We start from the raw sequence: 57062 nt of genomic DNA, 5'->3' as shown, positions 1-57062 counted from the left end.
TGGAACTGCAAATAAAATGGGGAAAACTGCAAATAAATTTGGCAAAACTGCAATTAAAAATAGAGAATCTGCAATTAAATTTAACAAAACTGCAATTAAATTTAACAAAACTGCAAATAAATTAACTAAAATAGCTAATAAGATAGTAAATACCCACACGGATAAGGTAAAAAGGCATGATTATTGTTCAAAACTAGCCGTTTCTAATGAAAAAATATCAAATTTGCTTTAATAATTACTAAAAAAAGAAGAAATCTTTTAATATTCTTTATAAATAAGCAGATGAGAACAATCTTAAATAAAAAGCACAATCATTTATCCCTACATCTACACTATTTATTAACATAGCCATAATAAAATCCCCCAATAGTAGACTGCCTATCCATTTTATCAGATAGGCTTTTTCGTGTGTCTCCTACAAGCGGATAATATCAAATTAAACATTATTTTTTCTAATTTTTAATTATAACTGAATTTTAATTTAAAATAAGGTGGCAGTCAGTCAGTTACCCTACAGTATAGGATGGAATATGTTTCGAGTTCTATGATAAAATTAAATAATCATACTAATCTGAAATTAATAAAAATAGGGGTGGATTTTATGCTAGTCGAGAAAGAGGGCTATTTTATATCAACTAATAAAGAATTATTAAACAGAGAGGTTATTTATGATTTTTTAGACAAGGATTCATATTGGGCAAACGAAATTCCATTTGAATATATAGAGCGGTTTATTAAAGGTTCATTCTGCTTTGGTGTCTATAAGGGGAATCCAGAAGAAAATGAACCAAACCAAGTAGGCTTTGCAAGAGTCGTAACTGATGGGGTAACATTCGCCTACCTCGCGGATGTATTTATTCTACCTGATCATCGTAAAAAAGGTTTATCTAAGTGGCTAATGGAACAAATCATGAATGATGAAAATGTATCAACAGTTCGAACATTTATGTTAGGAACGAGAGATGCACATGACTTATATCGTAAATATGGTTTTGAAGTCATTGATAATAGTAAAAATAGATTTATGGCAATTTTAAAAGACAATTTATATAAGAAAATGAAAAGTAAATAATAAGAACGAGGTTGTAGGTTAGAAAATCATATTTTTTAGTTTACTAAAATGTTATTTTCTAACCTTAATCCTTTCCTTTTATCTTGCCGGCCTCTCACAGTTCCTAATTACTTTAAGTTTCTCTGACCTAGCCTCTAGACTTCTCTTATTCGATCTATCTCTGCATCTCTTTGGAATAGTCCTTCACTAAAATTTAGTAATCCTTTGGTTAAATGCTTCTCTTTATTCCCTAAACTTCCCTTTCGTTGTCTACGGACTAATCGCTTTACAAAGTGTAATATTTGTAAGATAATTTACAAATATGTGACATCTTAGAGAAATAGGGGGGGATAAGATGTTTAAAAATTTATCTGCCGTACATCCTGTTGCTTGGAATATCGTTATCGGAACTTTGTTCGTTAGATTTGCTAGCACAGTAAGTATGCCGTTTTTAGCTATTTATTTAACTTCAGTTAAACATATCTCACCTGCAATGGTTGGGCTTATGTTAACAGTTTCATCGTTTTTAGGGGTGTTTTTCAGCTTCATAGGAGGAACTCTTTCTGATCGTATTGGGAGGAAAACTATTTTACTATCGAGTATTTTCTTATGGTCTATTACGTTAGTTGGTTTTGGGCTAGGCGATTCGTTTATATGGTTTTTTGTACTGAATTCGATCTTAAATATTTGCTCATCATTTTTCGAACCTTCTTCAAGGGCGTTGCTTTCTGACATAACCGATGAGAAATCAAAACTGTTAGTCTTTAATTTGCGCTATGCTGCAATAAATGTTGGGGTAGCAGTAGGTCCTTTAGTTGGTTTATATCTTGGAAGTTCTAAGAGTACATTACCATTTGTATTATCTGGAATTGTGTACTTTTTTTATGGGCTAACATTATTATACATGTTGTCAAAACATAAAATCGGAGAAGTTAATTCAGCGCCAACTAATAAAGTTTCGATGAAGGCGTCGTTTTCAATTTTACGCAAGGATATTATCTTTGCTTTAACGATTGTTACAATTTGTTTTTATGGCCTTGGTTATTCACAAAGCTTTTCTACAATGTCACAATATTTTGCGAATGCACCACAGTTTCATAATGGGATTAAATTATACGCGTATTTAACAACAATCAATGCAGTTACTGTAGTAATACTTCAGTTTCCAATTGTAAGTAGAATGAAGAATTTTTCACCTACTGTATCAATGATGATCGGAAATATCATCGTTAGTCTAGCGGTTGCTGGGTTCGGTTTATTTACTAATTTTTTCTTATTAGCAATCGTTATGATTATTTTAACAGTAGGAGAAATCTTTGCTTTTACATTTACAGATGTATTTGTAGACCAACTTGCTCCAGAAGATTTAAAGGGAACTTATTTTGGCGCAATGGGATTCTCAAAACTAGGATTTGTTTTCGGTCCTGCGCTAGGGGGAAGTTTATTAGCTTACTTCGGATATGAAAAGGGCGGACATGGTTTTGTTATAATTAGTGCAATTGCTTTTCTAAGTTTTCCAATGATGTTTTTTGTAAATCGTCTTTTTCAAAAAAGGAAAGAAGTCGAGATTCAATCGGAAACGAAGTTAACAGTTAATTCTTAAAGAACGCTAAAAGCGTTCTTTTTTATATCTTATAAAATATCCATTTATTTCCAATTGTTAATGTGATACATTTTTATAAGAAGGGGGAGTTTTATGAATAAATATGGTTGGCTTTCGATTATGATGGTTGGAATCAGCATAATTCTATCTTTTTTTATGAGAGAACACACTAAATACCCTGGCATATTCCTTATCTTTTTTTGTATCCTGTCACTGATTGGAGTGATTTTTGCATTCCTCTCGAAAAAACTAACAAATATCATTCTTGGTACGTTTTTAAATATCGTAGCATTTATTTCCTTTTTCTTATTAGTATTGGCATTTGGTATTAGTGAAAAGTAGATAAGGTTTGATAAATCCGAATTTAATCGATCTATAGTGATTTCTTTCTAGTTAGAGTTTTTTCATACTAAAAAAGTATGTGTTAGATCACTTCCTCATATATTTGTATAAACAAATGATATGGAGGGAGAGAGATGGACGAACTTCTTTTTGATCAGCTGAAATTAGTAAGTTGGGACTGTATAATTTTAGAAGGTGCTAGTGAACAAGAAGAAGAGCTTATGAAAAATGTATTATCCTCATTACATTCAATTGGATTAAAAAATAAAATTGATGCAAAAATATTATTTATTGCAGGTGATGTGGAGAAGATTAATCAATTTGAAAATAATAATCCATATGTAACAGTTATTCGTGTCGTTGAAGAAGTTAATGATAGTTATCAATATGCAATATCTACTTTAGCTCATTTGCCAATTATTATTGATGAGTTAGTAAATGAATGAAAATATAATAGTAGCAGGTTTAAAAGCTTGAATTAATAGTCTCTAAATTGGTAAGATGAAAAAAAGCACGTAAGGAGTAGATGAAATGAATATGAATTTTAACTTTTTTATGAATGATGTTGTCCATACTGCACGTCAAGAAATCGTAGCGGCTGGTTATGCAGAATTAAAAACACCTGAGGAAGTCGAGCAAGCATTAGGAAAGAAAGGCACAACACTAGTAATGGTGAATTCTGTATGTGGTTGTGCAGGTGGTATTGCTCGTCCTGCAGCAGCACATTCAGTACATTATGATGCAAGACCTGATCAATTAGTTACCGTGTTTGCAGGGCAAGATAAAGAAGCCACTTCAAAAGCACGTGAATATTTTACTGGAAAAGCTCCTTCTTCTCCGTCATTTGCATTATTAAAAGATGGTGAGCTTGTTGCAATGGTTGAACGTCATGAAATTGAAGGACATGATCCAATGCAAGTTGTTCAAAAACTTCAAACTTATTTTGAACAATACTGCGAGGAAATTTAATTAAGTTTAAAAAAGTACAAAAATTTATNNATAAATTTTTGTACTTTTTTTGTACATAATATTATTATGTAAACTAAAGTATAACTGGTAATTTCAGTTAATTATTTTATAAATAAAATAAAAGATAAAAAAGAAGGAAATTACGGCTAGTGAGCATGTGAAAATTAAAAGCTTTAAAGCATCTTTATATGCTGACTCGTCATACTTTACTCGAAATGCGAAGGACTCCAATCTATGCTTTTTTGATTTTCTATATTGATTTAAATCGATAATATTTGATTGATCCACAACACACCTCTCCTTTATTGTATATATATTATTTAAATTTTAAAATATTCTAAAAAATTAGTAAAGTTGTTTAATGCCCAAATTAATAGCAAATTATGCCATAATTAATGGAATAAAGTAGACTAATGGATTGAAAGGAACGTGTACATTTTGAAATATACTTTATGCTTTATTAAACGAGAAAATGAACTTTTAATGTTAAATAGAGTAAACGCTCCAACAATGGGAATTTGGAATGGTGTTGGTGGAAAAATAGAAAAAGGTGAAACAATTGAAAGGTCTGTACAAAGAGAAATTGCTGAGGAAACCGGGATCCAGATTGAAATGAATCAATTAACTTATAAAGGTAAAGTAACCTGGCATGAAGAAGATGTGGATTTTGGTGGTATGTATGTATTTCTTGCTGAAGTTCCGAGCGATTTACAATATGATACACCTATTAAAACGAATGAAGGAATTTTAGATTGGAAAAAAATTGAGTGGGTAGTAAATGATAAAAATCAAGGTGTTGGGGAGTGTATCCCATATTTTCTTCCTATACTATTGGATGACGAGAGAGTTCATCACTATTCCTTTTATTATAAGGGGAATAAAGTTGTTGATGTAGTGATTGAAGAAGGGATTTTAATATAATAAAATAATTTATAAATGAATAATGTAATCATTTTAGCGGAAATACCATTCAAAATATGGTATTTTTTTTATGAATAAGTGAGAAAACGCTTAAATTTGGGGGAATTTAAACATTTTGTAGATGAAAATGTAGAGATTCGCGAGATTTGTCGAAAACTTTTTTGAAAAATCAGAAAAGTGTACAAGTAACTGACTTATTCATTGAGTTGAATAAATATATAATTATAATGAATTTTAATAAAAAATATTTTTATATAATATCCTTGTAAAATTAAGGTTTATAGAGATTTTTTGTCGAAATACCGAAAAATATGGTTGCATATTTATTAGTATGTGTTAAAATTCATTTTATGAAATAATTATTCATTCGAAAAAAATAGTTGTTTAATAGAATTTTAATAAAGATAATAGAAATAAGATATTTGAATTTTTCAAAAATTAGGGGGAAAACATCATGAAAAAAATAGTCGGAGTTTTAGCTGCATCAGCATTATCAATTGGAATGTTATCTGCTTGTAACAAGTCAGATGATAAAACCTTAATCTTAGGAACGAGCGCGGATTATAAGCCTTATGAATTTATTGACACACAAAATGATAAAATTGTCGGTTTTGATGTTGATTTAGCGAAAGCGATCGGTAAGAAAACTGGTTACACAGTTAAAGTAAAAGATATTGATTTTACCTCATTAATTACTGCTATGAATGCAGATAAAGTAGATTTCATTATGGCAGGTATGAAAAAGACGCCCGAGCGTGCTAAAAATGCAGATTTCACTGCACCATACTTTACGGACCAAAATGAAGTAGTTATAAATAAAGATTCAAATATTAAAAGTGTTAGTGATTTAAAAGGGAAAACAGTTGGTGTACAAGCTGGTTCGATTCAAGAAACAAAAGCAATTGAAGTTGCTAAAAAAGTTGGATTTAAAGTTGAAAACCGTAATCGTATTCCTGAAATGGTAGAAGAATTAAAAGCTGGAAGATTTGATGCAGTAATTATCGAACAATCTGTTGCAAGCGGCTATCTTAATAAATTAACTGAAATGCAAGGTCTTATGATGCAAGATTTCTTTGAACAGTCTGGTTCAGCAGTAGCTCTTCCAAAAGGTAGTAAATTAACACCTAAATTTGATAAAGCTCTTACTGAATTAAAGAAAGATGGAACTGTCGATAAATTAATAAAAAAATGGTTCGGAGAAATGAAGTAAGACTAGGGTAAGCTACTAGAAACAATAAGTGCTTAGCAAGAGATTTAAGAGATTAAAAGATTAAAATCTAAATTTTAGGGTATTTGAAAATATAGAAAATGTTTAGTTTTTGTTGTAATAAGGGGAGGAATTATTGATGGAGAAAGATTGGAGTCACTTATTGGAAAAAATGCCTTTACGTCTTGCACCGAGCATGGCAAAGGATCATCCTAACTTACCGGTAGTCAAAGAAGAGGGTTGTTACTATTATGGTGTTGATGGTAAACAGTACTTAGATTTTACTTCTGGTATTGCTACTACAAATGTTGGACATCGTCATCCTAAAGTGGTGCAAGCAATTAAAGATGGAGCGGATTCTTTAGCTCATGGCCCTTCTGGGGTAATTATATACGAATCGATTTTAAAACTTGCAGATGAGTTGGCTGAAATTCTTCCTGGTAACTTAGATACTTTCTTTTTTGGAAATAGTGGAACAGAAGCAATTGAAGGAGCTATTAAACTAGCAAAACATGCTACTAAACGTCCATATATTGTTTCATTTATTGGTTGTTTCCATGGCCGTTCTATGGGGGCATTAAGTGTAACTACTTCAAAAAGTAAGTATCGAAAATTTTTACAACCATCAGGTTCCTATCAAATACCTTATGCAAATGTTTCAGAATGTCCTGAAGGTTATGATGAAGAACAATATGTAGTTGAACAATTAGAAAAAGATTTTAAACGTTTATTTAATCACCAAGTAACTCCAGAAGAAGTTGCTGCAGTAATTGTAGAGCCTGTTCTTGGAGAAGGTGGATATATTGTACCTCCTAAAGCTTGGTTAAAGAAAATTCGTGAGATCTGTGATCAAAATAATATTTTATTAATATTTGATGAGGTTCAAACTGGATTTGGACGTACAGGTGATTGGTTTGCTGCACATACTTTTGATGTGACACCAGATATTATGGCGATTGCAAAAGGTATTGCTAATGGTATTCCATTAAGTGCAACTGTAGCATCAAATGAACTAATGAAACTTTGGCCACTTGGTAGTCATGGTACAACATTTGGAGGAAATCCAATAGCTTGTACAGCTGCACTTGCTGTTTTAGAAATTATTAAAGAAGAAAAGTTATTAGATAATACGAAAGAAGTTGGAGCATACGCAGTTGAAAAACTGAATGAATTAAAAGAAAAACACCCTGTAATTGGAAGTATTCGTTCAATCGGTTTAATGATCGGTATTGAAATCATTAATCCTGCTACAAACGAACCAGATGGTGATGGATTATTTAAAATTCTTGATCTTGCTTTGGAAAAAGGTGTTTTATTCTATTTCTGTGGTAACAACAGTGAAGTTATTCGTATGATCCCACCTTTAACAGTTACGAAGAATCAAATCGATGATGGGTTAGCAATCTTAGATGAAGCATTAACAGAATATGAGCAATCCATTGGATATGAAATATACGAAACAAAGGGCATTGGTTTCTAAACCAGTGCTCTTTATCTAAACAGATATTGTCGAAAATATTTTGAAATTTTAAGTCAATCGTAAAGGAGTACTACAATATGAATTTAGATTTTTCACAAATTGTTCCTTCTATGCCATATATATTGGCCGGACTAAAATTAACACTACTTGTAGTTAGCTGTTCAATTTTATTAGGTCTAATTTTAGCAATATTACTAGCATTAATGAAAATTAGCCGTGCAAAATGGTTAGTTGTCATAGCTGATTTTTATACATCAATTTTTCGCGGGACGCCGATGGTTTTGCAATTAATGATCATTTATTATGGATTGCCACAATTAGTTGGTTTCGATATCGAGAAGTTTCCAGCAGCGGTTTTAGCTTTTGGATTAAATTCCGGAGCTTATGTTTCAGAAATTATTCGTGCAGGTATTTTAGCAGTTGATAAAGGACAACAAGAAGCTGCTTCTGCACTAGGAATACCTTATCGTAAAATGATGTCAAAAATTATTTTACCGCAAGCATTCAAAAATATTTTACCAGCATTGATGAATGAGTTTATTACTTTAACGAAAGAATCAGCTATGGTTACTGTAATTGGTGCATCTGATTTAATGCGAAGAGCATTTTTAGTCGGTGGAGAGACTTACTCATTTATGGAGCCACTTATTTTTGTAGCCGGAATCTACTATATTATAATTATGTTATTGTCACTTCTAGGTAAATCTATTGAAAGGAAGATGCGTACAAATGATTAAAATTACGAATTTAAATAAAAGCTTTGGTAATGTTCATGTATTAAAAGGTATTAATACGATCATCGAGCAAGGATCTGTTGTAGCTGTAATTGGGCCGTCTGGTTCTGGTAAATCTACTTTTTTACGTTGTATGAATTTATTAGAAACACCATCGAATGGTGAAATTTGGATGGATGAAATTGAAATTACAAATCCAAAAAGTAATATTATGAAAATACGTGAAGATGTAGGCATGGTATTTCAACATTTTCATTTGTTCCCGCATATGACAGTTCTAGAAAATATAACGTATGCTCCAATCAATGTAAAAGGTATGAGCAAAGCTGAGGCAGATGAGAAAGCCAAAAAGCTTTTAGATAAAGTAGGTCTTCTTGAGAAAGCAAATGTTTATCCGCCTCAACTATCAGGTGGACAAAAGCAACGTGTTGCAATTGCAAGAGCACTTGCGATGGAACCAAAAGTAATGTTATTTGACGAGCCAACTTCAGCATTAGACCCAGAGATGGTAAAAGAAGTACTTGAAGTAATGAAATCTTTAGCTCACACTGGTATGACAATGGTAATCGTTACACATGAAATGGGATTTGCAAAGGAAGTAGCAGATCGAATTTTATTCTTAGACGAAGGAAATCTAGTTGAAGATTCAACTCCAAGTGAACTATTCACAAGACCAAAAACTGCTCGTGCAAAATTATTTCTTGAAAAAGTATTATAATTTTATTCATAAAGAAGAAACTGAAGATAAAATTTTCAGTTTCTTTTTTTACATTAAGAGAGTATAAATTGGCAACGGTAAAGAAAAGTCGACGAGAGATGCCAATTTTAGGTATAAGTGCAACTACCCCTCTATCTTCGCCTGAAGGCTCGCCAATCGGTGAGTTTTTTTTATGTAATTTAGACCTTAATCATTATTTTGTTTTAATTTTAAAGGCTTTGTAGAGATGATTGTTTCAATGTTTTTACTTATTAATTTATTATTTTTACGATTTTCAATTCGTGCCTTTGCAATCTCAGCTAGTTCTCGTTCTTCGTCGGTTTCAAGAATGATTGTTGGAACTGGTACGGTCTTATTATCTTTCATACCGACAAATGTTAAAAATGAAGTAGCAGCAACTCGACGATTACTAGTAATTAAGTTTTCTGCAATTGCTTTTACAAAAATGACAATTGATGATGTACCAGTAACAACAACAAATGCCTCATAAGAAATACAGTCCTCTTCGGTTACTGGATGCAAAAAGTCTACATGATCAATTGAAGCAGTGACACATTTTAACCTCGAATGTTTAGCAGCTGTAATAGAAGAAATCATATCCATGTCAGCAAGAATCTTTCCACCAAAAAGCGTTTGGTGATTGTTTAAATCAGTAGGGAAAACCCGAACAGTTAAAGTTGAACGTGATTCATGACAATATTTAGAACTCATAAATTCACACCTTTTTTTGAATTAGTATTAAAGAAAAGGATTAGAAAATCCCCTAGTTTTCAAAAGCACTACTACTTTTTATAATAGTGCTCTTTTTCATTTTCTTAGAATTCCTAACTTTTACATTCCTAATCCATTTCCAAAAATAAAATAGTTAAGATAATATCTTCCCGTCCGACATGCCATTAATGAATCAATTACGATATTAAGTAAAACAATAGTAACGGTGATGTTATGTACAGAATTGGTTCAAGGATTGTGAAAACTGCATTGGGGAGTGCTGCAGCAATTTTTATAGCACAAACTGTTGGGATTCATTTTTATGGGTCAGCAGGAACAATAACAATATTATGTATTCAACCAACTAAAAAACGTTCATTAGATACAGCTTGGAGAAGGTTTACTGCATGCGTGCTCATCATACTTTTTTGTATTTTTTTCTTTCATATTTTTGGATACACACCGCTAGCAATCGGATTATTACTATTATTTTTCATTCCATTTCTAGTAGCGCTTCGAATTCAAGAAGGTGTTCTTACTAGTACAGTCATTATGCTTCATCTTTATGGATTAAAAAAAATAACGATTCCAATCATATTAGATGAGTTAACTGTTATTGTAATAGGAATTGGAGTAGCCTTACTTTGTAATTTATATATGCCTAGTTTAGACGATCAAGTAAAAAGCTTTAAAGTTAAAATAGACTCTAAATTTTGTTTTATTTTCGAGAAGATTTCTATTTTTTTAAAAGAGCCATCTAATAAGTGTTTTTTAGAAGAATATGATGAAACAGTAAAATTACTACAAGAAGCGAAAAAAATTTCTAAATTAGAAATAGACAACCATTATTTTAAATCGTCGAATGACGAGGATTACGAATACTTTTTATTAAGAGAAAGACAGCTTGCTGCTATTCATCGCATAATTGAAACAGTTTGCAGCATTAAAGTAAGTAATGAGCAATCGATCATTTTGTCAAAGTTTTTTAATGATCTAAGCTTTTCGATAAACCCAACTATAAGTGGAGTTATTTGTTTGCATCAGTTAGAAGAAATCTATCATATGTTTCGGGCTATGCCTCTACCACAAACTGCTGATGATTTTGAAACAAGAGCAGCGGTTTTAACAATCATCAATGAAATGGAAAGTTTTTTAATTATGAAGTCAAAGTTTAAAGGGAAATATTCAACCTTAGCTTGAAGGGAGTAGATTGGTTTGCTTAAATTAGTTCTGGCACTATTATTAGTAGTCGGTCCTGTTTGGCCACTTGGCCAAAATCCACAAGTGGGTGAGCCATTTATTATTATTAATAAGGAAGTAAATAATTTAGCATACGTAGAAGACGGTAAAATACAAGGAATCTATAAAATTGCTACTGGGAAAACGGCAGATTTAACGCCAGAAGGTATATTTAATATTACATATAAAGCGAAAAATCCTTATTGGCGCAAAAAGAATATTCCAGGAGGGGATCCAAAAAATCCGCTTGGCTCTAGGTGGATTGGTTTTGATGCGTTAGGAACGGATGGATCAATTTATGGAATACATGGAAATAATAATCCCTCAACGATTGGAAAGTATATATCAAATGGATGTGTAAGGATGTACACAAATGATGTAAATGAGCTTTATGATAAAATTCCTTATGGAACAAAAGTTTATATAACAACATCATCAAATTCGTTTGAACAATTAGCTCGTGAACAAGGAGCGATCAAATAATAAAGAGGATTCATCAGTTAGATTTCAAAATCTTGTTGATGAATCCTCTTTTCCATTGTATTTGTCAAATAGTTATAGTCTCTACGCCAGTTCTTTATAGTAAAGAAGCGATACCTGCAAGTAAAGTAGTAGCAAGCATTGAAATTAACATAATCATCACGACTATTTTTTGTGTTTTTTTTCTCATGTGATTACCACCTTAAATTAAGAATTACATTTGATTAATAATTATTTATAAGATTAATACAAGTCTTGTCCTATTTTAGCATATGTATGTAATAAAAGCATCGGTTAAAAGGAGAGGTCAAGAAATGTTCACAAATATAGATCATATGGCAATTTGTGTGAAAGATTTAAACGAGAGCATAAAAAAATATGAAAATGAATTAGGATTAGCTTATTCTTATCGTGAAATAGTAAACGACCAAGGAGTAGAAATTGCATTCTTTGAATCAAAGAAAATTAATATTGAATTAATCCAACCACTTACTACAATTAACCCTGTACATAAATACATTGAAAAAAAGGGTGAAGGTTTGCATCATATTGCTTTTCAAGTTGATGATATTGAAAAATCATTAAATGAACTTAAAAAACGTCAATTTAGTTTAATTAACCACTCACCTCGTAATGGAACAAATGGTTCAAAAGCTATTTTTATACACCCTAAACAATTTGGCATGTTAATCGAAATTGTTCAAAACAAGGGGGAAGTATAATGAGTAAATATGATGATCTATATAGACTGTATGAAAAAAAATCTGAAATAGAGCAAGGCGGAGGATTTGAACGGATCGAAAAACAGCATGAACGTGGAAAATTTACGGCTCGAGAAAGAATAGATCTGTTATTAGATGAAGGTAGCTTTGTTGAGTTATATAGTTTTGTAGAGCATCGTTGTACAGATTTTGGAATGGATGAGCAATCGGGAGCATGTGATGGGGTCGTAACGGGCTATGGAACGATAAATGATCGAACGGTATTTGTATTTTCTCAAGACTTCACAGTATTTGGTGGGGCTTTAGGAGAAATGCATGCAAAAAAAATTAGTCAAATAATGGACATGGCAGTAAAGTGTAAGGCTCCTATAATTGGTTTAAACGATTCAGGTGGCGCAAGAATTCAAGAAGGTGTACTTTCTTTGGATGGTTATGGACATGTTTTTTATCGCAATACGATCTATTCCGGTGTAGTACCACAAATCTCAGTTATAATGGGCCCTTGTGCAGGGGGAGCGGTTTATTCTCCTGCAATAACTGATTTTGTCATAATGGTTAATGGAAGTAGCCAAATGTTTATAACTGGACCAAAGGTAATTGAAAGTGTAACGGGTGAAAAAATTTCTGCAGAAGATTTAGGTGGAGCGAAAGTACATAATGAAATTAGTGGTAATGCACATTTTCATGCAAAGACGGAAGAAGAGGCACTAAATGTAGTTAGAAACCTATTGGATTATTTACCTTCACATTGGGAAGAAAAAGCGCCTATTAAAATGAAGAATGACAAAGAGATTGATGATTTAATGGAATTAATACCTGATGAGAGTAGTCGGCCGTATGACGTGAAAAAAATAGTCGAAATGATTGTAGATGAAGATTCTTTTTTGGAGGTACATCAAGGCTTTGCAAAAAATTTAGTTGTTGGGTTTGCTAGGTTAAATGGTGAAGTATTAGGATTAGTTTGTAATCAGCCCAAGTTTATGGCAGGAGGACTAGATTTACATTCTGCCGATAAAGGAGCAAGATTTATTCGTTTTTGTGATAGTTTTAATATACCGATTGTAACTTTTGTTGATGTTACAGGGTTTTTCCCTGGTGTAAAACAGGAGCATGGAGGTATAATAAGGCATGGCGCAAAGCTTTTATACGCATATTCTGAAGCAACAGTTCCAAAGGTTACAGTCATTACAAGGAAAGCTTTTGGTGGGGCATACGTTGCTTTAAATAGTAAATCGATTGGAGCAGATTTAGTATTTGCTTGGCCAAACGCTGAAATTGCTGTAATGGGTGCTGCCGGAGCTGTCAATATACTATATGGAAAAGAAATTGCTCAAAGTAATCATCCTGATGAGATCAGATCGGAGTGGATGGATCTTTATAAAGAGAAATTTTCAAATCCATATGTAGCTGCAAAATATGGACTAGTCGATGAGATTATTGATCCAAAGATGACTAGAAAAAAGCTAATTCAATCTTTAGAAATACTAAAAAACAAAAATGAAAAGCGTCCAGCTAAAAAACATGGTAATATACCTTTGTAGACATTTTTTTACATATACAATATGGAGGCATGACTGAAAATGATTAATGAACAACGTATAGTCGATGAATTTTTAGAATTAGTACAAGTAGACTCTGAAACTAAGTATGAAGCTGAAATTGCAAAGGTTTTAAAACAAAAATTAGAAGCCCTTGGAATGAATGTTTTTGAAGACGACACAATGGGTGTTACAGGTCACGGTGCTGGAAATATTGTTGCTACAATTCCTGCTACTAAAGAAGGAGTAGACGGTATTTTCTTCTCTTGTCACATGGACACAGTAACTCCAGGTAAAGGAATTAAACCATCAATTAAAGATGGATACATCGTTACAGATGGTACAACTATTCTTGGAGCTGATGATAAAGCTGGTATCGCAGCATTTTTAGAAGCAGCTAAACAGATTAAAGAACAAAATATTGAACATGGTGAAATTCAATTCATTATCTCAGTTGGTGAAGAATCTGGATTACATGGTGCAAAAGCAATGGATCCAAAATTAATCACTACTAAATTCGGATATGCATTAGATAGCGATGAAGAAGTAGGTAATATCATCGTAGCAGCTCCAACTCAAGCAAAAGTTATTGCTACTATTTATGGTAAAACAGCTCATGCTGGTGTAGCACCTGAAAAAGGCGTATCAGCGATTACGATTGCTTCTAAAGCAATTGCTAGAATGCCTCTTGGTCGTATCGACGAAGAAACGACTGCAAATATCGGACGTTTCGAAGGTGGAAGTGCAACAAACATCGTTTGCGATAAAGTGAGCATCTTAGCTGAAGCTCGTTCATTAATCGGTGAAAAAATGGAAGCTCAAGTAGCTAAAATGAAAGCAGCATTTGAAGAAGCAGCTACTGAAATGGGTGGACGCGCTGAAGTAGAAGTACAAATTATGTATCCTGGATTTAAATTTGGTGAAGGAGATCACGTGGTTGAAGTTGCAAAACGCGCAGCAGAAAAAATCGGACGTACTCCTGCATTACAACAAAGTGGTGGTGGATCTGATGCTAACGTATTCGCAGGTCACGGTTTCCCAATCGTAAACTTAGCAATCGGTTATGAAGAAATCCACACAACTAACGAAAGAATGCCAATTAAAGAACTAGTAAAAACAGCTGAAATGGTTATTGCAATCGTTGAAGAAGTTGCAAAATAATATATAAAAATGAAAAAGACGAAACACTTTTGTGTTTCGTCTTTTTAGTATATTGAAATATAAAATTGACAACTAAGCGTGGCTAAATTAAAAGAGCATGTTGATGATAATGCTATAATTTGAGCTAATCATTAAATTTGCTCTGTAAAAGTAGATTGTAAATTTATTCAATAAGTTGGAGAAGTAAAATTTAATACAAAAAAAATCAAATTTCCCCAATACAATACTAAATATTTATAAGCTAATCTTTGAAGAATTATGAAATGAAATAGAGGGAGAAAAATCAAATTAATTTAACGAGGAATTTCCTAAAAAGTAGTTTAAGTTGTTTTATCTTTATCTATTTATATTGTTGGGTTTATAGCCCTTTCTCCGATTATAATACTGTTGCATTAATAAGTATTTTTATGGTAGTAATTGGGATTTTACTTTCAATAACCAGTAATCTAATAAAGAGTAAAAATTAGTAGAATATATGCAACTTTCGCATGTTTGGCATGAGTTTTACTTTAGCTGTCTACATTAGGTAAACTTTTTTTGGGGGTACAAGAATAATTTCATTTAATTTGAAGAAGTTGATTGGAATGGAAGGATTCTCGACTCCTATGGGATAAGCGGGAAGGCTGAGACCCCACAGGCTTGCCGAGGAGGCTCAGGTCTCGCCCCATGGAAAGCGAGAATCCTGTAGTGGAAATCAACAACATACAGATTCCTTTACCACATATTGTTAAGTAATTGACAGATTCTTTTTCAAAAACGTGAGAAAGACGAAAAACTTATGTGTCTCGTCTTTTTTAATACAACATTCTATTCTTAAAGCTCTAATCCTATTTAATCCTTAATTTGGACTTAATCGCTTCCTCCATACAAAATAGAAAATAGCTGCGATTAATAAAGCAGATGGAAAAATCACTAAACTATACCTTGCAAAAATAGAAGCTACTTTATCCCATTCTTCTCCAAAAATTTTCCCTAATGTAATAAAAGTGAATCCCCAAAGGATTGCACCGACAAATGCATACATAGAAAACTTTTTATAAGAATATTTATTAATGGCTGCAAAATATGCAGTCAAATGTCTTACCCCAGGAATAAAAAAACCTATTATCAGTATATATGGTCCAAATTTTGCAAATAAACTTTTAGTGAATTCAATTTTTTTCTCAGTAATATGTACTTTCGGACCATATTTATTTAATAATGGTAAACCAAACATATATCCTAGTAAGTAACTTAAAGAAATACCACAAATGATCCCAATAATGGCACATGCTATTGATGGTATATAGGATAGTCTACCTTGAAACACATTATAACCTATGTATATTAAAAGTATTTCATCTGGTAAGGGTAAACCAATAATTCCTCCTATTAATGCTAAAATAATGCCTAAATAACCATAGTGATTTATTAATCCGTTTAAATGATGAACCATTGATTTAATACACATCCTCGTTTTTTTCCGCGTGAAGTAGTTAGGCTAATTAATTTGATTAAGATAATATCATTTTGTACAAACAAAAGTATTTTATAGCATTTTCATAAATTAGGCAATTCAAAATTCAAATAATTTTGTTATTATTAAAAGGATTTAATAGTAATCGGAAAAAATTAAAATTAGGTGGAAAAATGATTAATTTTTATGAAATTTGCCCAAATCACTTTAGTAGAAATAAAACGATTGTTATGTTTCACGGCTGGTGTTCAACAATTGAATCTCAAATAAATTTAGGGAATGAATTATCAACACTTGGATTTAAAGTGGTTATTCCAGAAATTAAATATCATGATACGAGACAAGCACTAAACAACCATTTTGACCAAAAGGTTTTACAATCATATTTTTGGAAAACGATTTTTTATACAATTAATGAAGAAAATGAACTAATGAATACCCTTAATTTAAAGAAAGAAGAAACAATACTCTTTGGAAGCTCAATGGGTGGGTTTATTGCTAGCGGCATATTTTTTTCAAATACGAGCTATGCGGGATTAATAAATATTAATGGATCAAGTTCATTCGTTTTTTCTGAGAAGGATTTTTGTAACAAAGCTGGAAGAAGTATTGAAGAGAATTACTTGGCAACGATTGAAAAATATGATCCGAAATTTTCAGGGAATGTCAATAATAAGCCAATTCTTTTCTTGCATGGCGATAAGGACAGGGTAATATCAATTGATGGTCAAATTGATTTTGTAGCTTCAAACAATCATGATATACAGTTTTTAAAATATAAAGATGTAAATCATACAATTACAAATCGTATGAAAACTGATTTAATCAATCGGCTAGATAAAAGTTTTTAAATAATTGGAGGTATATGATGAATGACAATTCTCTACCAAAGGGATTATCACAGCCAGCAATAAGAGCTTTAACTGCAGCAGGGTACTTAAGTTTAGAGCAATTTACAAAATTAAGTGAGTCTGAAGTATTAAAATTACACGGTATGGGCCCGAAAGGAATCAAGGCGATTAAGAATGCTTTAGAAGAGAAAGGCTTAACATTTAAAAATTAAAATCTTATTTTTTAGAACTGATTAATTTTCAGTTCTTTTTTATTTTATCTAATGAATTATTGCGAAGTATCTTTACCATAAGTTGCTAAGGAAATCGAAAGTGTTATTGTGATAAAATAATTTTTATCGGCTTGAAAGCAGAATTTAATTTTATAAAAAGGGGGGAGACTATTGAAAGCTAACTTGTCTCCTATTCACAAAAAGGGCACTCGATATTATTTAACAATAAACAAGAAATTTTGGATTAGCCATGTCGTATCATTAATGTGGTTAATTTTTTCGATTTATCTTTCAATTCCTTGGTTAGATGATTTATCAGACGTTGTTACCCTTCCCGTTGCAATCATTATTATAGGTGGTATTGCTTATATTCCGGGCTATATGAGCACTTTTTTAGTAATAAGTTTACTACTCGATAAACAACCTAATTTTAAAAATGAATTTCCTACGGATTCGGTTACAGTATTAGTCGCGGCTTATAATGAAGAAGGAGCTATTTTTAATACGTTAAAATATATTTCAGATCAAGATTATACTGGTCAAATAAACGTTATCGTAATAAATAATAATTCAACAGATAAAACAGATCGTGAAGTAATAAGAGCACAAAAAGAGTTAAAATCAAATATTACTTTAATCCATGAATCTAAGCCGGGTAAGTTTAATGCACTGAATAAGGGGTTAGATTATGTAAAAACGCCTTATGTTATTACTTTAGATGCAGATACATTAATTCATCCCTCAGCGATCAGATATTTAGTTTCTAGGATGAAAAGTAGTCCTTCTGATGTTTGTGCGGTTGCTGGTTCTATGCTAGTTCGTAATAGCCGTGAAACATTTTGGACTAAAATTCAGGAATGGGATTACTTCTTAGGAATTGCTTCAATTAAAAGACTGCAAGGATTGTATCAAGGAACACTTGTTGCTCAAGGGGCATTTAGTTTATATAGAACTGATTGCGTAAAGGAAGTTAATGGGTGGCCAGATGCGATTGGAGAAGATATCGTTTTAACTTGGAGACTTTTACAGAAAAAATGGAAGGTTTATTTTGAACCGTTAGCAGTAGCATTCACTGATGCACCGACAACGTTTGGTCACTTTGCTAAACAAAGATCAAGATGGGCTAGAGGTATGGTTGAAGGGCTGATCGAAATCAAACCTTGGCAGCAACCGCAAGTTTATACAAAGTATTTAACTGGAATTAATCTAATGATGCTTTACTTGGATTTAGTTTACACTTTATGTTGGATACCTGGATTGATTTTAGCCTTTTTTGGTATTAATTTATTAGTCGGTCCAATGACACTATTAGTTCTTCCGTTAACATTCGTGAGCTACTCAATCCTTTATTTTTACCAACGAAATTACGTTTTCCGCAATTTAAATTTAAGAATAAGAAATAATCGTATCGGATTTTTATTCTTCCTATTATTTTATCAAATGATTATGTCACCAGTTTCACTTTATGGTTATATTCAGGAATTTTTTAAATTAAAGCGTGTTTGGGAATAAAAAACTTATATATAAAGCGAAGGGGACCTCTAAAGTAAAAGTACTTTCAGAGGTCCCCTTTTGTTTTTATACATTAAGAAAATACAAATTGGCGGCGGATAAGAAAAAACGACGTAGTTTCCAATTTTAAAAATTAAGTATAAGTGCAACTACCTGCCTAAAAGCTCGCCAATTGGCGAGTTTTCTTTATTCTAAAAAAAATCGATCACGAATTTCTTTAGACGGAATCATACAGGTTTCATTTTTACCAAAAAATTTATAGCGATTTTTAGCAATAAGTCGATAGAAGAAATCACGGATTGGTTTAGGAATCATTATAAACATAAAGCATAATTTTGGCCAACCGTCTAAATGTTTCGCAATCCTAAGTGCTGCTGAAGATTCATATTTAATTTTTCCATTTTGTATTAGAATAATTGAATCAATCGAACTAAGTTCAGGATGATCTATAATAATCTTTTCTCCAAATGAGGATTGTAATGCAGCAAAATGAAAATAACCTTTACGGTCATGTTTTATTATGAACTGAACAGCGCCATTACATAAAATACATTCTCCATCAAATAAAATTACCGGCTTTTCGATCATATTAATCCCCTACTTATTATTCTTGGTTAACCATATGGTAAGCAACATTTCTCAGATGTTGCAATAATGGATCTTTAATTTCTTCGTCTAAATCTACATCTCCCATAGCTTTTGCCATACAATCCAACCAGTCATGAGCTAATTCAATTGTAATTGGAAACGGTAAATGACGAGCGCGCATTCTTGGATGACCTCGTTCCATACTATAATATTGTGGACCGCCTAAAAATTGTGTTAAAAATAGTTTTTGTTTTCGTGCTGTTTCTTCCCAGTCACCTGGAAATATAGGTGATAATCTTTCGTGTTTAGACACATAAGAATAAAAAGTATCAACTAGTTCTTCCAATTTTTCTTTCCCTATATATTCATACATTGTTTGATTTTGATTAGTCAAAAGATAATACCTCCATTTATTTCAAAAAATACAGTATAGATAGGTTTATTTTATCTCTTTTTAGACTTTATGAGAAGTAAATAGAGCAGGTACAAAGTGGAAAAAGGTTAGGTTGGGGTATGATTATGAAGAAAAGTTGGCTCAAAGGAATTGATTAATTTGTTAAACCCCTTTTCTAAATAGAAGAGGGGCTGTCACTTTCATATGCATTTATTAATTCATTTAAATTAATTTTAGTTTTCGTTTGGAGAACTGCTTTCATCACACGTTCAGATTTTTCAGGATTAGGGTCATTTAATAATTGTGGTAAAATAGAAGGGACAATTTGCCATGAAACGCCGAATTGATCCTTTAACCAACCACATACTTGTGCGTTTTTGTCTCCGTCTTTAGAAAGTTTATCCCAATAATAATCGATCTCTTCTTGAGAATCACAATGGACGATGAAAGAGATTGCTTCAGTAAATTTAAAATGTGGACCTCCATTTAATGCAACAAAGTCTAAACCTTCTAAACTAAATTGGATCGTCATTACAGCTCCCTGTTCCATCTCGCTTGGGTCGTGTCTTTCCTTGCCGTAACGGGTAATTCTTCCTGTTTTTGAATTCTTAAAAATTGAAGTGTAATAATTTACAGCTGCCTCAGCCTGTGTATCAAACCATAAATTCGTTGAGATTTTTTGAATTTTACTTTGCATAGCTTTTCTCCTTTATTACCAAAAACGTTATAATAATTAGAAATTAGTTTTAAAATTTGACTACAAACTTTACTAGTTTTCCCTTTTAAGGAACACTAATTCAAATAATAGGAAATATAACAAATTGATATTATACTAGCATAGGAGGTGTAGCAATGAATCAATGGGCGCCAAAGAGCGGTAGAGTTATTTTACATGTTGATATGAATTCATTTTTTGCTTCGGTTGAAATAGCAAATGATCCATCATTAAAAGGTAAACCGGTAGTTGTAGCCGGAAATGAAAAAGAGCGCAGGGGTATTATCGTAACTGCAAGCTATGAAGCTCGAGCTTTTGGAATTCGTGCAACAATGCCATTATGGGAAGCGCGAAAAAAATGTCCTGAGATGATTGTGAAAACTCCAAATTTTGAAGCTTATCGAAAGGTCTCAAGGCAAATATTTGAAAAATTAGGTGCAATAAGTCCTAAAATTGAAGTAGCATCAATTGATGAAGGTTATATTGATATAACTGATTGTGATGAGTTGCTAGGTCATCCAATTGAAATAGCTGAAATGATTCAGTTAATGTTGTTAGAAGATCTAGATATGCCATGTAGTATCGGGATTGCTCCAAATAAATTTCTAGCAAAAACTGCTTCAGATATGAAAAAACCACTTGGAATTACTGTTCTTCGAAAAAGAGATGTTCCTACTATTTTATGGCCCAGAAAAGTAGGAGATATGCATGGCGTTGGTAAGAAAACGGAAGAAAAATTAAATGAAATTGGCATTATGACAATAGAAGATTTGGCAAAAAGTAACGAAAAGCAAATCCAAGATTTACTAGGCGTAAACGGTAAATCATTAAGAAATAAGGCAAATGGAATAGATGAGAGAGAAGTCGACCCTAGTCGTATGCTTTCACATAAGACAATTGGTCAATCAACGACATTTTCATTTGATGTATTTGAAGAACCGATGATTGTAGAGAAATTTGAAGCACTTTCCAACCGTGTTGCTGAACGCTTAATTAAGAAAGGTTTAGTTGCAGACACAGTAACAATTACTCTTCGTTTCAGTGATCGAAAAACAATTAACCGGAGTAAAACACTTTCGACGCCTGTGCAACAAGGTAATGAAATATTTAAAGAAGCATTTGACCTTTGGAAAAGAAACTGGAATGGAGAAGCATTACGTTTAATCGGAGTAACTGCATCTCAATTAAATCCAAAAGATGAAGTATCAAAGCAATTGGATCTATTTTCTTTTGAAAAGGATGCAAAACAAGAACCATTATTTGAAGCATTACATAAATTGCAAGATAAATATGGTGAACAAGTTATTAGTTTAGGTAGACATAAAAAGAAAATTGACACAAATAATATATTAGATATATTGAAATCTACTGAGTAAAAAACCATTTTTGGTGTGTATTTTTAATAAAAAAAGACGGTCTAGAAGCTTGACCGTCTTTTTTTATTAAATTTTTTAAACTTTTTCAATGAGTATTTTGCTTGCTGTTGGAAGATATTGTGCTACTGCATTTAGTACATTTTGATCATCTTGATAAGCTCCGACTTGTACTCCGTCGACGATTACTCTATGCATCTCAGAATTAGACTTAGCTGTTAAATTAAATGCTTTTACCAATCCATTTACATGCCCTTGGGCTACTTTTTGACGCCAATTTGGGTCTTTTAGTTTAGCTGCATCACTTGCATTATCAATGAATCCATTTTCAGTCAAAATTGATGGCATATTTGATTCACGTAATACATGAAAATTAGCTTTCTTCTTACCGCGATCAACTAAACCATTTACCTTTACAATTTCTGGATGTAAAACGTTTTGATATTGAGCTGAAGAAGACGTATCAGACAAACCATCGTATATATAATCCTCGTAACCAGACGCTGATGTATTAAATGAATTGATATGAACCGATAAAAAGTAGTCAGCACCCCATGAGTTTGCATCGTTAGTGCGTTCTGCTAAAGAACGGTCAGTATCAGTAGATCTACTCATTCTAACGACTACATCATTATAGTTGTTCAATAAATCTCTAATTCTTAATGCGATATCTAAAGTTAGGTCTTTTTCCTTTAATCCATTGCCGACTGCACCTGAATCAGTGCCACCATGACCTGGATCTAAATAAAGTTTTAACATTATTCTAATCCCCTCCTTATATTAAACTATTCAAAGTGCTTTCCATTGAAATGGACAAGCAACCACCGTACTTAAAACAAATCATGATAATTTTTACACTTGTAGAAAATGAAATAGCGCTGTAACAGAACTACTATTTTAAGTGAAAAGTATAAATTTAAATTAGAATTTGTATTTAAGTAGGGGATTAGCAGAATATTGTCGAATTTAATTCTTTATTAAGTTATTTTGTTTTATAACTAACCCAGGCCAGCGCCAAGGAGGAAAAGTATGTTTACAAAAATGAAAGTAAATGAACATGTTTATTCATCAAATCGTAATGTGGTGTATGCGAGAAATGGTATGGTAGCTACTTCACAACCATTGGCTGCACAAGCAGGCCTAGATATTTTAAAAATGGGTGGGAATGCAGTTGATGCAGCAATCGCAACAGCTGCTTGTCTAACAGTTGTTGAGCCGACTTCAAATGGAATTGGTGGAGACGCATTTGCATTAGTTTGGATGAACGAAAAGCTATACGGTTTAGATTCAAGTGGACCCGCACCTAAAAATATATCGATTGAACAAGTTAAAAATTTAGGTTATGAAACGATGCCTAAATTTGGCTGGATCCCAGTGACTGTCCCTGGAGCTCCTGCTGCTTGGGTTGAGTTATCGAATCGATTTGGAAGGCTTTCATTAAAGGAAGTGTTACAGCCGGCGATTGAATATGCTCGAGAAGGTTTTCCAATTTCACCTACATTAGGTAAGTTTTGGAAGAGGGCTTATGAAATTTACAAAAAAGAACTAAATTCTGTTGAGTTTGATGCTTGGTTTGAAACGTTTGCTCCAAAGGGAAGAGCTCCAGAAGTAGGAGAAATTTGGTCATCTTTAGATCATGCAATAACGTTGGAGAAAATTGCTGAAACAAATGGGCAGGATTTTTATAAAGGAGAAATAGCAGATAAAATTATTGCATCTTCTAATCAACACGGAGGATTTTTAACAAAAGAAGACTTACAATCTTTTAAACCAGAATGGGTAAATCCAATTAGTATAAACTATAGAGGCTATGATGTATGGGAAATTCCACCTAATGGACAAGGAATCATTGCGCTTATGGCCTTAAATATTTTGAAAAATGATCAGTTTGATGAAAAAGAGAACGCATTGACATATCATAAACAACTTGAAGCAATGAAGTTAGCCTTTGCATGTGGAAAAGAATATGTAACGGATCGAAAATTTATGAAGACTTCAGTCGAAAGCTTGCTAAGTGATCAATATGGCAAAGAACGTTTTCAAGAAATCTCTGAATCAGCAAGGACACCTTTACCAGGAAGACCAGCAAATGGTGGGACTGTTTATTTAGCAACAGCTGATAGCGATGGAAATATGGTCTCGTTTATTCAGAGTAATTATATGGGATTTGGGTCTGGGATTGTTATTCCAGGAACGGGAATCGGATTACAAAACAGAGGGCATGATTTTAGTTTAAATGAATTACATGCTAATGCTTTAATTGGTGGGAAAAAATCATATCATACGATTATTCCGGCATTTTTAACAAAAAATAATAAAGCTATTGGACCATTTGGTGTAATGGGTGGGTACATGCAGCCTCAAGGACATGTACAAGTAATAATGAACAGCATAGATTTCCATTTAAACCCTCAAGAAGCTCTTGATGCACCAAGATGGCAATGGATTGAAGGGAAAACGATCGAAGTTGAACCGAGTTTTTCTCAAACAATTGTAGAAGAGCTTCAGTCCAAAGGTCATGAAGTTAAGTTTGCAAAAGAAACTGGTAGTTTCGGACGTGGACAAATTATATGGAGAAATGAAGAATCTGGGGTTTTAATGGGTGGTACAGAATCTAGAACGGATGGCTGTATAGCAAGTTGGTAAAATTGAAAAGGAATTGATTTAATGAAACAATTAAATATATTTATCGCATTTTTTCGCAGTAGCATATTAGGATACGGTGGTGGCCCATCAACAATTCCTTTAGTTTATAAAGAAGTCGTCGATACATTTAAATGGATGAAAGATGAAGAATTTTCTGAGATTTTAGCGATTGGAAATATGCTTCCTGGACCTATTAATACAAAGTTAGCGGGTTATATCGGTTATCGAATTGGTGGTCTGATTGGAATGCTTAATGCAATTATCGCAACGATCTTACCGACGATTATTTTAATGATTATTCTTTTGACCTCATTAACTTCATTTAAGGACATTAAATGGGTGAATGGGATGAAGGAAGCGATTGTACCTGTTGTAGGAGTTATGTTAGGCGTATTAACGTGGCAATTTTATCAAAACTCGAAAAAAGGATTGAAAACACCAACAATCTTAATTCATTTAGTTGTAGGTTTGATCCTTATCCAATTCTTGCATATCCATCCTGCAATCATAATTGGTGGATTATTACTGTTTGCAATCTTCCAACCAGTAAAGTCAACTTCCCGAGATCATCCTCATAAGAGGAAGGGAAGTGTAAACTGATGATTTATTGGAAGCTGTTTCTTTCTTTTTTTATAACGAATCTTTTGGGATATGGCGGCGGACCTGCAACAATTCCGTTAATTCAAAATGAAGTAGTTACACAAAAACATTGGTTAACACAGCAAGAGTTTCATGAAGCTTTTGCGATGGGGAATGCATTACCTGGACCAATCGCAACTAAAATGGCAGGATATATCGGATATAAAATTGGTGGAGTTTTTGGTTCATTTATTGCCGTATTTGCGACAGTTATTCCATCTTTATTATTAATGATTTTGTTAATTAGGCTATTATATAAAAATCGAGATTCAATTCGAGTTAAAAGAATGACAGCATATGTAAAGCCCACAATCGTTATATTATTAGGGCTTCTAACATACCAATCTTTTTCGGATTCATTTCATGATATAGGCGCATTCCAAGTTGTTTTTATCGCTGCATGCACATTTTTCTTAATGGAAAAATTTAAAATTCATCCAGCTTTTGTAGTACTTGGTGCATTAATTTATGGCGCAATTAATCTTTAAGAAATGCTATGGAATTAAAGAAAAAAGAAACCAATTAATTGGTTTCTTTTTCTTTTTCTTTTTCTTCTTTTTCTAATTCTTCTTGTTTTGCGATTGCTTCTTCGTAATCTTTATTAAACCAAAGCGGATCCATATTATCTACTTCACCATTGTAATTTATTAAAATCTCTTCACCAGCTTTAATATCTGTGTAAGCGAAGAAATCAAATGTGTGATTATCAAAGTTAATGTCGTAAACAGCATTTGCTTCATAAGAATGGTTGAATAGCATGCCGTATCCTAGAAGAATGGCTGTATGATTTATACCATACTCAAATGCATAATCTGCTAATAAAGTTTTCTCAATATGTTCATGCTCTTCGTTCGGGTAAGAAATTACTGGCGCTTCGTGAATAAGCTCTCCTTTTGTAATATCGCGTGTTGCAAAAACGCCCCTGTTAAATTCGCCGTCACTTAATGTAGAAATTTTAATTTCAATCATAATTACACCTATAATTCTCTCTAAAGTCTATATAGCTAGTTTGCCACTATTTTAAATATAAATCAATTTTTTATATTTTTTACACGAAATAACTTAAATTAAATTTTTACAAGATTTTGTAGTTCAGACAAGGTTGACAATGAAACCGTATTGGCTAAAAAAGTGAAAAGCTTTTTCAAATAGAAAAATAATGAAAATTAGAGAATTCTAAGTATATAATTTGCCAATTCATCAAAATATAAAATTGTTCTAGTTTATAGGGAGGCAGTTTATGATGAAAATTTTTTATAAGATTATGTTTTTATTGATTGTAATGTCTTCTATTCTTCCTAGTAATATGCATGCAAGTGCTGCTACTAAAAACGATTTTCTACAAATCGAAGGATACAAGTCAAAGCATTCACATCCTGTAAATCAAATTCCTAAGGTTACTGATCTATTCCAAGTTTCAACGAATCAAATTTTATTAACTTTTGATGCACAAGTTGAACTTAGTGAAGGAACAAAAGCATCAGTTTATTGGATTCAAAGTCTATCAGATGCAATCCCAACAGGCATTGCATCACTTGGAAATAACAGCAAATTTAACGCAAGTAATGCTTTATCAAGTAACCAAGTAACGATTACAAAAGTACAAGGAGATAATAATTCATTCTTGTTAACGTTTAAACAAGAAATTCCGTCGAATAAACGATATAAACTTGTCGTTCGTAATTTGAATGCTCCTGGTGCTAAACCTTTTAATGGCCTAAATGGCATGAAAGTATTTACAGGTAAATAATTAACTTGATTACACACTGATATCCCCTAAGTAAAGGGGATTTTTTTTGTACATTAAGAAAGTATAAATTGGCAGCGGAGAAGAAAAAACGACGTAGTTTCCAATTTTAGGAATTAAGTATAAGTGCAACTACCCCTCTGTCTTCGCCAATCGGTGAGTTTTCTTTATCTACATACGATTTAGTTTTCAAAATAAGATAGAAGATGGAATTGACATTGACGTTGCGTAAAGGTGTATTGTTAAGTTGTCAGGAGGTCGTTACATGGAGTACACAGTTCAGAAGCTTGGACATTTAGCAGGAATCAGCACTAGGACTCTTAGATATTATGATGAGATTGGTATTCTTAAGCCGGCAAGAATAAACTCATCTGGATATCGTATATATGGTCAAGCGGAAGTAGATCGATTACAGCAAATTCTATTTTATAGAGAACTAGGGATGAATTTAGAAAATATAAAAGAAATTGTTACATCACCGAATTTTAACAGTTCCAAAGCGTTAAAAGAACATCGTGAACAGCTTCTTGATAAAAGAAAGCAATTAGATTTATTAATTTCAAACGTAGAAAAGTCAATTGCTCAAAAGGAAGGGAGAACTATTATGACTAATAAAGAAAAATTTGAAGGCTTTAAGAAAGATATGATAGAAGAGAATGAAAAGAAATATGGTAAAGAAGCACGTGAAAAGTATGGGGATGAAGCTGTTAACAAAGCAAACCAAAAAGTAATGAATATGACAGAGGAACAACATAAAGAAGTAACTCGACTATCTGAAGAGTTGACAAAAACATTAGCCGAAGCATTTAAAATAGGTGACCCATCTAATGAGATTGCCCAAAAAGCAGCTGATTTGCATAAGCAGTGGTTAAGTTTCTACTGGAGTAAGTATAGTAAGGAAGCTCACGCTGGATTAGCACAGATGTATGTTGATGATGAACGCTTTCGAGCATATTATGATAAAGAACAACCTGGAACAGCTGAATTTTTAAGAGATGCCATTCAGATATACACAAATAATATAAAATAAGTAAAAAGGTGTACTTAGAGATTATCTAAGTGCACTTTTTTCATGAAATAAGGGAAAAAAATATTAAATCTATTTAGCAAAATTTGGTATAATAATTTTTATCATGACGAATTTGAGATATAATTTAAGCAAGGCAGTATGATAAATTTTTAAATAATGGAATGTTTATGTACAATATAGGTAAGAATTTGATTAAATAATTCAATTTTTAAACTAAGGATGTACTGCGATGGAAGAACAATTTATACCAAGGAAAGACCGACATAAGAACCGTTTATTTAAAAAAGGTCCAAATATTGAACGAGAAAAAGTAAAATTTAGCACTTATTTATTAAGTGTATTTTATTATTTTCTATTATTTTTAATTTTTAATCTCGTACAATTTTATATATTTAGACATGCAAACCACTATCACTCATTTAAACTAATTGGAAATTATGATTTAGTTAGAGCGGTGTTATCAGCATTAATTTATCTAATTTGTATAATTTGTATTGAAGATACATATAAAAGATCTCGCATTCCTTCGACATTTATTCGAGTGTTAATACCAATAGTGGTGTTTATAGTAGCAATGGCGACTATGTATTTTTTTATCTATGTATTTTTTTAAAATCATTGTAGAGAGCGAATAGTATTTAAAACATTCAAAAAATACTTTGGATGTTAAGAAGCAGTGTGATGTTAATTTCCACTGCAGGATTCTCGCTTTCCATGGGGCGAGACCTAAGCCTCCTCGGCTGTGCCTGCGGGGTCTTAGCCTTCCCGCATCTCCCATAGGAGTCGAGAACCCTTCCGTTCCAATCAACTCATTAAAATAAAAAGGATGTTAAAATGAACCTTATTAATTTTCCTTACTTTGAGAAAAATTGAAATTTATTTACTGAGTTATTTTACTAATATCGATAAATCATCTACTTATAAACTAATAATTGAAATTGTTTTTTAAACAATAAGCATCTCAATACTTTTAACTCTGAAAAAGAGCAATTAATAAAGTTTGTTGGTATTCCAGAAAAAATTATCTATCAAAACTAATAATAACATCATCAAAAGATTACAAATTTACTATCTAATATACCGCTTAGTAACGTTTTAACTATTGACCATTTTATATTTCAGCACTCTGAAAGTATTACATCAAGAAAGGATGTAATACTTTTTTGAATTAGACTGTTAAACTTTATTAGATGAAGGAGATGACCATTTAGTTTGAATTGTTTTTAATGAGTTATTGATTATGGATGACTCTCATTCATGTCTAATAATCTTTTGTGAATCCAGACAGCGGCTTGGGTTCCTTCGCCCATTGCGATTGTGACCTGTTGTGAATGGGTCACAAGATCACCTGCTGCCCATACATTTGTTATATTTGTCTCTTTTGTTCGTGAGTCTACAATGACATGCTTGTTATTCAACATTTTCACGCCTAGTTGAATTGCAAGACTGTTTTGAATTTCATTTCCACCGAAGGCAATGAAAGCTCGCTCTCCATAAATTTTTTCACCGCTTTGTAAACAAATGCCAATAAACGTGGAATCTCCATCTTTTAGAACTTCTTTGATATTTTCTTTTCGGTATTGAATCCCATTTTTCAGAAGTCGCTTGTATAAATCTGGAGTTAATTCATTACCATCGTGATTAATATATATAATTTGATTTGACCAATAAGTTAATGTAGTGGCAAGTTCAGCACCTACATCTCCAGATCCTAGTATGATTACACTTTTATTTAAAACTTCATATCCATCGCAATCTGGGCAAACGAATATAGTAGACCCAAGACAATCGACTAAATTATTAATTTGTGGAAATCGATCAATTAGCCCAGTCGCCAATAATATTGTTTTGGCAGAATAAGACTTTCCAGTGAACGTCTCCATTTTGTACACTGATCACTTTATCTTCAATAAAGGATATGCCGTAATTTTCAGCATGTTTTCTTCCTAGTTGCCTTAGTTGTTGTCCACTAATTCCAGTTGGCCATCCTAAAATATTCCGATATGATTTACATAATGTGGAACGACCATAATTTGAGTCTATTACAAGTACTTTCCTTTGGTATCTTCCAAGCTGAATGGATGCTTGTAATCCTGCAAAGCCTCCTCCAATAATGATACATTCGTATAATTCGTTCATAACCTTATCTCCTAAATCATTACAATTTCATATATGTTCAATTTTTCCAATATAACAGTTTCTAAACGCAAATTCTCATTAATTCTATTTATCCTAAAATTAATTTTTTGTTAATTAATATTTTCTGAATATTTAAAGTGTGTTACGATTCTTCTATTAATAGATAACAGACCTTTTGTTTTTAGTGGAAGGAGTTAACATGAGTACAAATAAGATTGCACTATCAAATTCAAGAACAAAAGGAATTATTCTCGTATTAATTGCGGCCATTTTATGGGGAATTTCTGGAACTGTTGCACAGTTTTTATTTCAAAGAAATCATTTTAGTCCGGAATGGTTAGTTGTTGTCAGATTGTTATTTTCTGGCATCATTTTACTAATTTTTGCTAGTTTAAAGGAAAAGAAAAATATCGGTGAAATTTGGAAAAATAAAAAGGATGTCATAAGTTTATTTTTATTTAGTATTTTTGGAATGCTAGCGGTTCAATATACATATTTTGCAGCAATTAAAAATTCAAATGCTGCTACTGCGACTATTTTGCAATATTTAGCTCCAGTTATCATTACTTGGTATTTGGCAATGCGTTTAAAAAAAATGCCTACTGCTAAAGAGATATTTGCTGTCATTTTAGCACTTGTCGGTACATTTTTGTTAGTAACACATGGAACGATTAAAGGACTATCTATTACTGGTTGGGCACTATTTTGGGGGCTAGCATCTGCATTTGCTTTAGCATTCTATTCTTTGCAACCACAAAATCTTTTAAAAAAATATGGGTCAACAATCGTAGTAGGGTGGGGAATGCTAATTGGAGGAATTTGTTTTAGTTTTATCAACTCACCTTTTCACTTTCAAGGTCACTGGTCAATTAGTGCATATTTCGCAGTGATTTTTATTGTTATTTTTGGGACATTAATTGCTTTTTACTGCTATTTAGAGAGTTTAAAATATATTAATGCTTCTGAGTCTAGCTTACTTGCTTGTGTTGAACCATTATCTGCTGCAGTGTTATCTGTAATTTGGTTAAATGTAAATTTTGAATTAGTAGACTGGATCGGAAGCCTATGTATTATTAGTACGATCGTTATATTATCGATTACTGATCATAAGGTCGAAGCTTAAAGCTTAATTTAATAGACTTTTTTCTGTCACATAAGAGCATAAAAAGACAGGACTGATAGATTTTAAATTGATAGGATGTATATAAGGGAGGAGTCATATGGCTTGGGTTGAATCATTACAAAAGGCAATTGATTATATCGAAGACAATTTATTACACGAATTAACGATTGAAGAGATTTCTAAGCAAGCAAATTCATCAGTATTTCATTTTCAGCGAACATTTTCTATTTTAACAGATATAAATATTGCTGAGTATATAAGGCGGAGAAGGTTGACATTAGCTGCAAATGAACTAACAACAACAGATCTAAAAATAATTGATATCGCCTTGAAATATGGATATGACTCTCCTGAATCTTTTTCAAAGGCATTTCGAAGACAGCATGGTGTAACGCCAAGTGAAGCAAGAAAGTTTATCGGAAAACTAAAATCGTATAACCGCCTTGTCATTCAGGTGAGTTTGAAGGGAGCAGAACCAATGCAGTTTAATATTGTAGAAAAAAGTGCTTTTCAAGTAGTTGGAGTGAAAAAAGAGTTTTCATTTTTAAATGACCAACAGCAGCAGTTGATTCCTAAAATGTGGGAAGAAGTTAATTCAAATGGAACGAGTGACCGTTTGTATGAATTAAATAATGGTGATATTAAAGGTGTGTTAGGTGTTTGTATGATGAATGAGGAGCAAAAATCAAAAAATCTACTAGAATATTGGGTTGCAGCCGTGCATGAAGGTGAAACACCAGAGGGATTTGATCATCATGAAATCTCTGCTTCAAAATGGGCCGTATTTGGTGTCCATGGGGCAATGCCAACTGCAATGCAAGATGCATGGAAAAAAATATTTTCGGAATGGTTCCCTTCAAGTGGCTATTCGCATGCAGGTATTCCTGAATTTGAGCTTTATCCAGAGGGAAATCCATTTAGTGAAGACTATTATTCTGAAATTTGGATCCCAGTTAAATAAGTTATAGTTAAGAACGAAAAAATAAAGGTGTATTTCAATTAAGAAATGCACCTTTTTTATGTATAGATACTAAATCTTCTTTAAGGCTAAATTATCCGCGTAATGCTTCTAAGACTACTTGTGCCTCGTAACCTTCTGAGAAATCAATGATAGTTGCTTCTTCACCTTTAAGGGCTTTTACTAAATTATTAATTAATGAATCTGCTAATGTTTGATCGGATTCAATAGGCCTAATAGGTTCACCAATTTTTCCGCCTTCTAGATCAGCCCAATTAACTAATGAAAGAGTTCCTTCTGATCCATAAGCTGTAAATTTAATTTCTTCTTCACCTGCAATTTGGCTTAAACCGTCTATTAATACAGGCGTTCCATCTTCTAATTCAAGAAAAGCAATGATCCCATTTTCAGATGCTAGTGGGTCAACGGGATATTGAACATGCTTTGTAATGACTTTCATCTTACCAAAAATCTTTTGGATTTGTTGTATGTAATGGACACCAACCTCTAAAACATAGCCACCTTGTTCTTTCGTAGCAACCCATTCATTTTGTTGCCAAAGTCTTGGCCAATTTGGAAAACGCATTTTGAGTTCGACTCTTCTTATGTTCCCAACATATCCTGATTTAATTAAGTTCGCAAAGGACTTACTTCCAACATTGTAGTTTAGAGGAAAATTCATTGCTTGAAAAATGCCTTTTTCTTTGGCTTGCGTAAACAGTCCGAGTGCTTCCTCAGTTGAGTTCGCTAGAGGCTTTTCGCATAAAACATTTATTCCTTTTGAGATTACATCAGATACGACTGTATAGTGATATTTCGGAGGTACTGTAACGTAAACTAGGTCTAGTTCGGTATTTTCAAGCATTTCAAGATGATTTGTAAATGATTGAACAGACTCTAGTTGATTACTAATTTCTTGAACTCTAACTTGTAATGTGTCACAAATTGCTACAACTTTTGTTTCTGGATGATTTGAAAATAAAGGAATTAATCTTTGGGCAATTGCGCCAAGACCAATAATACCAACTTTTATCATAAGAAAAACACCTTTCAAAGTAGATTTATAATGTAATTATAGTAAGAAAAATTAAATTATTAAAGGATGAGATACTTTTTTCTTACAGGTTTAAATTAAATCTAATGCAAATTCCTTAGTATGGATTGAATTTTGAGTAAAAAGATTCGTAATTTTCCAATTTTTAAAAGGTAATTTCGCCTCCTTAAGCGAATTCTATTCATAGATAAGTACTGGATGGAGGTGACATGTTGGAAAAGAAACCTGTGTATTATGATGGTAGTGGAGATTGGGAAGATACTACTCAACCTATAGTAATAAAAAATCTCTTGAGTATTGATCCTGAAATAAGAAAAAGTTTAGCTGCAAATCCATATGAAATTGATTGGAATCAAGTGAAGGAAAAATAATTTGTTAATTATTTCTTATTTGTTCTTAATTAAGAAATAATTTTTGTGAAATAAAAAAAAAGGATGTCCAAAGTCAGTAATTAGACTTATGTGAACATCCTTTTTTATTTATACTTTATTAGCAGTTACCTTCTAGATCGCAGCTAAGCGAAGATTGCTCACTTAGTTTTTGGTTATTTAACGCTTGAACAAATGCTTCTTTGCTTTGAACGCCTTGTAAAACTTTATCACCAATAATAAATGATGGTACTGCATTAATAAAATTAGGGTTTTGGATAGATGAATCGTATTTTGTACTTGAAACAGCCTCAATAAATTGAGAACGGTTTAAGCCAAGATTCTCTACAATCTCTGCAAGAACATTTACATCACCAATTTCTTTGCCTTCTGTCCAGAATCCGGCTAATACTGCTTGAGCATATTCTGATCCTTTTCCGTTTTCTTCTGCAAATAAAAAGCCTCTATGTGCTAACTTAGTCGATGGGTGGGGATCCATTGTTGGTAAAATCATTTCAACGCCAAGCTTTTGAGCTAGTGGTTGAACACCGAATTTCCATCCTTGTTGAATATATGAACTATTAGGACTTAATGGTTCAGTCCCTTCAGGTCTTAGTTGGAATGGTTTCCATTCAAGCTCTACACCATCAACTTCTTTAAGTGCTTCCTCAAGTGGTTTTTTTCCTAAATAACAAAACGGACACACATAGTCCGAATAAATCGTAACTTTCATTTCATAAACCTCCTAAATCGATTAAAGAAAGTATATACAAAATTAGGACATAATCTCAATTTTTTAGCTCTCAATTGATTAGTTTTTAATTTATCCAATTAATAAAATTTTTTTGATTTCTCTACAAACTAAAGAAATAGAGCATGAAGGCTCTATTTCTTAGAATTATTTAAGTCATCGTTATGATTTTCCTCAGGTGGAAGATTTGTTTCAATTAAAGCAGGATTTAGATCAGAGAATGTGTTTATAAAATACTTTCTTCTTAAAAGTAAAACGAAAAATAGTAATAGACCACAAATTGAAGTGAAGATCATTCCTGTAAGTAATCCACCTATATACATAAACGTATCCATTTGAGATGTAAACATTGACCATATTAATATTGAGAGGATTCCATCTGCTAAAACAATGGCAAGCGATACTACTAAAAACGGTAGAAATTGACCAGTTTCTTTTGTTTTCTTTGAAACATACCTATATCCAATTGGTACTGATAAAAAGATAATAAAACAATAGAACAGCAATATGAAATCCCGAATTGACATAGTATCACACCTAACTTTTTTTGTTGGTATTATACTATATGCGAAATATTCATAAAATTGGACAAGATAATTTTTTTTATTTACCGATTTTTACTTTTTTCTTTTTGATTTCTCCTTTTTCAGGCTTTACTGGAGAGAAGTTATCAAAATCTTCTTTGTTTTCTGGTACATCGATATGACCTGTTCTGATATTTGCTTGATATAGATTAACTTGTTTTACTGTATCTTTATTTAAATTTTTCTTGTTTTTTGAAAGTCCAACACCGTTTTCTTTTATACCCCATCTTAAGATACGGCCACCTTGAAAGTTTCCTTTCAATTTCTTTGTGATTACTTCATCGACACCTTTATCAATTCTTTTGATTGCAGATGTAAGAGTGACATTCTCTGGTAAACCTTCTTTATACTGATCTCGGTCGACGCCTATTACCCAAACTTTTTTACCACTTTTCTTTAATTTTTTTGCTTCAGTAAATACGCCTAGGCCTGTTTTTCCTGCTACTTGAAAGATTATATCAACATCTTCCCCATACAAAGATTTGGCCAATTTACTTCCTTCTTCAGGTTTGTCGAATGAATTAGCAAATTTAGTCTTTACTTTTATTTTTGGGTCTACTGACATAACACCTGCTTTAAAACCGTATTCAAATCTTTTAATAAATGGATCCTTTGTACCTCCCACAAAGCCAATCTTATGCGTTTTAGTATTCATTGCAGCTGCAATTCCTGCTAGGAATGCTGATTGTTCTTCACGATAAGTGATACTTACGACATTAGGTTTTTCAACAATTCCGTCAACGATGACAAAATCAGATTTATCTTCTTTACTTGCAATTTCAGCGATTGGCTTTTGAAATGAATAGCCGATGCCAAATATTAAATCATACTTTTTCTTTGCATACTTCGCTAATTCTTTTTTTGCGTCCTTGTCTGAAGGGGCATCTGTTTTTACATAATTTTTATTTTCCTTCCAGTTATGTTTCTTCCCCGTTTTTTTAATGCCATCCCAGACTGCTTGGTTAAACCCTTTATCATGAATTTCGGTTTTCCCCATCACGATTCCGATTTTAAACTTTTTTTCTTTTTCTTTGTATGAACTACTTATATTGTTATTTCGACTAGTACAGCTAGTCAATGTCATGCAAGTAATAATTGAAACTGTAGCGATTTGGAAAAAACGTTTTCGCATTGTTTTCCTCCACATAATTAAATTTAAAAAAGAAGCTCTATTGTGTAAATTTCCCAATCGATTCATAAATCATTCTTTAAAGTGTTGGCAATTTAAATTACAAGTGGTACTGTTACAAGTAGAAATGAATTAGATGGAGGCATTAACGTGAAGCTTGTATTTTTAGGAACGGGAGCAGGTATGCCATCGAAAGGTCGAAATGTAACAAGTATCGCTCTACAACTTTTAGAGGAAAGAGGAGTTACTTGGTTATTCGATTGTGGCGAGGCTACACAGCATCAAATTTTACATACGCCAATTAGACCACGACGAATTGAGAAAATATTTATTACTCACTGTCATGGGGATCATATTTTCGGATTACCTGGGCTGTTAAGTAGTAGAACATTTCTAGGTGGAGAAGATTTATTAACTATTTATGGACCTAAAGGGATAAAGGAATATGTTGAAACTAGTTTTAGAATTAGCGGAACATACTTAAAATACCCTATTAAATATATTGAGACGACTGAAGGTATTATTTTTGAAGATGACCAATTTATTGTCCAAGCGATCGAGCTTGAGCATGGCATTCAATCTTTCGGTTACCAAGTAATTGAAAAGGATTTACCTGGTGAATTAAATGTAGAAGAATTAAAGAAAATTGATGTAAAACCTGGACCTATTTATAAGTTCCTTAAAGAAGGGAAAACCGTAACATTAGAAGATGGAAGAGTGTTAAACGGGAAGGATTTTATCGGTACCTCAAAAAAAGGACGTAAAATAGCAATTGCAGGGGATACTCGTATTACTAATAAAAGTAACTTACTTGCAAGAGGGATGGACTTAGTAGTTCATGAATCCACTTTTGCTGATGATGAATCCACTCACGCATATGATTACTTTCATACGACAAGCACTCAAATTGCAAATGTCGCTAAAAGTGAGGGAATACAAACACTATACCTAACACATATAAGTGCAAGGTATCAAGGTGATTCTTCGATTAAATTATTAAACGAAGCACGTGAAATATTTGAAAATACATATATAGCGAATGATTTTGATGAATACGAAATAAAAAGAAAAGAGTGAAATACAAAAAGGATAAAAAATTTAATTTCACGTTAAGGAAGATAAATTTGGAGCGACAAAGAGGTAAGACATAGTTTTTAAGGAACTAAGTATACGACTTTGTCTTCGTAAAAAACTCGCCCAATTGGCGAGTTTTTTATTAGCTTAACTGGATTTTAAAAATTGAGATTTGTACATAAAAGAATATTTTAGAGACATGATATAAGTATTCTGTGTAAAAGGAAGGTCGGGGCTTTGAAACAGTTAAAAGTTATCCTTTCATTAATACTAAGTTTCCAATTCATTTTGTATAACTCAAATATCGTAAATGCTGAAAGTAAAAATCGTTATTATTATGAAAAGCAAGGTACTGCTATTTGGGAAGTACCAGTAAAAGAAAAAGTAATCGCAATTACTTTTGACGATGGGCCAAATGATGAATATACTCCTGCTGTACTAGATTTACTAAAGAAGTATAATGCTAAAGCTACATTTTTTTTAGTTGGTGAACGAGTTGCTAAATATCCTGAAGTTGCTTTAAGAGAAATAAACGAAGGACATGAAGTTGCAAATCATACTTATACTCATGCTAGACTTCAATATTTAACTGATGAGCAAATTAGAGATCAATTACATAAAACTCATGATGCGATTATTGCAGCTACACATGTTGAACCGGTCTTATTCAGACCACCGTTTGGTTATTATAGTGAGCGTTCAATCAATACGGTTCACGACCTTGGCTATTTAACTGTTATGTGGTCTTGGCATCAAGATACATTTGATTGGAAAAACCCAGGTGTTTATAAAATCGTATCAAATGTATTAAAAGATACTAGAAAAGGAGATATTGTTCTTTTTCATGATCACGGTGGTGACCGTAGTCAAACAATTGAAGCATTAAAACAAATACTACCAGCACTTCAAAAGGAAGGTTATCAGTTTGTAACAGTATCTCAGCTATTACAATTAAAAGCAGGAGTTAAATTACCTAACTTTTAGTATAAAACCAGATCAATGGATATCCATTTTGATCTGGTTTTTTATTTACCTGGCTCCTTCTACTACTTAAGACCGATATAAAACCATTCCTCAGGCCATTATTCGAATATAAAAACTTGTATAAGATAGGAGTATAAGTTGAAAGGAGGCGACGAGGTCATGAAGAAGTTTTTATTTTTTATCCTCGTACTAATATTAATTGGAGTTGCTTTAGCGAATTTAGGTGGCTTAATTGCATTAGCACTTGGATTAGTCATTACGTATTTCAGTTTTAAAAAGTTTATGAAAACAGATTCTATTTTGATGAAAATCTTCTGGACGATTATCGGATTAATCGGTTTAGCGATAGCCATAAATGGTCTTCCTTCTTTAATAGGTGTTGCAGCAGCAATTCTGCTTTATTACCTATATAAAGATTATAAAAATCAAAAAAGAATTAAAGAAGATGAATATAAAATTTACGATGAAAATTTTAACCCTATAAAATAAGAGGAGCGTATGAAAATGAAAAACTTATTTACTAGAATTAAAGATCAAATCTCAGCAGATTTACATGGTTTATTAGATGAAAAGGAACAACAAAATCCAATTTCTCAATTAAATTACTTCATCAAACAATCAGAAAATGAGTTAGGCAAAGTAAGAGGATTGATTGATAAACATTATTCACTACGTACAAAATTCCAAGTTGAGCGTGAAGGATCACTACAAATGGTCCTAAAGCGAGAAGAGCAACTTAAGGTAGCAACTGATGCCAGTGCAGAAGATTTAATTAAACGTGCAAGTGAAGATTTAACTTTTTACAAAGAACAAGCTGAAAAGTTTGCAGTTTTAATTACTAAAACAGAAGAAGAAATTAGCTTTATGCATGAGCAGCTTAATCAAATCGAAAAAAAATTAAAAGAGCTTCATACGAAAAAATATGATTTAATGTCTCGTCAAAACATGGCTCACGCTACAAAAAAGATTAATGAAACACAACATTTACTTAATAGTAAAATGCCGTCAATTGATTTCAACTATTTTGAAAAACAAATTCGCGATTTAGAATTAAGAGTCCGTTCAGAATTTGATTTACAATCATTTGATTATAAAATTGATCAATTAAAAAAAGATGTAAAAGTTAAATTAAGCAAATAGTTTAAAGAAGAAGAGAAGATAATCACTTCTTTAGAGTGTAGAGAATCCATTAAAAATTTCTCTACACTTTTTTATTTGTTTAAATGAAAAAATAGTCTTAGTTTAGATAACAGAACATTAAATGATTGTGATCTAAATAGATAAATTTGTAATATCGTATTTAAATTTACACATGCGAAACAACCCAATTACCATAAATTGGGTTGTTTTTTTTGACATGAAATATAACCTAATGTTAGGATGTAGGAGTCCCAATATTGAGAATATTGTAATAATACTCAATTTAAATGGAGAGAAATATAAATGATTCTTTAAATAGAAACACTAAAATAACCTTGGCTGATGCAAAAACAAATTAAACTAAATTTCGTGTTTGGATGAAGGCTTCCAGAGCTGTTGTTGTAGAAATAGGTCTTTAAGAAAGACAAACAAACTCAAATAATACAAGAGCTTCTAATGTTGTACTGCCCGAAGAAGGGATAGCTTTATTAGACGAGATTTTTCCCAAACACGTTGCAACCATTTCTCAAAATTTATTATTTTTCTCGAATGATGATAATGAACAGCGAAGTAATTTATTTAAGAGAATTGGAATAGGTGCACAAAATTTGGAAAAATATATATTAGTAAGCTAAATAGGAGGAAAAAACAATGGCAAATGAAAAATTAAAAGTAGGTATTATTTTAGGTAGTACAAGACAGGGACGAGTTAGCCCACAAGTGGGAGAATGGCTTAAAGGATTAGCTGACAAACGTGAAGATGCAAACTATGAAATTGTAGATATAGCTGATTATCAATTACCTTTTTTAGGAACAACTGATGGGACTGAACCAGGAATTGCAGCTTGGAACGAAAAACTTAACAGCTTAGATGGATTCGTATTTATCGTTCAGGAATACAATCACAGTATTACAGGGGCATTAAAAAATGCACTTGATTTCGCTCGAGATGCCTGGAATAACAAAGCAGCAGGTATAGTTAGTTACGGTTCAACAGGCGGTGCCCGTGCAGCTGAACATTTAAGAGGAATATTAGGCGAGCTAATGATCGCAGACGTTCGTACTCACCCAACACTGTCATTATTTACCGATTTTGAAAACTATACTACTTTCAAACCAGCTGAATTACACCTTAATAATGTAAATGCAATGCTTGACCAAGTTATTGCTTGGAGTGGCGCATTAAAAACTTTGAGAAAATAATTATTATTGTTAAGAATATCAGTCGCTAAAAAAGCGTCTGATATTCTTTTTTTATTAGTGAATATAGTGAACGCCGTATGAGTTAAGAAATTTCGTAATTGCACTCTATTTTTAACTCATGACCACGTTATGAGTTAAGAAATTACATAATAGCACTCTATTTTTAACTCATGACCCTCGTATGAGTTAAGAAATTTCATAAACCCACTCTATTTTTAACTCATGACCCCGTTATGAGTTAAGAAATTTCATAAATGCACTCTATTTTTAACTCATGACCCCTTTATGAGTTAAGAAATTTCAAAATGCCCTCTATTCTTAACCCATGAACCCCTTCAAAGATCACCTATATAAAACTACAGCTATTTTTTAGGAATAAATTTCTCATTTAGAAATATTAATAAAATGTTGTCTTTGTATTGTTTAGTATAATTATTTGAAAATTAAGAATTAAATGTAAAAACAAAAAAGGGACATTTTGAGAAAGGGCGAATTTATTTATGAAAGGCTTCGAGATTGTTCAAAAGAGTTCTGTTAAAATAGTTCGAAATATAGTTTAAGGTACATCCGCAAAGTTTCCTGCAAATATACTAAACATCTTGATCTACAGCGGGGAAAGAATAAGGAGGCTTAAAATTGAAGAAAGGTGGGAAGTGAGCTGATTATATCATAACTACTTTCGATAACAGCGCTTAAATCTACAACTTGATGAAGCTTTTATATGTGTAAATGTATTTTTAATTGAGAAAAATTAGGAATGATTCGTAAAATAAATATTGAAAGTAGGGTTTTGATTGAGAATTAAAAGTAATATCGTAAAAAAACATGATGTAGTACATTGTATGGTTTCTACTGAAGCTCAGTTTGCGTGGGATTTATTAAAGAAAACGAAGTACCGATGCATTCCAGTTTTAAGTGAAAATGATAAAGAGTATGTAGGAAATTTATATCGAGTAGATTTAGCGGAGTATTTAGTAGATAATGATTCTTTACAAGGGAAAACGGTAAATGATTTCGTACGTAAAGAATGCCCACCGATTCAAGAGGATGCGCCATTTTTTAAAGTGTTTTTTACGATTAAACGTTTTCCATATTTAGCAGTAGTAAATGATTTAAATGAATTTGTTGGGATTTTAACACATAAAACAGTTTTTGAGTTATTAGAAGAAGCTTGGGGACTGAAGGATGGCGGTTACTCACTAACAGTAAGTACGATGGAGCACGAGGGTGCATTAGCAACCTTAGCTAAACTAGTAAATAAATATTCGAATTTGAAAAGCTGTATTACACTAGACAGTGATTCGGTTTATAGAAGAATTTTAATTACACTGCCACCAACAATTAGTGAAGATGATTATAAAAAGTTGAAAAAAGATATCATTAAAAAAGAGTTTCATATTATGCATGAAGAAGTTGCAACAAATCATGCTATTCAAAAATAATAGTTAGTGAGCAAGGGGATTTGTAGATCCTCTTGCTCTTTTTAACTTGGCAACGGTGTAGAAAAATCGATGTAGTTTCAAATTACTTCTTTCTTCTCCTAAAGGCTCGTCAGTCTATGAGTTTTACTACAAGAATATTGGTCGGCATTAAAGTAGGATTTATTTATTTCCCCTTAATTCTGCCTTTATGTATGACATGATTAACTTCTTTATTTTTCTTCAATGAATCAATCTTTGATAGTAGGAGAGTTGATACTTTTTGAGGATAACTAAGTGGTTTATCTTTTGCTTCAACCATTGAATTGCCAACAACATAACTGATTGTTAGAAAGCCAATTAGTAAAATTAAAGTAACGATTAAAGCGAAAGTGATGAGAATACGCTTTATACTTGCTCGCAATACTTTACTGTTTGTTATTTTCATCTTAAAAACTCTCCCCCTTAGGACAACACAGTTACCTGTATCATTTTATTACCTAAGGAGGAGAGTCATGACAAGCATATTAAACTTTATTAATTTTTTCATATTCCTCTTGAATTTCACGTGATCGAACAGTTGCCTCAATAAAGCAATTTAAAAATGAATTAGCAACTTCACGGTCTTCAAGAACAGATACTCCTGCTTGAGTTGTTCCATTTGGGCTCGTAACTTTCTTTCTCAACGTTAATGGCGATTTATTCGTTTCTTGAAGCATTGTAATAGATCCCATTAGAGTTTGTTGAATGAATGGTTTAGCAATATCCCGATGGATACCTAGTGCCATCGCAGCACGTTCAAATTGTTCAATGACATAATAAATATAAGCTGGCCCACTACCAAATAATCCAGTCATTGCATGTAATTCGTCTTCCTCTACTTTAGCTACAATACCAACTCGTTCAAATAATCTTTTTGCTGTTTGCACTTTTTCAAATGGAACTTCATCTGGGTATGCAAGAGCAGTTGCGGATTTTCGAACAAGTGAGGATGTAGTCGGCATTGCTCGAATAATATTCATATTATCATTTCCTAATAGCTGTTTGAGTGTACTGATTGAAACACCTGCTACTAATGAAATGATTAGTTGCTTTTCATTTAAAAGATTTTTACATTGTTCAAGCGCGACTCCAACATCTTTAGGCTTCATCGCTAAAAAAACTACACTAGAACCAGAGATGGCAAGCTGACGGTTAGTAGTAGCTAATACACCATATTTAGTATGTAATGTATCTAAACGATCAAGATCCTCTTTATTTGTAATAGCAATTTGATCATTTTCAATATAACCACTATCAATTAATCCTGCTATTAATGCTTCTGCAATACTACCTGCACCTATAAACGCAACTTTTCCTAGAAACATTACACTCACCTCACCCTTATTGTAATAGATAATTATATTAGAGAAACATATGCTATATTCCTTGTTGACATTGTGCTTTTATTTAATTTAATAAATTTTTTTTGGCTTTAACTGGAGGTAAGTCATTTTTTTAGTAATATTAGACTGTGCTTTGAAAAATTTAAAGCAACTTAGTTTGTATTTTTGAAAATGTATATTAGAATTAACTGTAAGAAGATTCAGATAAGGAGGAATAAGGATGATCCCTGAAAATAAGATTCACCAAATTACACTCCCGGTTCCGTATGCTATGAATACAGTAAATGTATTTTTAGTTGAAGGAGATTTATTGACTTTAATTGATACGGGAACAAATACGCCTGATACATTAGATGCACTGAAGAGTGAATTAGATAAAATTGGTTATAAATTAGAAGATATTGAACAAGTAATTTTAACGCATCATCATCCAGATCATGCAGGATTATTAGAGGAGTTTAATGAGGATATAAAAATTTTAGGACATGAGAGAAATATTCCGTATTTGACTCAGGATGAATCGTTTTTAAACTACTACAATGAGTATTTTATTGAAAATGCAAAACTTTACGGAGTACCGAATGAGTTTGTACAAAAAATGCCACGCACGACCGAGAAGATGCCGTATACAAGTAAGCGTTCATTAACTCATATTATAGATGAAGGCGATCGAATTGAAAGTATTTTTAATTTAAAGGTGTTGTACACACCAGGTCATGCAACTTCTCATATTTCTTTAATTAGTGAAGATGATGGTATTGCTTTTGGTGGAGATTTGTTATTAGATAAGGTTTCATCTAACCCAATTATTGAGCCTCCTTTAAATGGTGAAACAGAACGTGTAAAGCCATTACTTCAATATAATCATTCTTTAAAAAGAATAGCAGAACTTCCAATCACAAAATTATATACTGGACATGGTGACCCAGTTACAGATATTAAAAGTTTAGTAAAAAGTAGATTAGAAAAACAGAAGGCTAGAGCTGAAAAGGTATATGAAATGATTAAACAGCAACCACTTACAGCCTATGAAGTTTGCCAAATGTTATTTCCAAAGGTTTATTTAAAACAACTTTCACTTACTCTATCAGAAACAATCGGTCAATTAGACTACCTGGAAAACTTAGGTTTTATTAGTTTAAATGAACGAAATGATGGTATACTTGAGTATAAAACGAATGAGCATTCAGTCAGTCAATAGTAGAGGTGGAAATTTTTGAGGTTAAGTAACCAAACAGTAGTTATAACAGGTGCTTCTAGTGGGCTTGGTAAAGATTTAGCTTTAGAGGCAGCAAAAAAAGACGCTAATATTGTCTTAATTGCTAGAAGAGAATCAGAGCTAAAAAACCTAAAGGAAAAAATTCAAGAAGAATTTCCTGTTAAATGTCATTATTTTGTAGTGGACGTGACAGATGAAACAGCGGTATATGATGCATTTCAACAAATTGAAGAACAATTTGATGGAATTGATGTTTTAATAAATAATGCAGGATATGGTCTATTCCAAACAGTTGAGCAAATGTCAGTTCAAGAGATGAAACAAATGTTTGACGTAAATGTATTTGGCGTTATGACTTGTTCAAAGCTTGCACTTACATCTATGAAGTTGAAAGGTAAGGGACATATCATAAATATCGCTTCTTTAGCAGGGAAGATTGCGACATCTAAAGCTGCAGCATACGCAGGATCTAAACATGCAGTACTTGGATTCAGCAATGCTTTAAGACAAGAAGTTGAAAAGGACGGAATTATTATAACAAATGTAAATCCAGGACCGATGGATACACCGTTTTTTGATATTGCAGATGAGACAGGATCATATGCTAAATCTGTTCGTAAAATGATGCTTGAGCCAGAAAAAGTTGCGTCTAAAGTTATTTCGTTAATCGGAAAAAATATTCATGAAATTGATTTACCTTCTTGGATGGGATTTGGTACAAAACTTTATTCTTTATTCCCAAGAGTGAGCTATTATTTTATGATGAAGTTCGCTAATAAAAAGTGATGTAATCGATTCAATATGAAATTAAGAAAATAGGATAAATAACATAATGAGTAGGTCCTAAAACTTAGAGGGACCTCTCTTTTTTTTTGTTTGCTTTGTGAGATTGAAAAAAAGAGCTTCAAATTAGAAAAAACATAAAATTGGTCAAACTGGAATTAAAACTGATTAAAAGTTATTCAAGTGTTCTATGATGTACTTTGGAGTGTCTATGCACCATTTGTAGACAGTGAACCACATGAACCAGTTGAAGCCATAATTGTATTCGATGAAAATTATTATAATTAATTTTTAGGCAACAAACACATCCTTTAGTATAAGGACTATCGAAACGCTATTGTTTCGGAAAAGGATTTATCGTTATTATTTATGTAATACATAGGGTTTTTTGTAAAATATTACCAATGACAAATTAGGACAACGGACCCATTCATTCAAACAGACAGGCCATAAGATATAGTGGTGGTAGTGCCTGGTAAACACTATTCCATACACTTCTTGTATAAAAAAAGGATTTTCAATGAAGATCCTTTTTTTTATTGTTTTTCAAGTAAATGGCATATCAGTAGAACAAGGGAAATAATAACTTTCGCCGAATACTAGTAAAAGTGCCGTTTTAAAAAGTTTTTTTGAATTGGAGAGAGAAAGTGAATTTAAAAACTTTAGCAACAGATATTTCAATTATTTATAAGAAAAATCCAAAGGTTGAAGCTGTCTTACTTGCTGGCTCAGTTTCACGAAATTGGGAAGACGAATTTTCTGATATTGAACTTTTAATATTTTGGAAAGAAGAACCGACTGATGAAGATAGGAAAACTCCTATTCAAATACTAAACGGAAATATTATTGATTTTCATGTTTTTGAAGAGGAAGAGTGGGCTGAAACTTATATAACCAAGAATGTGAAACTTGAGATTAGCAGTTTTCTAACAAAAACGATTGAAAGAGTCATCGACGAAGTTATATTAAACTTTGAGACAAGCTTTGATTTGCAATGTCTTATAGCATCTGTCTATTATGGTGTACCTTTATATGGGGAACTTTTGATTACAAAACTTAAAGAGAGAGTTAGTGAGTATCCAAAGGAATTAAGTGAGGCAATGATATTAGAACACATTGATTTTGGTAATCGATGGAATAATCGAGAAACATTGCTTAGCCGGAAAGACTGGTTGATGTTTTATAAAGTAGTTGTCTCAGTTCAGACTAGTATAATGGCTTTGTTATTTGGACTTAATCGTCAATATGTCATACACCCTGGGTTCAAATGGCAAAAAAACTCTTTAGATACAATGACGAATAAACCAGAAAATGTATTAGAACGACTTGAACTTATTTTCACTAGAAAGCCAGAAGATGGATTAAAAGAATTAGAATTAATAATTCAAGAAATTTATCAATTAATTCAAGATGAGTATCCTAATATAGATTTATCAACTTATATTAACAAATCCACGTTTTTACGACCAAAACGTATTTAATTTATTTATTTGTTCAAGAGCTTTTAAATACAGTTATTATACATATATTACTAAACGCATTGCGCAAATTGAAGAACATGATCGACATTTTTGTCGATGTTTTTAAACTAACTGGCAGTATTGATCAATTTAGAAATGGGGAAAATATTAAAGGTTTGACGTTAAAAGCTAGACAAAACAAGTTTTTTTTAAAAAGTGAAGAATTTAGGGAAAGATTTAAGAAGAAAAATTTCTTATCAACTATAAAAAACAGTAATTCCTTGTTTATATAAATAGAAGAAAACACCACTAACTTAGTAAATAGGAGGATTTTATGAGAAATGTTATTTTATTTTTACATTCTTCTTTAGATGGATTTGTAGAAGGACCAAACGGTGCAATGGATATTGGATTTGTTGCTTATAATGAAGAATTAGAAAAGCATGCTAGAGAAATTTTAAGTACTGTAGACACAGTGTTTTGGGGTAAAGGGACATATCAGATGATGATGAATTATTGGACTTCAGTACCTTCTAACCCTGAATCAACAGAATATGAACTTGAACATGCTAAATGGATAGAAGAGACATCAAAGGTTGTTTTTTCTACGACACTTGAACAAGCTGATTGGAAGAATTCAAGATTAGTAAAAGAAAATATTGAAGAAGAAATTAAAAACATAAAAAAGCAGTCAGGTAATGATATCATTATTTTAGGTAGCCCAAGGTTTGCACATAGTCTTATGGAACTTGATTTAATTGATGTAATTAAAATTACTATTTCACCAGTTATTATAGGAAGCGGTCTACCTTTATTTAAGGGCTTAGGATCTAAACGCAACCTCTCTCTTGTAGAAAACAAAACATTTAATTCTGGTGTAATTGGCCTTACATATAATATTGTAAAATCATAACTAAGAAATCATGTATCTATCTAGCTAACGCATGAAAAAATCGGCTGAAAAGCCGATTTTTTTTATGGAACTATATGGAAGTATTGCTGATTAATAAGGATTGTCTGAAATTTTACTTTAAATTAGGACGAATTTCCCTTAGTTAGGAATATTTAGGTATAATTGTCTTGATCGTATTTATAACTCTGGTGGGGGTAAAAAGTGACGAATTCGATTTTAATAAACACTTTTATCACGGTTAATTGTTTTTTGATTTTCTCCTTACAACCTGTCCACTTTTCTTAGAAATTAGGACTGATTGGTATTTTTGTTATGGATGCAATAGTTTAATATAATACTAAGTTCAAATGAGACTTGCCAAAGAAATGGAGATTAAAGAAATGAAGTATTATTCAAAAGACTGGTACAAAGAAATGCAATTATATAGTTTCTTGAACTTTCCAGATACAAAGGAAGAATGGGATGAAACGATTAAGTATTTTGAATCGAATGGAAAAGATTATATTAAAAATCTTAAAAAAGACTTAGAATTTTTTAAAAATGATTTGCTAAAATTTCTTCCTGAATCGTTCCATTCATATATTAATGATGGAACATTGAATACAGCGTATCCATCAGAAAAACTTAGAAATATGATTAATAATTGGAAAGATGAATACGACCAGCAAATGGAGGATCTGAATAAAGAGTATCGATCAAAATATAACGCGAGTAAAGATTTACTTCCATTAAGCATTGTAAAATTAAATGAGATTTCATTACATGATTCAAATGTAAAATCAATTGAAAATCTTTCAATCGATACATTTGTTATAAATTTAGATTGTGCAGGCGGATTTAATGATTTTACTGAAATCAAACTCACTTTTAAGGGAGTTAAAGAAATAAGTATGCCTGAGGATATTAAAGGTGGTTTTTGGCTTTACGATGAGGTTTATCCAGCAAAGTCAGGTTATGAACTTCATGTCCTATTCGACATTCCATTTATAGAATTTAAGATTGTAGCTGAAGATATAATAGTCGAAGGTAAGAGTGATAACTAATATTTAACTAATAGGTTTAGTGCTAATGTTAAGCGGGACCTGGGAAGCCGAAAGTATTGTCTAATTAGTGCCACTACTGTTGAAGGGGGCTATATTTTTTTGAAAGAATATCAATTAGAACTATTCCGTGCTTTGAAAAATATTAAAGATTTAGAAGTCGACTTATCTGATTCATATCTTAATAATCCTAGGAACAGTTCATTAAACAAAGAGTATAAGTTACTAAAACAAAAGTTAATCACTGATGAAGAGATTTCAGCATTTAAGAAAGTGCAAAATGAAACCATAGAATGTGTTATTTATAGAATACTGGAAATGATCGATGGATATGGTGATTTGTCTTATGATGTTGAATTAATCAATAAGAATAATAATGAATCTGTAAGAGGAAATATCGAATTACATGATCAATTTATTAATTATATTTACGATCGAGAAAATGAAAAATGAATATACCTTATGAAACGAACGCAATGCTTTAGTATAGTAACACAGATCGAACGAATGATTTGATTCTACTTTACAAAGTGTCATTTTTACTTGAAGAAGGAAAAACTGATTTAATATAGAATGTATTTGATGGTTCATACTACTATTTCTGAAATTGGTAAAGGGGATACATTAAATGACAGAGGGTTTTTACAAAGTTCAAGATGTACTTGAGAACTACAAAACAGCAGTATATGAAAAAGATGTGGAAAAATTTCTATCCTTGTACGCTCCTGAATTACATATTTATGATGCTTGGGAGAACTGGGAGTGCAAGAGTATTTCTTCTTGGAGGGAAAATGTAGTAGGTTGGTTTAATGGATTGAGTGAGGATGGCGTTTTACTTAATGTTGAATTTAATGATCTAGTAATTGAAGAAAATTCAAATCTTGCATTTGTTCATTGTGCTGTAACTTTTGCTGCACATCAAGAGGAATCTGGTGAGAAGCTTCGTCAAATAACAAATCGGTTCACATACGGTTTAAAAAAAGTGAATGAAACTTGGGTCATAGTTCACGAACATTCATCATTACCTATAGAAATTGGAACTGGTAAGGGAATTTTTAACTTGAAGTAAACAATAAACTATTTTGATACGTGCCTCTAAAGGTTGTCTAATTTGACAATCTTTTTTTAGTTCAAAAATAAACAATTAAATTTAAAAAGGCTGCCTACAAGTCGGTAATCAGACTTATATGGCAGCCTCTTTTATATTTAACACAATAATATTTTACTAGTAGTTATACGTAATGTTATTTCAATAGTCTAACTTTATGAGCTTTCAACTATATATATATAAATGAGATATAAGTGAAAGATGGTGGGGTAGTATGACGAAAAGAGATTATTTAATAAAACCGCTTGTAGGTGAAAACTATCCAATAATTGATCGAGGAGAAACTATCTACTTATGGGACAAGCAAGGAAAGAAGTATATTGATGGTTCTTCTGGTGCTGTAGCGGCAAGTATTGGTCATGGCGTAAAGGAAATAGTTGATGAAATGGTAAAGCAGGCGAATAAAGTAGCGTTTGTTTACAGATCGCAGTTTACTAGTGAAGCTGCGGAATTATTAGCAGAAAAGATAGGTCAGCTCACCCCAGGGGATTTAAACTGGAGTTTTTTTGTTAATAGCGGTACAGAAGCAACTGAAACGGCTATGAAAATGGCCATTCAGCATTTTCAAGAAAAAGGAATTCACACAAAAACTAAAATTATTTCGAGAAGTATGAGCTACCATGGTATTACGATGGGAGCCTTATCTATGTCCGGGCATCCTTTAAGAAGGAAGCGTTTTACTAGCTTACTAGCGGATTATCCAATGGTAGAAGCGCCATATTGTAAAAGATGTCCATACGAATTAGAACCTGGAAAGTGTGGCTTACTATGTGCTACTTCACTTGAGCGTTCCATTCAAAAGTTAGGATCTGAAAATGTAGCTGCTTTTATCGCCGAACCGATCGTTGGTGCAGCAGGTGCTGCGTTAACCCCTCCGAAAGGATACTATGAAAAAATTAAAGAAATTTGTGAAAAACATGATGTACTATTTATTGCAGACGAAGTGATGACAGGAATTGGAAGGACCGGAGAAATGTTTGGAATTAATCATTGGGATTGTGTGCCCGATTTATTAGTTCTTGGAAAAGGATTGGCAGCCGGATATACACCGATTGCAGTTGCTATTGCAAGTGACCGTGTCATGCAACCAATATTAGAAGGAAGTCGTCTAGTTATGAGCGGACACACATTTAGTGCAAATCCACTTTCGGCAAATATAGCTTTAGCCGTTTTAAATTATGTTGAGAAAAATCGATTAGCACAAAATTCTAAAGTACAAGGTGAAAAAATAAAATTAAAACTAAAAGAGTGGCAGAAAATTTATCCTTTTTTGTTTGATATTCGAGGAGAAGGTTTACTGATTGGTATTGAAATAAATGAAGAATTTTTTAACTGTAAAAGTGTAACAAATCGTGTTATTGAGATTGCGAAAGATAAAGGATTATTGTTATACCCTTCTGTAAGTGGTCCATATGGAAGATCTGAAAATAGTTTCTTGCTTTCTCCACCTTTAGTCATAACTGATGCACAAGTTGATGAATTGCTAACTTTATTGATGGATGTATTTATTGAGCTAAATAAAGAGGCGAAGGGGACAAAATAATGGCAATTAATACTTTCAGAAAAATCATAAGTATTGAGGAAGCCTTACAATATTTTAAAGATGAGATGGTTTTAATGTTTGGTGGGTTTGGCGGTATTGGTAACCCACCTACATTAATAAAAGGCATTCTAGAAAAGGGGTTTAAAAATCTTACTTTAATAGGTAATGATACCGGGTTTCCTGATGTTGGGATCGGACAGTTAGTGACAGCTAAACGAGTAAAAAAAATGATTACAACTCATATCGGATCAAATCCAAATGCCGGAAAGCAAATGACTGATGGTACATTAGACATCGAATTTAGTCCTCAAGGCACTTTTATTGAACGCATTCGGGCGGGTGGTGTTGGATTAGGCGGTGTATTAGTAGATATAGGGATTGATAGTGTCATTGATGTAGATAAACAGAGAGTGAATGTATTTGGAAAGGAATATTTAGTTGAAACACCTCTTATTTCTGATGTCTCAATTGTCTATGCAAAAAAGGCTGACCCATTTGGAAATTTGGTATTTGATAAAAGCGCTCGAAATACAAATCCATATGTAGCGATGGCTGGAAAAATAACAATTGCAGAAGTTGAGGAAATTGTACCTTTAGGGACATTAGAACCTGAGGAGATTATTGTACCAGGGGCATTTGTAAATCACATCGTTCAATCGGAAGGAGTGAATTGGAAGTGGGTTTGGGAAAAATAAATCCTCGTGAAATGATGGCAAAACGAGCAGCTAAAGAGGTAAAGAATGGTATGATTGTCAATCTTGGGATTGGAATTCCTTCACTGATCCCAAATTACTTATCTGATGATTGCAATGTTATGTTTCATGCAGAAAATGGTGTATTAGGGTTAGGGCCTACTCCACAAAAAGGTGAAGAAGATGAGAATTTGTGTAATGCAGCAGGATTACCAGTTACATTAATTCCAGGCTCCAGTTATTTTGATAGTAGTATTGCTTTTGCCATTATTCGAAAAGGTTTATTAGATTTAACAGTACTTGGTGCACTAGAAGTTAGTAAAAATGGTGATTTAGCAAACTGGATTGTTCCTGGAAAAAGAGTACCTGGAATTGGTGGAGCAATGGATTTAGCCCAAAAATCAAAAAAAGTAATCGTCTTAATGAATCATACAAATAAAAATGGTGACCCGAAAATAGTTTCAGAATGTACACTTCCTCTTACATCGCCAAAATGCGTTGATTTAATCATTACAGAAATGGCTGTAATTGAAATTAAGAAAGAAAGCGGAGAGCTTTGGTTAAATGAAGTTATGTCTCCATATTTAGTCAGCGATGTAATTGAGAAAACCGGTGCCCCACTTTTTGTGAATCCAAATGTCATTGTTCACCGTTGGGAGTGATTAAAATTGGATTTAAAAACAAAAATTAATGAATATATTACTAAAAATAGGAGCAAGGCAATTGAGTTACTTCAAGATCTTGTTCGTGAAAAAAGTGTATCAGGAAACGAAGCGAGTGCCCAAACTATTGTCACAAATTATTTACAGAATCTCGGATTAGAAATTGATAAATGGGAGCCTTCGATTGATGAATTAAATAAATCATCGTATTTTATTTCGGAGAGAAGTTCATTCAAAAACAGTCCAAATATTGTAGCAACTTTAAAAGGAATAGGAAATGGTCGATCAATTATATTAAATGGACATATTGATGTTGTTCCAGAAGGAGAAATAAGTAGCTGGGATTGTCAGCCATATAGCGGTGTTATTGTGGGGAATCGATTATATGGTAGAGGGACGACTGATATGAAGGGTGGCAATGTAGCTGCACTTTTAGCAATTGAAGCAATCAAGAAATCAAAAATTCGCCTTAAAGGTGATGTTTATTTTCAAAGTGTAATAGAAGAAGAGAGTGGAGGGGCAGGAACATTAGCTGCTATATTACGTGGCTACGTTGCAGATGCTGTCCTGATTCCAGAACCGACTAAAACGAAAATATTTCCAAAACAGCAAGGCAGTATTTGGTTTCGTATAAATGTAAAAGGAAAAGTTGCACATGGTGGAACAAAATATGAAGGTGTTAGCGCGATTGAAAAAAGTATATTAGTTATAAACCATATTAATCAATTAGAAAAAGTACGCAACTTAAGATTACTAGATGACCCATTATACAAAAATGTGCCAATTCCCATTCCAATTAATATCGGAAAAATAAAAGGTGGAACTTGGCCTTCCTCCGTTTCAGATTTAGTTACACTTGAAGGAAGATTAGGAGTGTCACCAAACGAAAAAATAGAAGAAGCTAAACTTGAATTACAGAAATGGCTAAAAACATTATCTTTAATTGACGACTGGTTTACTGAGCATCCAGTTGAAGTTGAATTTTTTGGTGCAAGTTGGTTACCAGGTAGTATAGATCTACAACATCCATTTATGGAATCTCTGAAAAAATCTTTTCAGCAAGTATATAATAAAGAGCCCATCATTGAAGCATCCCCATGGGGAACGGACGGCGGATTATTTACACAAGTAAAACAAATTCCTACAATCGTATTTGGCCCAGGAGAAACAAAAGTTGCACACTACCCAAATGAGTACATCGACTTAGATGAAATGTTTCGTTGTGCGGAAGTAATTGCCAACACATTACTTGATTGGTGTGGTGTAGTTGAATAATGAACTATTTTATTAACACTATGTATAATGCAATAATTTGTCTAAATTATTTTCTTGGAAATAAAATTGGTTTTATTAAAAATATCGCCTATTAAACAAAAGTTGTTACGATATGAAAAGTAAAAGTAATGTAATTGAACCTTGGATAGGATTCTAAGGTTCTTTTATTTGGGCAAAAACTATGATCGTTTATCAAATGACAGAGATTAACACAATAAATGAAAGTTAATATGTTTTGACTTTTTAGTAGAATCAGGAGATTTTAGGATGAAAATACGAGATTGATTCCAAGTAGTTTTAACACTATTAGGAAGTATGAAAGCAATAAAAGTTATAAGAAACACGAGCAATAAGAGAGTGAACATTTTTATCACCTATTCCTAAGACGTTTATGTTACTGAAAGAATTTAACGAACGAAATTTTATTATTTATTATTATAACTTATCTAATAGTAGTTGTAACTTGGGGGAATATCGGCAGTTTTTATTAGAAAATTACTTGAAGACTCTATTTAAATAAAATTGAGTCATTGTTAATTGATTTCCGTAATTTTTATTCTAATTTAAATTTTCTAAAAATAGTATAGAAAATGAGAATGATAATTGTTATCATTAACTTTGTAACAACAATAACCATACTTAAGGAGATGCTTATGGAAAAACAATTAGAGCTTCAATTTGAAAACTTCGAGAAACTTCAGTCTCAATGTAAAACGCTGATGATCAGTTCAATGGATGATAAAGGTGAGCCACATGTCAGTTATTCGCCATTTATTATTCATGAGGGAGAATTCTATATTTTCATTAGCAAAATAGCAGCACATTTTCAATACTTAGAAAATAATAAGCATGTAAGTATTATGATCATTGCAGATGAGGCAACTTCACCAATTTTATTTGCTAGAGAGCGAATTCGTTATAAATGTACTCCTGAGTTGGTAGGGAATATGGACAAAGAACATATCTTCGAAAAATTCGTAGAGAATCACGGGGAACAGATGATAAAAGTTTTAAGAGGCATTGACTTGTCGTTATTTAAGCTTACACCAATAGAAGGACGCTATATTGCTGGATTCGGTCAGGCTTTTGATATTAAGCCAATTGAAGGAACTTTTATTCAAATAGATCCTTCGAAAATGAACCATTAATCGAATAGCCCGTTATGAACTTAAAGTAACGGGCTTTTGCATATGTTGATTTCTAGACAAAAGAAAAAGACCACATTTTTATGGTCTAATGTGCCGAGTTTAGTTGCATAAGTAGTTATTGCGTTTTTTAATTTTTAATCCAAGTTAGCATACGTAGGATCAGAAAAGGTTCAAACCAAGTAATCAATAAAAAAAGGATAAAAAACGACGATACTGCAAAAAATTTTGTGTTGCCTCTTTCTCTTTTGGAAATTGCTATAAAGCTACAAATCGCCCCAAATAATAACAATAAAAAACCAATTAAAGCAATAAGTTCGTTGAAGCCTGGAACCACATAAATTATTCCAAACAAAAACAATCCAATGATTAATAATATTAGTGAAATCGTACTGAAGTTTTTCATAGATTCACCTCTTTTACTAATAATAATTTTTTATGTTAGCTACTTAATATATTAACATATATTTCCATTTTATTGTGCAACTAATCTCGCATTTAGTAGAACAAGAAAATCAATAATCTACTTTAACAGAGAGCTAAAATAGTAGAAGATGTCTTTTGACTATGTTTAATTTAAAGAAATATCTACACATTAATGTTAAAAATACTTCAAATCATGATAGATAAAATGGAATTTGGAACACTAAGTAGTAAAAAGTAAAAGTGAGGAGTTTTATGAGAAAAATTTCTTTATTTTTTCTATGTCTATTTTTGTGCATTCAGTTGCCTGCAAAGACGAGTGCAGCAGGAAAAATTCCAATTTTAATTTATCATTCCATCGATGAATTTACAGGGCACGGGGTAAGTGCTTTGTTTGTCAAACCAGAGGATTTCGAAAAACAAATGATTTATTTACGTGATCATGGTTTTACATTATTAACATTTGAACAATGGGGAGAGCGTAATAATGTAAAGAAGCCAATATTTATAACGATAGATGATGGATATAAAAACAACTTAAATGTATTAAAAATTTTTCAGAAATTAAAATCTGATACGTTCCAACCTAGAGCAACTATATTTGCGATTTCTGATTATATTGGATATCCGGATCGTCTTTCTAGCACGGATTTAAAAAAGCTGTCAGATTCAGGGATGTTTTCAATTCAATCGCACACTGCAACACATCCTGATTTAAGAAAAATAACAGACTATAACCATGAGTTAAAAGATTCAAAAGATAAAATTCAAGCAATTACTGGTAAGTCAGTCATCGCTTTATCTTATCCTTATGGTAATTATAATGATAAAGTAATTGAAGAAACGAAAAAGTACTATAATTATGCAGTGGCAACCGAACCTAAATATTTTATGGAACAAGGTACAAAAAATGAAAACTACCGTTTACCTAGAATCTATATTAAGTATGATACTACTTTGGATGAATTTGCTAAACTTGTAGAAGGACAAGCTAAAGTGATCTTTAATTTTAGAGAAATTGAGCCTATTTATGAAAACTGAATGATATGTCTTAAGGGGCATATAGTACACTTTAATAATAGTTCTAATAATAGTGTTAAATGAGGCCGTCCTAAAAGTCAGCGTTACTGGCAAATAGGTGGCCTTTATTTAATTTCGAGATGTAATGTTGATCTCAATCTGTCTTGGAGCAAAGTGGGGGTATCTTAGCGGCGTTTTTCAATTACCGTTGATTTTATCATCTCCATTTGTATATATTTAGTGGATTTCTTCACCTTTTTAGTTGTTTTAGAAAGAGTTAGTGCAAAATTTTTTGATTTTCCATCTTTGTATATCTACTTTTGAACAATAATTCATGCTAGATACCCTAACCGGTATGGGTAATATCCTATCTAATATGGGATTCTAGGGAATTTAATTGCAGTTTCGTTGATTTTAATTGCAGTTTCAG

The 57062-nt window shown here is 32.3% G+C and carries 65 protein-coding genes (1 of these 65 running past the window's edge); 48 read left to right on the top strand and 17 right to left on the bottom strand.

Features of this window, described 5'->3' with window-relative positions:
• The 11 genes from CN692_RS22420 to CN692_RS22365 form a co-directional block, all read left to right on the top strand.
• On the top strand, nt 1-232 hold the 3' portion of the coding sequence (locus CN692_RS22420; RefSeq protein ID WP_098121347.1) for a hypothetical protein. The gene continues 41 nt to the left of window position 1, outside the view; the window shows 232 of its 273 coding nt (coding positions 42-273); its start codon lies beyond the left edge, outside the window; its stop codon occupies nt 230-232.
• Between the two features lie 369 nt (nt 233-601).
• The gene (locus tag CN692_RS22415) at nt 602-1072 is read left to right on the top strand and encodes a GNAT family N-acetyltransferase (RefSeq protein WP_098121346.1); all 471 of its coding nucleotides are present in this window, start codon (nt 602-604) and stop codon (nt 1070-1072) included.
• A gap of 334 nt (nt 1073-1406) precedes the next feature.
• On the top strand, nt 1407-2654 hold the full coding sequence (locus CN692_RS22410) for an MDR family MFS transporter (protein ID WP_098121345.1): 1248 nt from the start codon (nt 1407-1409) through the stop codon (nt 2652-2654).
• A gap of 93 nt (nt 2655-2747) precedes the next feature.
• Nucleotides 2748-2996: a hypothetical protein gene (locus tag CN692_RS22405; RefSeq protein WP_098121344.1), complete on the top strand. Its 249-nt coding sequence runs from the start codon at nt 2748-2750 to the stop codon at nt 2994-2996.
• 134 nt (nt 2997-3130) lie between these two features.
• Nucleotides 3131-3442, top strand: a complete 312-nt coding sequence (locus CN692_RS22400; protein WP_098121343.1) for a hypothetical protein — start codon at nt 3131-3133, stop codon at nt 3440-3442.
• Between the two features lie 85 nt (nt 3443-3527).
• The gene (locus CN692_RS22395; protein ID WP_098121342.1) at nt 3528-3965 is read left to right on the top strand and encodes a BrxA/BrxB family bacilliredoxin; all 438 of its coding nucleotides are present in this window, start codon (nt 3528-3530) and stop codon (nt 3963-3965) included.
• 429 nt (nt 3966-4394) lie between these two features.
• Entirely contained in the window at nt 4395-4886 is a 492-nt protein-coding gene (locus tag CN692_RS22385) for an NUDIX hydrolase (RefSeq protein WP_257131672.1), read from the top strand.
• Nucleotides 4887-5340: 454 nt separating this feature from the next.
• Entirely contained in the window at nt 5341-6096 is a 756-nt protein-coding gene (locus tag CN692_RS22380) for a transporter substrate-binding domain-containing protein (protein WP_098121340.1), read from the top strand.
• A 136-nt stretch (nt 6097-6232) separates the two neighbouring features.
• Entirely contained in the window at nt 6233-7573 is a 1341-nt protein-coding gene (locus tag CN692_RS22375) for an aspartate aminotransferase family protein (protein WP_098121339.1), read from the top strand.
• A 77-nt stretch (nt 7574-7650) separates the two neighbouring features.
• Nucleotides 7651-8310: an amino acid ABC transporter permease gene (locus CN692_RS22370; protein ID WP_098121338.1), complete on the top strand. Its 660-nt coding sequence runs from the start codon at nt 7651-7653 to the stop codon at nt 8308-8310.
• On the top strand, nt 8303-9025 hold the full coding sequence (locus CN692_RS22365) for an amino acid ABC transporter ATP-binding protein (RefSeq protein WP_098121337.1): 723 nt from the start codon (nt 8303-8305) through the stop codon (nt 9023-9025). The genes CN692_RS22370 and CN692_RS22365 overlap by 8 nt, the downstream gene beginning before the upstream one ends.
• Before the next feature lie 186 nt (nt 9026-9211).
• Here the strand turns inward: CN692_RS22365 and CN692_RS22360 are convergent, their stop codons facing one another.
• Nucleotides 9212-9736, bottom strand: a complete 525-nt coding sequence (locus CN692_RS22360) for an acyl-CoA thioesterase (protein WP_098121336.1) — start codon at nt 9734-9736, stop codon at nt 9212-9214.
• A 234-nt stretch (nt 9737-9970) separates the two neighbouring features.
• Here CN692_RS22360 and CN692_RS22355 point away from each other — a divergent pair, with 234 nt between their 5' ends.
• Both CN692_RS22355 and CN692_RS22350 read left to right on the top strand, forming a co-directional pair.
• Nucleotides 9971-10936 (top strand): aromatic acid exporter family protein, encoded by a 966-nt coding sequence (locus tag CN692_RS22355; protein WP_098121335.1) that lies wholly within the window; start codon nt 9971-9973, stop codon nt 10934-10936.
• A 15-nt stretch (nt 10937-10951) separates the two neighbouring features.
• Nucleotides 10952-11458, top strand: a complete 507-nt coding sequence (locus CN692_RS22350; RefSeq protein WP_098121334.1) for a L,D-transpeptidase — start codon at nt 10952-10954, stop codon at nt 11456-11458.
• Between the two features lie 94 nt (nt 11459-11552).
• Here the strand turns inward: CN692_RS22350 and prli42 are convergent, their stop codons facing one another.
• Nucleotides 11553-11645, bottom strand: a complete 93-nt coding sequence (gene prli42 / locus CN692_RS26320) for a stressosome-associated protein Prli42 (protein WP_172443946.1) — start codon at nt 11643-11645, stop codon at nt 11553-11555.
• A 124-nt stretch (nt 11646-11769) separates the two neighbouring features.
• Here prli42 and mce point away from each other — a divergent pair, with 124 nt between their 5' ends.
• From mce to CN692_RS22335, 3 genes are read left to right on the top strand one after another with little or no spacing between them, the layout of a single operon-like run.
• Nucleotides 11770-12177 (top strand): methylmalonyl-CoA epimerase, encoded by a 408-nt coding sequence (mce, locus tag CN692_RS22345; protein ID WP_179874520.1) that lies wholly within the window; start codon nt 11770-11772, stop codon nt 12175-12177.
• Nucleotides 12177-13718 carry an acyl-CoA carboxylase subunit beta gene (locus CN692_RS22340; RefSeq protein ID WP_441296714.1) on the top strand — a complete coding sequence of 514 codons (1542 nt, stop codon included), beginning with the start codon at nt 12177-12179 and terminating at the stop codon, nt 13716-13718. Before mce ends, CN692_RS22340 begins: the two co-directional genes overlap by 1 nt.
• Nucleotides 13719-13757: 39 nt before the next feature.
• Nucleotides 13758-14876, top strand: a complete 1119-nt coding sequence (locus CN692_RS22335) for a M20/M25/M40 family metallo-hydrolase (RefSeq protein ID WP_098121331.1) — start codon at nt 13758-13760, stop codon at nt 14874-14876.
• A gap of 838 nt (nt 14877-15714) precedes the next feature.
• Here the strand turns inward: CN692_RS22335 and CN692_RS22330 are convergent.
• Nucleotides 15715-16311, bottom strand: coding sequence for a DedA family protein (locus CN692_RS22330; RefSeq protein WP_098121330.1), 597 nt, complete (start codon nt 16309-16311; stop codon nt 15715-15717).
• Nucleotides 16312-16505: 194 nt separating this feature from the next.
• Here CN692_RS22330 and CN692_RS22325 point away from each other — a divergent pair, with 194 nt between their 5' ends.
• The 3 genes from CN692_RS22325 to CN692_RS22315 all read left to right on the top strand — a co-directional run bounded on the left by CN692_RS22325 (nt 16506) and on the right by CN692_RS22315 (nt 18907).
• The gene (locus CN692_RS22325) at nt 16506-17183 is read left to right on the top strand and encodes an alpha/beta hydrolase (RefSeq protein WP_098121329.1); all 678 of its coding nucleotides are present in this window, start codon (nt 16506-16508) and stop codon (nt 17181-17183) included.
• A 17-nt stretch (nt 17184-17200) separates the two neighbouring features.
• A complete protein-coding gene (locus tag CN692_RS22320) occupies nt 17201-17395 on the top strand; it encodes a DNA-directed RNA polymerase subunit alpha C-terminal domain-containing protein (RefSeq protein WP_098121328.1) in 195 nt (64 codons plus the stop codon).
• A 171-nt stretch (nt 17396-17566) separates the two neighbouring features.
• Nucleotides 17567-18907, top strand: a complete 1341-nt coding sequence (locus tag CN692_RS22315; protein ID WP_373604969.1) for a glycosyltransferase family 2 protein — start codon at nt 17567-17569, stop codon at nt 18905-18907.
• Nucleotides 18908-19093: 186 nt separating this feature from the next.
• Here the strand turns inward: CN692_RS22315 and CN692_RS22310 are convergent, their stop codons facing one another.
• The 3 genes from CN692_RS22310 to CN692_RS22300 form a co-directional block, all read right to left on the bottom strand.
• Nucleotides 19094-19495: a thiol-disulfide oxidoreductase DCC family protein gene (locus tag CN692_RS22310; protein WP_098121327.1), complete on the bottom strand. Its 402-nt coding sequence runs from the start codon at nt 19493-19495 to the stop codon at nt 19094-19096.
• A 16-nt stretch (nt 19496-19511) separates the two neighbouring features.
• On the bottom strand, nt 19512-19868 hold the full coding sequence (locus tag CN692_RS22305; protein ID WP_098121361.1) for a globin domain-containing protein: 357 nt from the start codon (nt 19866-19868) through the stop codon (nt 19512-19514).
• Nucleotides 19869-20064: 196 nt separating this feature from the next.
• On the bottom strand, nt 20065-20586 hold the full coding sequence (locus CN692_RS22300) for a VOC family protein (protein WP_098121326.1): 522 nt from the start codon (nt 20584-20586) through the stop codon (nt 20065-20067).
• A 155-nt stretch (nt 20587-20741) separates the two neighbouring features.
• Here CN692_RS22300 and CN692_RS22295 point away from each other — a divergent pair, with 155 nt between their 5' ends.
• The gene (locus CN692_RS22295) at nt 20742-21980 is read left to right on the top strand and encodes a DNA polymerase IV (RefSeq protein WP_098121325.1); all 1239 of its coding nucleotides are present in this window, start codon (nt 20742-20744) and stop codon (nt 21978-21980) included.
• Between the two features lie 75 nt (nt 21981-22055).
• Here CN692_RS22295 and CN692_RS22290 read toward each other — a convergent pair whose 3' ends face one another.
• Nucleotides 22056-22736: an N-acetylmuramoyl-L-alanine amidase family protein gene (locus CN692_RS22290; protein ID WP_098121324.1), complete on the bottom strand. Its 681-nt coding sequence runs from the start codon at nt 22734-22736 to the stop codon at nt 22056-22058.
• A 270-nt stretch (nt 22737-23006) separates the two neighbouring features.
• On the opposite strand from CN692_RS22290, the gene ggt reads away from it, so the two are divergent.
• From ggt to CN692_RS22275, 3 genes are read left to right on the top strand one after another with little or no spacing between them, the layout of a single operon-like run.
• Nucleotides 23007-24623: a gamma-glutamyltransferase gene (ggt, locus tag CN692_RS22285; RefSeq protein WP_257144096.1), complete on the top strand. Its 1617-nt coding sequence runs from the start codon at nt 23007-23009 to the stop codon at nt 24621-24623.
• A 21-nt stretch (nt 24624-24644) separates the two neighbouring features.
• Nucleotides 24645-25223: a chromate transporter gene (locus CN692_RS22280; RefSeq protein WP_098121323.1), complete on the top strand. Its 579-nt coding sequence runs from the start codon at nt 24645-24647 to the stop codon at nt 25221-25223.
• Nucleotides 25223-25750: a chromate transporter gene (locus CN692_RS22275; protein ID WP_098121322.1), complete on the top strand. Its 528-nt coding sequence runs from the start codon at nt 25223-25225 to the stop codon at nt 25748-25750. Before CN692_RS22280 ends, CN692_RS22275 begins: the two co-directional genes overlap by 1 nt.
• A gap of 34 nt (nt 25751-25784) precedes the next feature.
• On the opposite strand, the gene CN692_RS22270 is transcribed toward CN692_RS22275, so the two are convergent.
• Nucleotides 25785-26231: an SET domain-containing protein gene (locus CN692_RS22270; RefSeq protein ID WP_098121321.1), complete on the bottom strand. Its 447-nt coding sequence runs from the start codon at nt 26229-26231 to the stop codon at nt 25785-25787.
• A gap of 271 nt (nt 26232-26502) precedes the next feature.
• Between CN692_RS22270 and CN692_RS22265 the strand changes: the two genes are divergently transcribed.
• The 3 genes from CN692_RS22265 (at nt 26503) to CN692_RS22255 (ending at nt 28652) form a co-directional block, all read left to right on the top strand.
• Nucleotides 26503-27012 (top strand): hypothetical protein, encoded by a 510-nt coding sequence (locus CN692_RS22265; RefSeq protein WP_098121320.1) that lies wholly within the window; start codon nt 26503-26505, stop codon nt 27010-27012.
• A 262-nt stretch (nt 27013-27274) separates the two neighbouring features.
• Nucleotides 27275-28039, top strand: a complete 765-nt coding sequence (locus CN692_RS22260; RefSeq protein WP_098121319.1) for a MerR family transcriptional regulator — start codon at nt 27275-27277, stop codon at nt 28037-28039.
• A gap of 229 nt (nt 28040-28268) precedes the next feature.
• Entirely contained in the window at nt 28269-28652 is a 384-nt protein-coding gene (locus tag CN692_RS22255) for a hypothetical protein (RefSeq protein ID WP_098121318.1), read from the top strand.
• Nucleotides 28653-29277: 625 nt separating this feature from the next.
• Here CN692_RS22255 and CN692_RS22250 read toward each other — a convergent pair.
• A complete protein-coding gene (locus CN692_RS22250) occupies nt 29278-29922 on the bottom strand; it encodes an NAD(P)/FAD-dependent oxidoreductase (protein WP_306659919.1) in 645 nt (214 codons plus the stop codon).
• A complete protein-coding gene (locus CN692_RS27075) occupies nt 29858-30178 on the bottom strand; it encodes an NAD(P)/FAD-dependent oxidoreductase (RefSeq protein WP_306659918.1) in 321 nt (106 codons plus the stop codon). Before CN692_RS27075 ends, CN692_RS22250 begins: the two co-directional genes overlap by 65 nt.
• A gap of 199 nt (nt 30179-30377) precedes the next feature.
• Between CN692_RS27075 and CN692_RS22245 the strand changes: the two genes are divergently transcribed.
• Together CN692_RS22245 and CN692_RS22240 are read left to right on the top strand one after the other, a co-directional pair.
• Nucleotides 30378-31301, top strand: coding sequence for a DMT family transporter (locus CN692_RS22245; protein WP_098121317.1), 924 nt, complete (start codon nt 30378-30380; stop codon nt 31299-31301).
• Between the two features lie 97 nt (nt 31302-31398).
• Nucleotides 31399-32262, top strand: a complete 864-nt coding sequence (locus CN692_RS22240) for an AraC family transcriptional regulator (protein ID WP_098121316.1) — start codon at nt 31399-31401, stop codon at nt 32260-32262.
• 91 nt (nt 32263-32353) lie between these two features.
• Here CN692_RS22240 and CN692_RS22235 read toward each other — a convergent pair whose 3' ends face one another.
• Nucleotides 32354-33295, bottom strand: coding sequence for a Gfo/Idh/MocA family protein (locus CN692_RS22235; RefSeq protein WP_098121315.1), 942 nt, complete (start codon nt 33293-33295; stop codon nt 32354-32356).
• A 230-nt stretch (nt 33296-33525) separates the two neighbouring features.
• Here CN692_RS22235 and CN692_RS26315 point away from each other — a divergent pair, with 230 nt between their 5' ends.
• Nucleotides 33526-33684, top strand: coding sequence for a hypothetical protein (locus tag CN692_RS26315; protein ID WP_179865518.1), 159 nt, complete (start codon nt 33526-33528; stop codon nt 33682-33684).
• Between the two features lie 118 nt (nt 33685-33802).
• On the opposite strand, the gene CN692_RS22230 is transcribed toward CN692_RS26315, so the two are convergent.
• The 3 genes from CN692_RS22230 to CN692_RS22220 form a co-directional block, all read right to left on the bottom strand.
• The gene (locus tag CN692_RS22230; RefSeq protein WP_098121314.1) at nt 33803-34414 is read right to left on the bottom strand and encodes a DsbA family oxidoreductase; all 612 of its coding nucleotides are present in this window, start codon (nt 34412-34414) and stop codon (nt 33803-33805) included.
• A 152-nt stretch (nt 34415-34566) separates the two neighbouring features.
• The gene (locus CN692_RS22225) at nt 34567-34959 is read right to left on the bottom strand and encodes a hypothetical protein (protein WP_098121313.1); all 393 of its coding nucleotides are present in this window, start codon (nt 34957-34959) and stop codon (nt 34567-34569) included.
• 76 nt (nt 34960-35035) lie between these two features.
• Complete coding sequence (locus CN692_RS22220; protein ID WP_179874519.1) at nt 35036-36148, bottom strand: BMP family lipoprotein; 1113 nt, start codon at nt 36146-36148, stop codon at nt 35036-35038.
• Nucleotides 36149-36295: 147 nt separating this feature from the next.
• Here CN692_RS22220 and rnz point away from each other — a divergent pair, with 147 nt between their 5' ends.
• From rnz to cbpA, 6 genes are all read left to right on the top strand, one after another.
• Nucleotides 36296-37222: a ribonuclease Z gene (gene rnz / locus CN692_RS22215; protein ID WP_098121311.1), complete on the top strand. Its 927-nt coding sequence runs from the start codon at nt 36296-36298 to the stop codon at nt 37220-37222.
• Nucleotides 37223-37456: 234 nt separating this feature from the next.
• Nucleotides 37457-38203 (top strand): polysaccharide deacetylase family protein, encoded by a 747-nt coding sequence (locus CN692_RS22210; protein ID WP_098121310.1) that lies wholly within the window; start codon nt 37457-37459, stop codon nt 38201-38203.
• Between the two features lie 159 nt (nt 38204-38362).
• Complete coding sequence (locus CN692_RS22205; protein WP_098121309.1) at nt 38363-38692, top strand: lmo0954 family membrane protein; 330 nt, start codon at nt 38363-38365, stop codon at nt 38690-38692.
• Nucleotides 38693-38707: 15 nt separating this feature from the next.
• Nucleotides 38708-39343, top strand: a complete 636-nt coding sequence (locus CN692_RS22200) for a PspA/IM30 family protein (RefSeq protein ID WP_179874518.1) — start codon at nt 38708-38710, stop codon at nt 39341-39343.
• Nucleotides 39344-39994: 651 nt separating this feature from the next.
• A complete protein-coding gene (locus CN692_RS22195; protein WP_098121307.1) occupies nt 39995-40546 on the top strand; it encodes an NADPH-dependent FMN reductase in 552 nt (183 codons plus the stop codon).
• 794 nt (nt 40547-41340) lie between these two features.
• Nucleotides 41341-41988, top strand: coding sequence for a cyclic di-AMP binding protein CbpA (gene cbpA, locus CN692_RS22190; RefSeq protein ID WP_098121306.1), 648 nt, complete (start codon nt 41341-41343; stop codon nt 41986-41988).
• A 163-nt stretch (nt 41989-42151) separates the two neighbouring features.
• Here the strand turns inward: cbpA and CN692_RS22185 are convergent, their stop codons facing one another.
• On the bottom strand, nt 42152-42412 hold the full coding sequence (locus CN692_RS22185; protein ID WP_098121305.1) for a hypothetical protein: 261 nt from the start codon (nt 42410-42412) through the stop codon (nt 42152-42154).
• A 79-nt stretch (nt 42413-42491) separates the two neighbouring features.
• Nucleotides 42492-43331 carry a pyrroline-5-carboxylate reductase gene (gene proC, locus CN692_RS22180; protein WP_098121304.1) on the bottom strand — a complete coding sequence of 280 codons (840 nt, stop codon included), beginning with the start codon at nt 43329-43331 and terminating at the stop codon, nt 42492-42494.
• A 238-nt stretch (nt 43332-43569) separates the two neighbouring features.
• On the opposite strand from proC, the gene CN692_RS22175 reads away from it, so the two are divergent.
• The 12 genes from CN692_RS22175 (at nt 43570) to CN692_RS22120 (ending at nt 55192) form a co-directional block, all read left to right on the top strand.
• Nucleotides 43570-44550 carry an MBL fold metallo-hydrolase gene (locus tag CN692_RS22175; RefSeq protein WP_098121303.1) on the top strand — a complete coding sequence of 327 codons (981 nt, stop codon included), beginning with the start codon at nt 43570-43572 and terminating at the stop codon, nt 44548-44550.
• 15 nt (nt 44551-44565) lie between these two features.
• Nucleotides 44566-45354 (top strand): SDR family NAD(P)-dependent oxidoreductase, encoded by a 789-nt coding sequence (locus tag CN692_RS22170; RefSeq protein WP_098121302.1) that lies wholly within the window; start codon nt 44566-44568, stop codon nt 45352-45354.
• A gap of 644 nt (nt 45355-45998) precedes the next feature.
• Complete coding sequence (locus CN692_RS22165) at nt 45999-46832, top strand: DUF4037 domain-containing protein (RefSeq protein ID WP_098121301.1); 834 nt, start codon at nt 45999-46001, stop codon at nt 46830-46832.
• Nucleotides 46833-47145: 313 nt separating this feature from the next.
• The gene (locus tag CN692_RS22160; RefSeq protein ID WP_098121300.1) at nt 47146-47724 is read left to right on the top strand and encodes a dihydrofolate reductase family protein; all 579 of its coding nucleotides are present in this window, start codon (nt 47146-47148) and stop codon (nt 47722-47724) included.
• Nucleotides 47725-48104: 380 nt separating this feature from the next.
• A complete protein-coding gene (locus tag CN692_RS22155; RefSeq protein WP_179874517.1) occupies nt 48105-48767 on the top strand; it encodes a DUF4085 family protein in 663 nt (220 codons plus the stop codon).
• A gap of 99 nt (nt 48768-48866) precedes the next feature.
• On the top strand, nt 48867-49217 hold the full coding sequence (locus CN692_RS22150; RefSeq protein WP_098121298.1) for a hypothetical protein: 351 nt from the start codon (nt 48867-48869) through the stop codon (nt 49215-49217).
• Between the two features lie 175 nt (nt 49218-49392).
• Nucleotides 49393-49833, top strand: coding sequence for a YybH family protein (locus CN692_RS22145; RefSeq protein ID WP_098121297.1), 441 nt, complete (start codon nt 49393-49395; stop codon nt 49831-49833).
• Nucleotides 49834-50086: 253 nt separating this feature from the next.
• Nucleotides 50087-51415 (top strand): aspartate aminotransferase family protein, encoded by a 1329-nt coding sequence (locus CN692_RS22140; RefSeq protein WP_098121296.1) that lies wholly within the window; start codon nt 50087-50089, stop codon nt 51413-51415.
• A gap of 65 nt (nt 51416-51480) precedes the next feature.
• Complete coding sequence (locus CN692_RS22135) at nt 51481-52110, top strand: CoA transferase subunit A (protein ID WP_257144098.1); 630 nt, start codon at nt 51481-51483, stop codon at nt 52108-52110.
• Nucleotides 52111-52121: 11 nt separating this feature from the next.
• Entirely contained in the window at nt 52122-52769 is a 648-nt protein-coding gene (locus tag CN692_RS22130) for a 3-oxoacid CoA-transferase subunit B (RefSeq protein ID WP_216854231.1), read from the top strand.
• A 6-nt stretch (nt 52770-52775) separates the two neighbouring features.
• Nucleotides 52776-54044, top strand: a complete 1269-nt coding sequence (locus tag CN692_RS22125; protein ID WP_098121293.1) for a peptidase — start codon at nt 52776-52778, stop codon at nt 54042-54044.
• A gap of 653 nt (nt 54045-54697) precedes the next feature.
• The gene (locus tag CN692_RS22120) at nt 54698-55192 is read left to right on the top strand and encodes a HugZ family pyridoxamine 5'-phosphate oxidase (RefSeq protein ID WP_098121292.1); all 495 of its coding nucleotides are present in this window, start codon (nt 54698-54700) and stop codon (nt 55190-55192) included.
• Nucleotides 55193-55319: 127 nt separating this feature from the next.
• On the opposite strand, the gene CN692_RS22115 is transcribed toward CN692_RS22120, so the two are convergent.
• Complete coding sequence (locus CN692_RS22115; protein ID WP_098121291.1) at nt 55320-55595, bottom strand: hypothetical protein; 276 nt, start codon at nt 55593-55595, stop codon at nt 55320-55322.
• Nucleotides 55596-55867: 272 nt separating this feature from the next.
• Here CN692_RS22115 and CN692_RS22110 point away from each other — a divergent pair, with 272 nt between their 5' ends.
• On the top strand, nt 55868-56653 hold the full coding sequence (locus tag CN692_RS22110; protein ID WP_098121290.1) for a polysaccharide deacetylase family protein: 786 nt from the start codon (nt 55868-55870) through the stop codon (nt 56651-56653).
• Nucleotides 56654-57062 lie beyond the last annotated feature (409 nt).

The organism is Bacillus sp. AFS002410 (assembly GCF_002556365.1).
GTDB lineage: Bacteria > Bacillota > Bacilli > Bacillales > Bacillaceae_G > Gottfriedia.
The sequence above is the reverse complement of the archived record's forward strand: the minus strand, read 5'-3'. Positions and strand labels throughout refer to the sequence as shown.

Excerpts from the sequence above, each read along its gene's own strand:
- CN692_RS22250 (WP_306659919.1), bottom strand. The coding sequence starts at position 29,922 with ATGGAGACGTTCACTGGAAAGTCTTATTCTGCCAAAACAATATTATTG.
- CN692_RS22360 (WP_098121336.1), bottom strand. The coding sequence starts at position 9,736 with ATGAGTTCTAAATATTGTCATGAATCACGTTCAACTTTAACTGTTCGG.
- CN692_RS22160 (WP_098121300.1), top strand. The coding sequence starts at position 47,146 with ATGAGAAATGTTATTTTATTTTTACATTCTTCTTTAGATGGATTTGTA.
- CN692_RS22145 (WP_098121297.1), top strand. The coding sequence starts at position 49,393 with ATGACAGAGGGTTTTTACAAAGTTCAAGATGTACTTGAGAACTACAAA.
- CN692_RS22140 (WP_098121296.1), top strand. The coding sequence starts at position 50,087 with ATGACGAAAAGAGATTATTTAATAAAACCGCTTGTAGGTGAAAACTAT.
- CN692_RS22205 (WP_098121309.1), top strand. The coding sequence starts at position 38,363 with ATGAAGAAGTTTTTATTTTTTATCCTCGTACTAATATTAATTGGAGTT.
- CN692_RS22195 (WP_098121307.1), top strand. The coding sequence starts at position 39,995 with ATGGCAAATGAAAAATTAAAAGTAGGTATTATTTTAGGTAGTACAAGA.
- CN692_RS22290 (WP_098121324.1), bottom strand. The coding sequence starts at position 22,736 with ATGTTAAAACTTTATTTAGATCCAGGTCATGGTGGCACTGATTCAGGT.
- CN692_RS22320 (WP_098121328.1), top strand. The coding sequence starts at position 17,201 with ATGAATGACAATTCTCTACCAAAGGGATTATCACAGCCAGCAATAAGA.
- CN692_RS22305 (WP_098121361.1), bottom strand. The coding sequence starts at position 19,868 with ATGTATGAATATATAGGGAAAGAAAAATTGGAAGAACTAGTTGATACT.
- CN692_RS22335 (WP_098121331.1), top strand. The coding sequence starts at position 13,758 with ATGATTAATGAACAACGTATAGTCGATGAATTTTTAGAATTAGTACAA.
- CN692_RS22340 (WP_441296714.1), top strand. The coding sequence starts at position 12,177 with ATGAGTAAATATGATGATCTATATAGACTGTATGAAAAAAAATCTGAA.
- CN692_RS22155 (WP_179874517.1), top strand. The coding sequence starts at position 48,105 with ATGAAGTATTATTCAAAAGACTGGTACAAAGAAATGCAATTATATAGT.
- CN692_RS22405 (WP_098121344.1), top strand. The coding sequence starts at position 2,748 with ATGAATAAATATGGTTGGCTTTCGATTATGATGGTTGGAATCAGCATA.
- CN692_RS22295 (WP_098121325.1), top strand. The coding sequence starts at position 20,742 with ATGAATCAATGGGCGCCAAAGAGCGGTAGAGTTATTTTACATGTTGAT.
- CN692_RS22280 (WP_098121323.1), top strand. The coding sequence starts at position 24,645 with ATGAAACAATTAAATATATTTATCGCATTTTTTCGCAGTAGCATATTA.
- CN692_RS22380 (WP_098121340.1), top strand. The coding sequence starts at position 5,341 with ATGAAAAAAATAGTCGGAGTTTTAGCTGCATCAGCATTATCAATTGGA.
- CN692_RS22110 (WP_098121290.1), top strand. The coding sequence starts at position 55,868 with ATGAGAAAAATTTCTTTATTTTTTCTATGTCTATTTTTGTGCATTCAG.
- CN692_RS22235 (WP_098121315.1), bottom strand. The coding sequence starts at position 33,295 with ATGATAAAAGTTGGTATTATTGGTCTTGGCGCAATTGCCCAAAGATTA.
- CN692_RS22415 (WP_098121346.1), top strand. The coding sequence starts at position 602 with ATGCTAGTCGAGAAAGAGGGCTATTTTATATCAACTAATAAAGAATTA.
- CN692_RS22265 (WP_098121320.1), top strand. The coding sequence starts at position 26,503 with ATGATGAAAATTTTTTATAAGATTATGTTTTTATTGATTGTAATGTCT.
- CN692_RS22395 (WP_098121342.1), top strand. The coding sequence starts at position 3,528 with ATGAATATGAATTTTAACTTTTTTATGAATGATGTTGTCCATACTGCA.
- CN692_RS22120 (WP_098121292.1), top strand. The coding sequence starts at position 54,698 with ATGGAAAAACAATTAGAGCTTCAATTTGAAAACTTCGAGAAACTTCAG.
- prli42 (WP_172443946.1), bottom strand. The coding sequence starts at position 11,645 with ATGAGAAAAAAAACACAAAAAATAGTCGTGATGATTATGTTAATTTCA.
- CN692_RS22230 (WP_098121314.1), bottom strand. The coding sequence starts at position 34,414 with ATGAAAGTTACGATTTATTCGGACTATGTGTGTCCGTTTTGTTATTTA.
- CN692_RS22325 (WP_098121329.1), top strand. The coding sequence starts at position 16,506 with ATGATTAATTTTTATGAAATTTGCCCAAATCACTTTAGTAGAAATAAA.
- proC (WP_098121304.1), bottom strand. The coding sequence starts at position 43,331 with ATGTTTCTAGGAAAAGTTGCGTTTATAGGTGCAGGTAGTATTGCAGAA.
- mce (WP_179874520.1), top strand. The coding sequence starts at position 11,770 with ATGTTCACAAATATAGATCATATGGCAATTTGTGTGAAAGATTTAAAC.
- CN692_RS22400 (WP_098121343.1), top strand. The coding sequence starts at position 3,131 with ATGGACGAACTTCTTTTTGATCAGCTGAAATTAGTAAGTTGGGACTGT.
- CN692_RS22270 (WP_098121321.1), bottom strand. The coding sequence starts at position 26,231 with ATGATTGAAATTAAAATTTCTACATTAAGTGACGGCGAATTTAACAGG.
- CN692_RS22200 (WP_179874518.1), top strand. The coding sequence starts at position 38,708 with ATGAAAAACTTATTTACTAGAATTAAAGATCAAATCTCAGCAGATTTA.
- CN692_RS22330 (WP_098121330.1), bottom strand. The coding sequence starts at position 16,311 with ATGGTTCATCATTTAAACGGATTAATAAATCACTATGGTTATTTAGGC.
- CN692_RS22255 (WP_098121318.1), top strand. The coding sequence starts at position 28,269 with ATGGAAGAACAATTTATACCAAGGAAAGACCGACATAAGAACCGTTTA.
- CN692_RS22355 (WP_098121335.1), top strand. The coding sequence starts at position 9,971 with ATGTACAGAATTGGTTCAAGGATTGTGAAAACTGCATTGGGGAGTGCT.
- CN692_RS22225 (WP_098121313.1), bottom strand. The coding sequence starts at position 34,959 with ATGTCAATTCGGGATTTCATATTGCTGTTCTATTGTTTTATTATCTTT.
- CN692_RS22370 (WP_098121338.1), top strand. The coding sequence starts at position 7,651 with ATGAATTTAGATTTTTCACAAATTGTTCCTTCTATGCCATATATATTG.
- CN692_RS22300 (WP_098121326.1), bottom strand. The coding sequence starts at position 20,586 with ATGCAAAGTAAAATTCAAAAAATCTCAACGAATTTATGGTTTGATACA.
- CN692_RS22115 (WP_098121291.1), bottom strand. The coding sequence starts at position 55,595 with ATGAAAAACTTCAGTACGATTTCACTAATATTATTAATCATTGGATTG.
- CN692_RS22175 (WP_098121303.1), top strand. The coding sequence starts at position 43,570 with ATGATCCCTGAAAATAAGATTCACCAAATTACACTCCCGGTTCCGTAT.
- CN692_RS22245 (WP_098121317.1), top strand. The coding sequence starts at position 30,378 with ATGAGTACAAATAAGATTGCACTATCAAATTCAAGAACAAAAGGAATT.
- CN692_RS22135 (WP_257144098.1), top strand. The coding sequence starts at position 51,481 with ATGGTTTTAATGTTTGGTGGGTTTGGCGGTATTGGTAACCCACCTACA.
- CN692_RS22410 (WP_098121345.1), top strand. The coding sequence starts at position 1,407 with ATGTTTAAAAATTTATCTGCCGTACATCCTGTTGCTTGGAATATCGTT.
- CN692_RS22375 (WP_098121339.1), top strand. The coding sequence starts at position 6,233 with ATGGAGAAAGATTGGAGTCACTTATTGGAAAAAATGCCTTTACGTCTT.
- ggt (WP_257144096.1), top strand. The coding sequence starts at position 23,007 with ATGTTTACAAAAATGAAAGTAAATGAACATGTTTATTCATCAAATCGT.
- CN692_RS22130 (WP_216854231.1), top strand. The coding sequence starts at position 52,122 with ATGATGGCAAAACGAGCAGCTAAAGAGGTAAAGAATGGTATGATTGTC.
- CN692_RS22240 (WP_098121316.1), top strand. The coding sequence starts at position 31,399 with ATGGCTTGGGTTGAATCATTACAAAAGGCAATTGATTATATCGAAGAC.
- CN692_RS27075 (WP_306659918.1), bottom strand. The coding sequence starts at position 30,178 with ATGAACGAATTATACGAATGTATCATTATTGGAGGAGGCTTTGCAGGA.
- CN692_RS22310 (WP_098121327.1), bottom strand. The coding sequence starts at position 19,495 with ATGATCGAAAAGCCGGTAATTTTATTTGATGGAGAATGTATTTTATGT.
- CN692_RS22275 (WP_098121322.1), top strand. The coding sequence starts at position 25,223 with ATGATTTATTGGAAGCTGTTTCTTTCTTTTTTTATAACGAATCTTTTG.
- CN692_RS22185 (WP_098121305.1), bottom strand. The coding sequence starts at position 42,412 with ATGAAAATAACAAACAGTAAAGTATTGCGAGCAAGTATAAAGCGTATT.
- CN692_RS22220 (WP_179874519.1), bottom strand. The coding sequence starts at position 36,148 with ATGCGAAAACGTTTTTTCCAAATCGCTACAGTTTCAATTATTACTTGC.
- CN692_RS22365 (WP_098121337.1), top strand. The coding sequence starts at position 8,303 with ATGATTAAAATTACGAATTTAAATAAAAGCTTTGGTAATGTTCATGTA.
- CN692_RS22260 (WP_098121319.1), top strand. The coding sequence starts at position 27,275 with ATGGAGTACACAGTTCAGAAGCTTGGACATTTAGCAGGAATCAGCACT.